The 57,671-nt window shown below is 36.6% G+C and carries 44 protein-coding genes (2 of these 44 running past the window's edge); 42 read left to right on the top strand and 2 right to left on the bottom strand.

The features are described from left to right. Positions 1 to 98, bottom strand: the start of a protein-coding gene (locus CQ022_RS07110) for a hypothetical protein (protein WP_105720516.1). Its footprint begins 223 nt before the window's first position; 98 of the gene's 321 nt are visible here — the first part of the coding sequence; its start codon is at positions 96 to 98; the stop codon falls past the left edge of the window. Positions 99 to 671: 573 nt separating this feature from the next. On the opposite strand from CQ022_RS07110, the gene CQ022_RS07105 reads away from it, so the two are divergent. The 17 genes from CQ022_RS07105 to CQ022_RS07030 all read left to right on the top strand — a co-directional run bounded on the left by CQ022_RS07105 (position 672) and on the right by CQ022_RS07030 (position 24,973). Then, entirely contained in the window at positions 672 to 1,256 is a 585-nt protein-coding gene (locus CQ022_RS07105; protein WP_105680747.1) for a DUF4255 domain-containing protein, read from the top strand. A gap of 47 nt (positions 1,257 to 1,303) precedes the next feature. Next, positions 1,304 to 3,022, top strand: coding sequence for a phage tail sheath family protein (locus CQ022_RS07100; RefSeq protein ID WP_105680746.1), 1,719 nt, complete (start codon positions 1,304 to 1,306; stop codon positions 3,020 to 3,022). A gap of 78 nt (positions 3,023 to 3,100) precedes the next feature. Continuing rightward, positions 3,101 to 4,822 carry a phage tail sheath family protein gene (locus CQ022_RS23155; RefSeq protein WP_105680745.1) on the top strand — a complete coding sequence of 574 codons (1,722 nt, stop codon included), beginning with the start codon at positions 3,101 to 3,103 and terminating at the stop codon, positions 4,820 to 4,822. A gap of 36 nt (positions 4,823 to 4,858) precedes the next feature. Beyond that, positions 4,859 to 5,290, top strand: a complete 432-nt coding sequence (locus CQ022_RS07090) for a phage tail protein (RefSeq protein ID WP_047378138.1) — start codon at positions 4,859 to 4,861, stop codon at positions 5,288 to 5,290. Positions 5,291 to 5,313: 23 nt separating this feature from the next. After that, positions 5,314 to 6,687, top strand: a complete 1,374-nt coding sequence (locus tag CQ022_RS07085) for a phage tail sheath family protein (RefSeq protein WP_105680744.1) — start codon at positions 5,314 to 5,316, stop codon at positions 6,685 to 6,687. 35 nt (positions 6,688 to 6,722) lie between these two features. Next, a complete protein-coding gene (locus tag CQ022_RS07080) occupies positions 6,723 to 7,154 on the top strand; it encodes a phage tail protein (RefSeq protein WP_047378138.1) in 432 nt (143 codons plus the stop codon). Positions 7,155 to 7,156: 2 nt separating this feature from the next. Then, entirely contained in the window at positions 7,157 to 7,624 is a 468-nt protein-coding gene (locus tag CQ022_RS07075) for a phage tail protein (RefSeq protein ID WP_047378137.1), read from the top strand. Between the two features lie 202 nt (positions 7,625 to 7,826). Continuing rightward, positions 7,827 to 7,988 (top strand): DUF5908 family protein, encoded by a 162-nt coding sequence (locus CQ022_RS22920; protein WP_165791592.1) that lies wholly within the window; start codon positions 7,827 to 7,829, stop codon positions 7,986 to 7,988. Next, positions 7,988 to 8,707 (top strand): CIS tube protein, encoded by a 720-nt coding sequence (locus tag CQ022_RS07070; RefSeq protein ID WP_105680743.1) that lies wholly within the window; start codon positions 7,988 to 7,990, stop codon positions 8,705 to 8,707. The genes CQ022_RS22920 and CQ022_RS07070 overlap by 1 nt, the downstream gene beginning before the upstream one ends. A 1-nt stretch (position 8,708) precedes the next feature. Further along, positions 8,709 to 10,454, top strand: a complete 1,746-nt coding sequence (gene vgrG / locus CQ022_RS07065) for a type VI secretion system tip protein VgrG (protein WP_105680742.1) — start codon at positions 8,709 to 8,711, stop codon at positions 10,452 to 10,454. Between the two features lie 5 nt (positions 10,455 to 10,459). Beyond that, a complete protein-coding gene (locus CQ022_RS07060; protein WP_034699500.1) occupies positions 10,460 to 10,750 on the top strand; it encodes a PAAR domain-containing protein in 291 nt (96 codons plus the stop codon). 157 nt (positions 10,751 to 10,907) lie between these two features. Beyond that, positions 10,908 to 11,318 carry a GPW/gp25 family protein gene (locus tag CQ022_RS07055; RefSeq protein ID WP_047378134.1) on the top strand — a complete coding sequence of 137 codons (411 nt, stop codon included), beginning with the start codon at positions 10,908 to 10,910 and terminating at the stop codon, positions 11,316 to 11,318. 89 nt (positions 11,319 to 11,407) lie between these two features. Next, entirely contained in the window at positions 11,408 to 14,458 is a 3,051-nt protein-coding gene (locus CQ022_RS07050; RefSeq protein WP_105680741.1) for a baseplate J/gp47 family protein, read from the top strand. Between the two features lie 24 nt (positions 14,459 to 14,482). Beyond that, positions 14,483 to 17,341 (top strand): hypothetical protein, encoded by a 2,859-nt coding sequence (locus CQ022_RS07045; RefSeq protein ID WP_105680740.1) that lies wholly within the window; start codon positions 14,483 to 14,485, stop codon positions 17,339 to 17,341. Next, on the top strand, positions 17,331 to 20,333 hold the full coding sequence (locus CQ022_RS07040) for a PKD domain-containing protein (protein ID WP_105680739.1): 3,003 nt from the start codon (positions 17,331 to 17,333) through the stop codon (positions 20,331 to 20,333). The genes CQ022_RS07045 and CQ022_RS07040 overlap by 11 nt, the downstream gene beginning before the upstream one ends. 85 nt (positions 20,334 to 20,418) lie before the next feature. Next, positions 20,419 to 23,946 carry a PKD domain-containing protein gene (locus tag CQ022_RS07035; RefSeq protein ID WP_105680738.1) on the top strand — a complete coding sequence of 1,176 codons (3,528 nt, stop codon included), beginning with the start codon at positions 20,419 to 20,421 and terminating at the stop codon, positions 23,944 to 23,946. Positions 23,947 to 24,061: 115 nt separating this feature from the next. Beyond that, positions 24,062 to 24,973 carry a hypothetical protein gene (locus CQ022_RS07030; RefSeq protein ID WP_105680737.1) on the top strand — a complete coding sequence of 304 codons (912 nt, stop codon included), beginning with the start codon at positions 24,062 to 24,064 and terminating at the stop codon, positions 24,971 to 24,973. A 78-nt stretch (positions 24,974 to 25,051) separates the two neighbouring features. On the opposite strand, the gene CQ022_RS07025 is transcribed toward CQ022_RS07030, so the two are convergent. After that, entirely contained in the window at positions 25,052 to 25,714 is a 663-nt protein-coding gene (locus CQ022_RS07025) for a S24 family peptidase (RefSeq protein WP_105680736.1), read from the bottom strand. Positions 25,715 to 26,478: 764 nt separating this feature from the next. Between CQ022_RS07025 and CQ022_RS22915 the strand changes: the two genes are divergently transcribed. From CQ022_RS22915 to CQ022_RS06900, 25 genes are all read left to right on the top strand, one after another. Beyond that, the gene (locus tag CQ022_RS22915) at positions 26,479 to 26,637 is read left to right on the top strand and encodes a hypothetical protein (protein ID WP_156106583.1); all 159 of its coding nucleotides are present in this window, start codon (positions 26,479 to 26,481) and stop codon (positions 26,635 to 26,637) included. 384 nt (positions 26,638 to 27,021) lie between these two features. After that, positions 27,022 to 27,189, top strand: coding sequence for a hypothetical protein (locus CQ022_RS22910; RefSeq protein WP_156118455.1), 168 nt, complete (start codon positions 27,022 to 27,024; stop codon positions 27,187 to 27,189). Positions 27,190 to 27,254: 65 nt separating this feature from the next. Next, complete coding sequence (locus CQ022_RS07015) at positions 27,255 to 27,629, top strand: hypothetical protein (protein ID WP_123864398.1); 375 nt, start codon at positions 27,255 to 27,257, stop codon at positions 27,627 to 27,629. 303 nt (positions 27,630 to 27,932) lie between these two features. Beyond that, positions 27,933 to 31,667, top strand: coding sequence for a hypothetical protein (locus tag CQ022_RS07010; protein ID WP_105680733.1), 3,735 nt, complete (start codon positions 27,933 to 27,935; stop codon positions 31,665 to 31,667). A 3-nt stretch (positions 31,668 to 31,670) separates the two neighbouring features. Continuing rightward, positions 31,671 to 32,729, top strand: coding sequence for a leucine-rich repeat domain-containing protein (locus CQ022_RS07005; RefSeq protein ID WP_105680732.1), 1,059 nt, complete (start codon positions 31,671 to 31,673; stop codon positions 32,727 to 32,729). A gap of 183 nt (positions 32,730 to 32,912) precedes the next feature. Continuing rightward, positions 32,913 to 33,320: a 5-fold beta-flower protein gene (locus CQ022_RS07000; protein ID WP_105680731.1), complete on the top strand. Its 408-nt coding sequence runs from the start codon at positions 32,913 to 32,915 to the stop codon at positions 33,318 to 33,320. Positions 33,321 to 33,733: 413 nt separating this feature from the next. After that, entirely contained in the window at positions 33,734 to 34,591 is an 858-nt protein-coding gene (locus tag CQ022_RS06990; protein ID WP_105680729.1) for a hypothetical protein, read from the top strand. A 268-nt stretch (positions 34,592 to 34,859) separates the two neighbouring features. Continuing rightward, positions 34,860 to 35,714, top strand: a complete 855-nt coding sequence (locus CQ022_RS06985) for a hypothetical protein (protein ID WP_105680728.1) — start codon at positions 34,860 to 34,862, stop codon at positions 35,712 to 35,714. A gap of 575 nt (positions 35,715 to 36,289) precedes the next feature. After that, positions 36,290 to 37,027 (top strand): hypothetical protein, encoded by a 738-nt coding sequence (locus CQ022_RS06980; RefSeq protein ID WP_105680727.1) that lies wholly within the window; start codon positions 36,290 to 36,292, stop codon positions 37,025 to 37,027. 667 nt (positions 37,028 to 37,694) lie between these two features. Next, positions 37,695 to 38,999, top strand: a complete 1,305-nt coding sequence (locus tag CQ022_RS06975; protein ID WP_105680726.1) for an ATP-binding protein — start codon at positions 37,695 to 37,697, stop codon at positions 38,997 to 38,999. A gap of 76 nt (positions 39,000 to 39,075) precedes the next feature. Next, complete coding sequence (locus CQ022_RS06970) at positions 39,076 to 39,645, top strand: hypothetical protein (RefSeq protein ID WP_123864397.1); 570 nt, start codon at positions 39,076 to 39,078, stop codon at positions 39,643 to 39,645. Beyond that, positions 39,642 to 40,082, top strand: coding sequence for a lysozyme (locus tag CQ022_RS06965; protein ID WP_105680724.1), 441 nt, complete (start codon positions 39,642 to 39,644; stop codon positions 40,080 to 40,082). The genes CQ022_RS06970 and CQ022_RS06965 overlap by 4 nt, the downstream gene beginning before the upstream one ends. 325 nt (positions 40,083 to 40,407) lie before the next feature. Further along, a complete protein-coding gene (locus CQ022_RS06960; RefSeq protein WP_105680723.1) occupies positions 40,408 to 41,250 on the top strand; it encodes a hypothetical protein in 843 nt (280 codons plus the stop codon). A gap of 14 nt (positions 41,251 to 41,264) precedes the next feature. After that, on the top strand, positions 41,265 to 42,284 hold the full coding sequence (locus CQ022_RS06955; protein WP_105680722.1) for a hypothetical protein: 1,020 nt from the start codon (positions 41,265 to 41,267) through the stop codon (positions 42,282 to 42,284). Then, positions 42,284 to 47,023: a hypothetical protein gene (locus CQ022_RS06950; RefSeq protein ID WP_105680721.1), complete on the top strand. Its 4,740-nt coding sequence runs from the start codon at positions 42,284 to 42,286 to the stop codon at positions 47,021 to 47,023. The genes CQ022_RS06955 and CQ022_RS06950 overlap by 1 nt, the downstream gene beginning before the upstream one ends. 260 nt (positions 47,024 to 47,283) lie before the next feature. Continuing rightward, complete coding sequence (locus CQ022_RS06945; protein ID WP_105680720.1) at positions 47,284 to 47,826, top strand: peptidoglycan-binding protein LysM; 543 nt, start codon at positions 47,284 to 47,286, stop codon at positions 47,824 to 47,826. A gap of 204 nt (positions 47,827 to 48,030) precedes the next feature. Then, positions 48,031 to 48,576, top strand: a complete 546-nt coding sequence (locus tag CQ022_RS06940) for a peptidoglycan-binding protein LysM (RefSeq protein ID WP_105680719.1) — start codon at positions 48,031 to 48,033, stop codon at positions 48,574 to 48,576. Between the two features lie 332 nt (positions 48,577 to 48,908). Further along, positions 48,909 to 49,454 (top strand): peptidoglycan-binding protein LysM, encoded by a 546-nt coding sequence (locus CQ022_RS06935; RefSeq protein ID WP_105680718.1) that lies wholly within the window; start codon positions 48,909 to 48,911, stop codon positions 49,452 to 49,454. A 325-nt stretch (positions 49,455 to 49,779) separates the two neighbouring features. Continuing rightward, positions 49,780 to 50,325, top strand: a complete 546-nt coding sequence (locus CQ022_RS06930) for a peptidoglycan-binding protein LysM (RefSeq protein ID WP_105680717.1) — start codon at positions 49,780 to 49,782, stop codon at positions 50,323 to 50,325. A 226-nt stretch (positions 50,326 to 50,551) separates the two neighbouring features. Further along, positions 50,552 to 51,097, top strand: coding sequence for a peptidoglycan-binding protein LysM (locus CQ022_RS06925; protein ID WP_105680716.1), 546 nt, complete (start codon positions 50,552 to 50,554; stop codon positions 51,095 to 51,097). Between the two features lie 80 nt (positions 51,098 to 51,177). Then, positions 51,178 to 51,978, top strand: a complete 801-nt coding sequence (locus CQ022_RS06920) for an Fn3-like domain-containing protein (protein ID WP_228421483.1) — start codon at positions 51,178 to 51,180, stop codon at positions 51,976 to 51,978. A gap of 9 nt (positions 51,979 to 51,987) precedes the next feature. Next, positions 51,988 to 54,792 (top strand): hypothetical protein, encoded by a 2,805-nt coding sequence (locus tag CQ022_RS06915; RefSeq protein ID WP_228421482.1) that lies wholly within the window; start codon positions 51,988 to 51,990, stop codon positions 54,790 to 54,792. 10 nt (positions 54,793 to 54,802) lie between these two features. Next, positions 54,803 to 56,236, top strand: a complete 1,434-nt coding sequence (locus CQ022_RS06910; protein ID WP_105680715.1) for a hypothetical protein — start codon at positions 54,803 to 54,805, stop codon at positions 56,234 to 56,236. 647 nt (positions 56,237 to 56,883) lie between these two features. Then, positions 56,884 to 57,618 carry a sensor histidine kinase gene (locus tag CQ022_RS06905; protein ID WP_105680714.1) on the top strand — a complete coding sequence of 245 codons (735 nt, stop codon included), beginning with the start codon at positions 56,884 to 56,886 and terminating at the stop codon, positions 57,616 to 57,618. Next, positions 57,618 to 57,671, top strand: the 5' end (the start) of a protein-coding gene (locus CQ022_RS06900) for a response regulator transcription factor (RefSeq protein ID WP_105680713.1). It continues 591 nt past the right edge of the window; only the first 54 of its 645 coding nucleotides appear in the window; it begins with the start codon at positions 57,618 to 57,620; its stop codon lies off the right edge, out of view. Before CQ022_RS06905 ends, CQ022_RS06900 begins: the two co-directional genes overlap by 1 nt.

Below are 57,671 nucleotides of genomic sequence, written 5' to 3'. Positions count from 1 at the left end.
TCTTCATTTTGGTCTGCCACATCCAATTTTGAACGTAGCTCATTAAAATGGCCGCCAATGATTTCATTGCGCTTACTGAAAAGATTTTTAATGTTCATATGATTAATGTTTTTAAAATTATTGGGTCAAAATTAGAAAGAAGAGGTGCTATTTTTCAAATGATAAGGCCGCTCTATTCTGTCTTTGCAGTAAAAGGCAAAATCATTTCCTAATGATAAAGATTTATATTTTCCGGAAACTGGCGGATGCAAAAAAGCCGATCTTTCTCATCAGGAAATCATATGTATTTTTGGGAGACTCATACTTTGAGACAATCAATCATCATATCCTATTATTTACCATTCAAAAAATGTGGGACTACTAGAAACATCCATTTGATTTAGGGATAATCATCTGTTGAAATACCATGATTTTTTTAAGCAGAATAAGACTCCGTTAACAGATTGAAATTTGACCCTTATGAGAGGAGGAAAATCTTCGTGTTAAAATTTGATTTTTCAATATCGTTTTTAACGTATTTATCTTCAGTGTATTAATGGTGTTGTTTTTAGTTTTCTTCTATGAGAATTAAAATCCGATTTACTGCAAAGACTGTATTGAGCGCCCAAAATATTTGTCTTTTGAGGGGGTGTGATTGTATGTTTGCACCATAATAATTAAGAACAGAAATTATGATTAATAAAGTATTAACAGTTTTAAAAAATCAGCTAAATGCTCCGGATGGTTTGTGGGATCCTAACGTTCCTAACGAAATTGAAATTGCTGTTGTTGATGACATTGCAAAACATGATGACAACACGGAAGGACTTAGTAACAAAGTAGTAATTAGTCTGCTCAATATTGAGGAAGAATCAACATTGAAAAACAGATCAAGGTATCAGCCGGTTGTGGTAGAAAACAATCCGGTACGATATGATAAAGAAAGTACTCCTGCTTACTTAAATCTATATGTAATGATCTCTGCCAACAGAAGTACATACAGCAAATCTTTACTAAGTATTTCAAAAGTTATTGAAGTATTTCAGGCTAAGAATGTATTGGAATATGTTGACCTTGAGCCTCAAAACAATTTCAGTTTCAGAATAGAACTGCATTCCATTCCCTTTGAACAGCTAAGTTACGTCTGGGGTTTATTAGGCGGAAAAATAATGCCTTCTGCTTTATATAAAATCAGTGTGATCAAGATTTCAGCTAAGGATATTGTCCCTGTTAAATTAATTAATGACATTAATATACAAAGTATTAAAGTTGATTAATCATAAAAACAAAAACTAAAAACTAATAACCCTTTAAACTTTTAAACATGTTAAATCCAGCAACACCAGGTGTTTCTGTTGAAGAAATTACAAGACTTCCCTACTCAGTTGCCTACATAGAAACAGCTATGCCAGCATTTATTGGGTATACCGAACTTCTCCCTGTTGGGTATAATGAGCCCTTCATCATCAGTTCTCTTTTAGAATATGAGCAATATTTTGGAAAGGCAAAAGAAGAAAACATCCAGCTACAGGATGTAGAAGGCAAAGGAGCAACTATTGTAGCCCCTCAGGTACAATTTTTAATGTATTATTCGCTGCAAATGTATTTTGCCAATGGCGGCGGACCGTGTTATATCATTTCTGTAGGGGATTATACCTCAGCAGAAGTACAATTATCCTCATTGGAAGCAGGACTGGCTAAAATCGATCATAAAAAGATTAAAGAACCGATTCTTATTATTTTCCCTGATGCTATTTCGCTCACCAATGAATCCGAGTTTTACAGCATTTACAATCAGGCTATTGATAAAGCTAAAGATGAGGATAAAAACAGATTTGTTATACTGGATACCTATTATGGAAATTCTGTTATCCAATCCAATAATCTTACCACGATTGAATCTTTTAGAAGTAAAGTAGACCCAACTAATCATGCGGCAGCTTACTTTCCTCACTTAAAAACTATTTTGAATTATACTTTTGATGAAACTAAGACCCCTATAGTACATACCGGTTTACAAAAAGCAGGACAGGGAAGTGCTCTTTTTTATGCGGGTGAGATTGCTGCTTTAGATGAATTAAAAAGTTTAGCGAGTGCCGAAATCTCAACCGGGTCTGCGGATGCTTATGTTCTTGCCGATTTATTAGATCAGGCTATTGCGATAGCAGAAGAAGTGAATGAAACAGCTGATGCAGGCGATAAGAAAAGTGCTTTAACAGAAGTAATTGATGAGGCAAAAGTTGTGTTGGAAGCGATATATGAAGGAATAATAGATGATTTTATGATTCCCGATGGTTTCGACGAAAATGCACCGGTTTTCAGTGGAGAGTTTGAGGCATTAAAAACTGCCATTCTTGAAGTAAAAGACGAAAAAGGAGATGCCAACGGGATTACATTTAAAAATCTGGAATCATCCAATTCGGCATTGTACAATCAGGTGAAAAAAGAAATGCAGTCATTAAAAGTTGTTTTACCGCCCTCATCAGCAATAGCAGGAGCATATGGCAGAATAGACAGCACAAGAGGAGTATGGAAAGCTCCGGCAAATATCAATATTAGCCATGTCATTACTCCGACAGAAAAAATTTCCGATCAGGAACAGGCTGCATTACATATGGATGTTTTAGGGAAGTCAATCAATGCGATCAGAACTTTTACAGGAAAAGGTACTTTAATCTGGGGAGCCAGAACCCTTGAAGGAAAAGATAAAAATAATGAAGGGAAAGATAACGAATGGAAGTATGTACATGTACGCCGCTATTATAATATGATGAGACAATCGATCAATGATGCACTCAACAAGTTTATGAATGAGCCTAATATCCCTCACACATGGTTACGGGCAAAAACAATGTTAGAAAATTTTCTTAACCAGCAATGGATGGAGGGTGCATTAGCGGGAAGTACTCCGAAAGAGGCTTATGAAGTAACCGTGAAAGGAGTAGAAGGAACTACTATTATGAATGTAGACCTTAAAATAGCATTAGTGCGCCCGGCAGAGTTTATTGTACTCAATTTTTCGCACAAATTGCAACAGTTCTAAAAAGATAAAATCAATCACGAATAAATATCCGAAGTTTTACTTCGATGAATAATTAATATTAACGTAAAATTTTTTAAAATGAATTACAAAACCCCTGGAGTTTACGTGGAGGAACAAGGAAAATTTCCCCCTTCCGTAGCGCAAGTTGAAACGGCTATCCCTGCTTTTATTGGGTATACAGCGGATGGACCGAAAAATAAACCAACGAGAATTGCTTCGATGTTGGAGTATGAAGAAGTTTTTGGAAAAGCAAATCCGGAAATCTTCGCTGTAGCTTTCAAAGATGGTGCTGCAACAGCAATTCCAACCAAGGTAAGCGACTTTAAAATGTATTATGCCATGCAAATGTATTTTGCCAATGGTGGTGGCCCTTGTTATATTGTTTCTGTAGGAGATTATAAAAGCCAGGAGGCAGTAGGTGCTCCTAAACCGGCAGAAGCTTTTTTATCCGGTCTTGAATTATTAAAAAAAGAAGACGAACCTACACTGATCGTTTTTCCGGATCTTCAAAGTTTAGCTCCTTCTGCTGCTGATATTGCTGCTGCTTCTGCTGTTGTTACCACTGCAGTATATGCTAAGAATGTTGCTTCTGCTGCTAAAGGCATTGCAGGGGTTGTTGCAGACGCTGTTTTAGGAGCTAATGTAGATGCTGCTGTTGCTGCTGCCGTTGCTAAGGCCGCTGAGTTTAATGTTGCTAATCCTAACGACTTACAGATTGCTGGTGCTAAGGGTGGGCAGGCTGTGGTAGTTGCGGTTAAGGGGGCGGCTGCGGTTGCTAATGCTACTGTTGCTACTGTTAAGGCTGCTGCTCAGGCTGTTGTTACTGCTCTTGAAACAGATTTTACTACAGCTACTACGATGGAGACTGATGCTCTTGCTGCCAGCAGTCTTGTTACTTCCAGAGCAGGTGATCCTGTTGCTATTGGGAAAATCTATGCTTTGTACAATAAAGCTTTAGACCAGGCAGAATTGTTAAAAGACAGGTTCGTCATTATGGATATTCTTCAAGATGTTGCTGCTTTTAGAGATAAAGTAACTTCTACAGGTCTGAAATATGGTGCGGCTTATTATCCAAGACTGAAGACTGTTTTAAGCTATGATTTCAAAGATGCTGATGTTTTAGTTACCGGTGCATCTGGGATTACAACTTTAGCTGCATTGAAGATTGCTAATTCTGAAATGTATAATCAGGCTAAACAAGCAATCGAGTCTGCATCAGTAGTGCTGGCACCATCATCTGCAATGGCCGGAGTTTATGCCAAAGTAGACAGTACTTCCGGAGTATGGAAAGCGCCTGCTAATGTAGGGCTTAGTTTAGTAGATGTTCCTGCCGTAAAAATCTCTACCAAAGAGCAGGATCTGCTTAATGTAGATACTACATCAGGAAAATCAATCAACGCGATCAGAACTTTTGCTGGAAAAGGAACATTAGTATGGGGAGCAAGAACTTTAGACGGAAACAGCAACGAATGGAGATATGTACCTGTACGTAGATTCTTCAACATGGTAGAAGAATCTGTGAAGAAAGCTACAGAACGTTTTGTCTTTGAACCGAATACTGCCAATACATGGGTTCGTGTACAGGCTATGATTGAGAATTTCCTTGATCAGCAATGGAGAGATGGAGCATTGGCAGGAAGCAAGCCGGAAGAAGCGTATTACGTAAGCGTTGGTCTGCACAAAACAATGTCGGCTCAGGATATTTTAGAAGGAAGAATGAACATCGAGATCGGTATGGCTGCAGTTCGTCCTGCTGAATTTATCGTGCTCAATTTTTCACACAAATTACAGGAAGCATAAAATCAATTAAATAACAATTAAAATTAAAAATAAATTATGAGTACATATCCATTAGTAAAGTTTGCCTTTGAAGTAGATTGGGGAGGAACAAAAGTAGGATTTCAGGAAGTCAGCGGTTTAAATGTTGAAGCAGCTTTAATCGAGTACAGACACGGTGCAAGCCCTGATTTCAGTAAGATTAAAATGCCTGGAATGAAAAGTTTCAGTAACATCACCTTAAAAAGAGGAACTTTTAAAACTGATAACGAATATTTCGATTGGTTCCAAAGCATTCAGCTAAGTACAGTAGAACGCAGATCTATCACGATCTCCCTTTTAGATGAAACAGGAGCTCCTGCAGTAACATGGAAAGTGAAAAATGCATTCCCACTTAAATTACAATCAACAGATTTAAAAGCTGAAGGTAACGAGGTGGCTATTGAAACCCTGGAAATTGCACACGAAGGATTAACTATAGAAAATAACTAATATTAACTTTAAATTTTTAACAAATGAATTACAAAACACCTGGAGTTTACGTAGAAGAAATTGCGAAATTCCCACCATCTGTAGCACAAGTAGAAACGGCGATCCCTGCTTTTATCGGACATACAGATAAAGGACCAAGAAATGAACCGACAAGAATCTCTTCTATGTTGGAATACGAAACGATTTTCGGAGGAGCAAACGATGAAAAAACAGCGTTCTCCGTTACGATTGAAGATACTGTTGTAACGGCAAAAATAGACAACGTCAAGCTAAGTCCTTATAAAATGCATTATGCTATGCAAATGTATTTTGTCAACGGTGGCGGACCATGCTATATTGTTTCAGTAGCGGATTATGAAAAAACTCCTGTCTTAGGAACAGAAACGCTTGTAGGCGGTTTATGGTTCGGATTGAAATCATTAGAAAAAGAAGACGAGCCAACACTTATTGTTTTCCCGGATGCTGAAGTTTTAGGAGCAGATGCTTACAAGTTATACAATAAAGCTTTGGATCAGGCAGAAGATTTGAAAGACAGATTCGTTATTATGGATGTTTTTGCAGATGCAGATGCTTTCAGAGCCGGAGTAGATGCTACAGGTTTAAAATATGGAGCTGCCTATTATCCAAAATTGGAGACTGTTTTAAGCTATAGCTTTGATGATAAAGATGTTAAAATCGAGAGCTATAAAGAATTAAATAACTTAGGAGTTCTTGTAGATGTTACAATGCCTCAAAATGGAAATACTTTAGCATGGTTGAAATCAAGAAGTTCAACGTTGTATAACCAGGCTAAAAAAGAAATTGAATCTAAAAGATTGGTACTGGCTCCATCTTCATCAATTGCCGGAATTTATGCTAAAGTAGACAGCACTTCCGGAGTATGGAAAGCACCAGCCAACTTGGCAATCAGCAATGTACTGGCACCTGTTGTAAAAATTTCTAATGAAACGCAAGACGGTCTTAACGTAGATGCAGTAGCAGGAAAATCAATCAACGCGATCAGAACTTTTACTGGAAAAGGAACGCTGGTTTGGGGAGCAAGAACATTAGACGGAAACAGTAACGAATGGAGATATGTACCTGTACGTAGATTCTTCAACATGGTGGAAGAATCTGTGAAGAAAGCTACAGAACGTTTCGTTTTTGAACCGAATACTGCCAATACATGGGTTCGTGTACAGGCTATGATTGAGAATTTCCTTGATCAGCAATGGAGAGATGGAGCATTGGCAGGAAGCAAGCCGGAAGAAGCGTATTACGTAAGCGTTGGTCTGCACAAAACAATGTCAGCTCAGGATATTTTAGAAGGAAGAATGAACATCGAGATCGGTATGGCTGCAGTACGCCCGGCTGAATTTATCGTGCTACGTTTTTCACATAAATTACAGGAAGCATAAAATACAATTAAATAACAATTAAATATAAAAACATTATGAGTACATATCCATTAGTAAAGTTTGCCTTTGAAGTAGATTGGGGAGGAACAAAAGTAGGATTTCAGGAAGTCAGCGGTTTAAATGTTGAAGCAGCTTTAATTGAATACAGACATGGCGCAAGTCCTGATTTCAGTAAGATTAAAATGCCTGGAATGAAAAGTTTCAGTAACATCACCTTAAAAAGAGGAACTTTTAAAACTGATAACGAATATTTCGACTGGTTCCAAAGCATTCAGCTAAGTACAGTAGAACGCAGATCTATCACGATCTCTCTTTTAGATGAAACAGGAGCTCCTGCAGTAACATGGAAAGTAAAAAATGCATTCCCGCTTAAATTACAATCAACAGATTTAAAAGCTGAAGGTAACGAGGTGGCTATTGAAACCCTGGAAATTGCACACGAAGGATTAACTATTGAAAATAACTAATCATGGCAGTTTTATATCCTCCAACCAGTTTCTCTTTTATTGTTAATGGGATTTCAACAACAGAGGGTATTGACTCCAGATTTCAATCTATATCTGGTTTATCAACAGAAATTGGAACTGAAGAATATGCCGAAGGAGGCGAAAACAGGTTTACACACCAACTTCCTTTGAGACCCAAATATCCTAATTTAGTTCTTAAACGTGGGTTAATCGTAAGCTCCGGATTGATAAGCTGGTGTAGAAATGCGATGGAAAACTTCCAGTTTGAACCCAGAGACCTGATCATTTCTCTTTCAGGCGGGATTCAGTCTACAGCACCCCTAATGGTTTGGAATGTAGTAGGAGCATACCCCGTAAGATGGGAAGTATCCGAATTCAACGCAGAAGAAAGCAAACTTGCTATTGAAACAATAGAACTGAAATATAGATATTTCACAATACCCTCATCGTTAGCAAGCTTAGGCTTGTAATTTCTAAATCAAATCTAAGCACTTGAACGTGTGTTAGTTTAAAGATAAATTTTACCCAAATCTTTTTTCATAAAAAACAACAGATTGGTCTATAACAGAGACTGAACACACCCTTCATGTGCTTGGATTTTTTTTAAATAAACATGTTAAATCATTGGTTATTAGTGTTTTGAATATTAATGATCATTAAAAAACAAACGAAATGCCAATAGAAATAAAAGAGCTTCACATTAAAATAAATGTGGACGAAAAAGTAGCAGCAACAACCACTGCCACATCAGTAGATGAAGCACAGCTCATGCGTGCGATCAGCGAAAGTGTAGAACAGGCAGCAAAGATAGAACACCGTAAAAAAGAAAGATAATGAGAGGAGCAATTCAAAAACTGACAATCGGAACATACGAAAATTCTGATTATGACAAAAGAATTCAGAGCGGTGCTTTTAAAGCTTTTATCAATCCCACAGGTTTTTCAATGACCTATAAAACGAAATATAATACAGACCAGGCAGATGGTAATTCTAAACCTAATTTAGGATATACCTCATCAGCATCACCTGATTTACAATTAGAATTTCTATTTGATGGGACAGGAGTTACAGAAGCGAATTCCGGTATTAAACTGATCAATAAAATTAAAGGAAAATCATTTGCGAAAACAGCGGTAACAAAACAGATTAAAGATTTTTATAAGGCGACAGGTGAGCTCGAAGGCTCTATTCATAAACCCTATAATGTTATCCTTAATTGGGGAAGCTTTGAATTTAAAGGAGTGCTTTCTGAATTAACATTAGAATATAAGTTATTTGACAACGAAGGCCAGCCTTTAAGAGCTATAGGAAAGGCAACGTTCAGTGAATCAACAAGTCCGAAGCTTGCCGGTAAAATTGAAAAGCTGGAATCACCGGATCTTACCCACAAAAGAACAGTACAAGCCGGCGATACACTGCCATTAATGACCGAAAGAATTTACGGAGATTCCAAATACTATCTGGAGGTAGCTAAAGTAAATAATCTTGTCAATTTCAGACAGCTAAAACCAGGGCAGGAATTATTCTTTCCGCCGTTAGAAAAAGTTTCATAATATGAATAATAGCGGATACATACAAACAGCAAAAAATCCAGATTTAGTTACCTATAAGGTCATGTCTGGAGGTTCAGAACTGCCGGGGAAGTACGGAGTGAAAAACATTATCGTGGAAAAAGAATTCAACAGAATTCCTTATGCCCGTATTGTTATTTTAGACGGAAGTGTACCGGAGCAGGATTTCAAGCTCAGTAATGAAGATCTGTTAATTCCCGGAAAAGAAATTGAAATCACCGCTGGATACCATTCTGAAGAAGAAACCATTTTTAAAGGAATTGTAGTAAAGCACAATATCAAAATCAGAAACGGTTCTTCTTATCTGATTGTAGAATGCAGAGATAAGGCTGTAAAAATGACCTTAGGAAGAAAAAGCAAATATTTCTACGAAAGTACAGACAGTGATGTTATTGAAGAATTGGTGGGTAACAACGGACTTACTGCCGATGTTGAAACGACTTCAAATTCACATAAAGAATTGGTTCAATACCAGGCTTCTGATTGGGATTTTATGCTCACCAGAGCACAGGCGAACGGTAAACTTTGCTCCGTTGAAGACGGAACCATCAAAATTGCTAAACCTGATTTTAGTGGTGAAGCGGTAGAAACAGTAGTTTACGGATCATCTGTACATGAATTTGATGGTGAAATTGATGCCAGAGACCAATTCAACAAAATTACAGCCAAAACATGGAGTTATACCGATCAGGAACTCACTGAAGTAGAAGCTCAGGATCCTGCCATTACCCTCAACGGGAATCTTTCATCAGGTGATTTGGCAGATGTTTTCGGAATTGAAGACCTGCAGCTTAAACACGGTGGAAATCTCACTCAGGGAGAATTGCAGGAATGGGGTGATGCGAAAGCAACTTTCCAGCAACTGGCCAAAACAAGAGGAAGAGTAAAATTCCAGGGAATTCCCTCTGTAAAACCTGGAGTTTCATTGACCCTTCAAGGCGTTGGAAACCGATTCAACGGGAAAATATACGTAACCGGTGTTCGCCATGAAATTGCGGAAGGAAACTGGCTGGTGGACGCTCAGTTCGGACTTTCTCCAACATGGTTCTCAGAAACATATGATGTAAGTGAAATGCCAGGTTCAGGAATTATTCCTGCCATAAGCGGATTACATGTAGGAGTAGTATCTCAATTGGAATCAGATCCGGACGGAGAAGATAGAATTTTAGTGCAGATCCCTATCATCAACAACGAAGAAGAAGGGATTTGGGCAAGAATAGCCACCCTTGATGCCGGAGAAAACAGAGGATCATTCTTCAGACCGGAAATCGGAGATGAGGTCATTATCGGATTCATTAATGACGATCCCAATGATGCCGTGGTACTTGGAATGCTGAACAGCAGTGCAAAACCGGCACCCATTGTAGCTTCTGATGATAACCATGAAAAAGGTTTTGTGACCCGAAGCGAAATGAAAATGATCTTTAATGATGATAAAATCTCATATACACTTGAAACACCAAAAGGCAAAAAAGTGATCGTAGATGAAGATGCTGATATTATTAAAATCGAAGATGAACATTCTAATATTCTTACCCTTAACAAAGATGGTATTAGTATGGAAAGCGGGAAAGACATCAAGATCAAAGCAAAGGGTGATATCAATATGGAAGGAACGAACATCAATGTAAAAGCAAGCGCTCAGTTCAAAGCAGAAGGAAGTTCAGGTTCAGAGCTTAAATCAGGAGCAGTAACCGTAGTAAAAGGATCTCAAGTTAAAATTAATTAATAATCATGAAACCGGCAGCAAGAATTACAGATATGCATACCTGCCCTATGGTAACGGGAACAGTTCCCCATGTAGGAGGTCCTATCATTCCGGCAGGAGAACCCACGGTACTTATCGGCGGAATGCCTGCAGCAAGACAAGGAGATAAAGCAGTATGTACAGGGCCACCGGACACCATTGCGTCAGGATCTTCAAGTGTTTTGATAGGCGGAAAACCTGCCGCAAGAATGGGAGATTCTACCGCTCATGGAGGGGTGATAACCGCAGGTGATGCTACTGTTTTAATAGGCGGATAATAGGGAAGGCAGCTTTTAAGACCATCATAAGCTCCCGTATACATAGAATCTGACTCAACATAAAAATGTAAAACATCAATAAATAAAACGGTTAGAATAACCAAAAAACTCTATGCTACAGATGCAAGATGTGAACATTCAATATAACAAATAACGTATGAAAATAAATACAGATTTTTTAGGAACAGGCTGGAGTTTTCCGCCTGAGTTTAACGAGACTGAAGGAAAACTGGCCATGACCACAGATGTAGAAGACATCAATAACAGCCTTAAGATTTTATTGTCAACACGCCCTGGTGAACGGGTCATGTTCCCAAACTATGGGTGTGACTTGCAGGAAATGCTCTTTAAACCTCTGGACTTAACGCTGATTACCCAAATGAAAGGAATCGTGGAGCGTGCTATTTTATATCATGAGCCCAGAATCAATATTCTAAGTATTGAAATTGATACTCAGGAAGAACTTCAGGGTGAAGTTTTAATACAAGTTGACTACGAAGTAAGAAATACTAATACAAGAAGCAATATGGTTTTCCCTTTTTACAAAGGAGAAGCTACCGAAATATAATGAATTACGGGATGTCTGTAGCCATTTTGAATACTACCAAACACTACAATAAGTATTGCATCTGACCATAGAAAGATAAATATAAACAAATGAAAAAAACAGATACATTTTCACATTATCGTGAAGGAAAATCACAAATGCAGCGCTTTTTAGCAGAACTAGATCCTGGGAATCTTGAGTTACACGATTTCGATTTGTTTGACTGGCTATTATTCGCAAACAATTTTGCTCAACGTGTAAACTATTTTGACAAAGATGATAATACAAAACCAAAAGGAAAGTGGGGAAACTTCTTCCTGGGTGATGATGCCAATGCGATCCCTCGTAGAGAAAGCGTTGAGTATAAAAGTATGAAAAAACAGGTTACAGATCTTATGTCCCAGTTTGAACAGGATAGCAGCCTGACACCTCACCTGACATTATTTGTTTGCTTTTTAAAATTATTAGATTTCTCAAAAAAAGCCTTCAATAATCTGACGAAAAGGCACCTGGACTTCTATTATAACGAAATTCTTCAAATTGAGAAAAATGATGCCAAATCAGACAAAGTCTATGTGATTTTTGAACTCGCCAAAAAAGCGATTCAGGAAAGAATTCCAGCTGGTACATTGCTGGATGGGAATAAAGACGCTAATGGCAAAAAACGAATCTACAAAACAGGTGATGAATTTGTTGCCAATCAGGCCAAAGTAGTGGAGATCAAAAGCTTTTTAAACGATGTTGAAAAAAGAGAACTGAAAATGGCTCCGGTAGCCAACTCTGCAGACGGTTTGGGTGATAAATTGCCGGAAGACGGTAATTATTGGTGGCCGTTTGGATATAATTCCGATGAAACCAATTCAAATAAATCTATTTATAAAGAACTTCCAAAAGCTAAACTTGGCTTTTCAATTGCCTCCTCACTTTTTGATTTAAAAGAAGGAGACCGTACCATCACCCTTAAGATTGATTTTAATAAAAACTCAACCCAAAAATTACAAAGTCTTTCAAAAACAGATATTAAAAATAATATCAAAGTGCTTTGCAGCGGGGAGAAAGAATGGTTATCAGGTGCTGACTTAACATGTATTAAAAACGAAGAAGAAAGATTAGAACTTTCTATTACATTACAAAAAGAGTTCCCGGCCGTTGTAAAATACAATAAAGAAGTACTGGCAGAAACATTTCAAACCAGCTTTCCTGTGGTAAGATTGATGATTGAAGGAGAAAAATACTATGATCTATATGAAGCTCTTTCAGAAAAATCAATAAAGAACATCGAAATAGAAGTTGATGTAAAAGGAGTAAAATCAATTCAGATAGAAAATGACAATGGGGCATTAAATTCAGAAAAGCCTTATTATCCTTTCACCGCACAACCTGTTAAAGGGTCTAATTTCTATATCAAATGTCCTGAAATGTTCTCCAAAAAATGGCAGAATGCAGACATTACGATCAACTGGAAGAATGCTCCGGATTCTATAAAAGATTTATACAGCGGATATGTTATTCAGCCTAATCAAAATATAAGCTTAACCGATTTTGAGGGCTTAAAAAATTCTTCAATCGTAGGTTCTGATGGTTACTTCAAAGCGGATATTGCCTTGCTGGATAAGGAAATCTGGTATGAAAAGGCTAATGATATTGATGTATTCACGAAAGGAAAAGACGCTTATAACATTCAGTTTTCTGTAAATAATGCAAGTAATAAGGCCGGAACAAGTGAGACCATCAGGGTAACACTTAATCAGTCGTCATTACAGGATGTGTATCCTAAACTGTATACATTGGCATTATCAAGTAATCCGACCTTTAAAAAACTTATTCCCAACGAGCCGTATATTCCTTTTGCTGAAGATATAGAGTTGAATTACAGTGCGAAAGAAAACGTGTATTCGTACCTGGAAAAAGAATCTGCCGGGGAAATTTCAAAAAATAAAGAAGTACAGCTCTATCACGAAGACGTATTCGGTCAATACGAAAAAGAAGTAGAAACCAAAAGCATTGTGCCTGTACATCAAAATGGAGGTGAATTGTACATTGGTCTGGAAGCAATGCCTCAGACTACAGTGTCCCTATTAATTCAAATGCTGGAAGGAAGTGAAAATCCTTTAGCAGATCCTTTCCTGGAAAAAGAATTTATAGAATGGCATATTCTTTCAAACAATTCATGGATGAGTTTGTCGGATTATATGCTGCAGAACGAGACCAGAAAGTTCCTGGAATCAGGGATTGTCAAGTTTAAAGTGCCTAAAGATGTCGACAAAAGCCACACAAGATTTACCGACGGATTAGTCTGGATCAGAGCCAAATCACAAAGAAGCTATGATGCCGTATGCAAAATCCAGGGAATCTATACTCAGGCGGTTTTAGCAACATTCCAGAATCAGGATAATGAGCTGTCTCATCTCAATAACGGACTGGAAGCAAAAACCATTGCTAAACTGATCTCCAGAATTCCTCAGGTAAAATCTGTCAGCCAGCCTTATAACTCGTTTGATGGGAAATACAAAGAAACAGATACCGAGTTTTACAGACGTGTAAGTGAACGATTAAGACATAAGCACAGAGCCATCACACAATGGGATTACGAACATTTGGTATTACAGGAATTCCCGGAAGTTTTTAAGGTAAAATGTTTAAATCATACTTCCGAAAAATCCTATATGGACCCTGGACACGTTACCCTGATGGTAGTTCCGAATATTAAAAATAAAAATGCTTTTGATGTCTATCAGCCGAGAGTAAGCAGAGCCTCTTTGAATAAAATTCAAAATTATGTAAATGAATTAAATACAATGCACGTGAAAGCTCAGGTAATCAATCCTAATTATAAAGAAGCAAAAGTAGAAACAAAGGTCAAGTTCTTTGAGCAGTATGATGAAACATTTTATACCAAACAACTGGACGAAGATATTAAAAAATATATATCGCCATGGGCTTTTACAGACTCTGAAAATATTGATTTTAATGTAGAACTGAATGTGAATCAGTTAGTTAATTATCTGGAGCAGCTGCCTTATGTAGACTATATTGATGATATCAAAATACTGGTAAACAATATCCCGCAAAGGAAATCTTTAATTGAAGTAGATCCAAAATCAATTCTGGTATCTGCCAAGCAGCACAATGTCACTATTACAGAACAGGTATGTATTTAATAATAAACAAGAAGAAACATAATCATGTCAGAAAATAAACATATTAGTATACCAAAAAATATAGAAACCGGGGATCAGACAGATTTTCATTTTCTACGCAAAACAGGGATTGAATACATCGAGAAGCTAGGAGGAAAACTCTGGACCGATTATAACTCTCATGATCCTGGGATCACCACGCTGGAAGTTTTAAGCTATGCCATAACGGATCTGGGGATGAGGATGAACCTGAATATGGAAGATATCTTAGCATCTGATGATGTAAATAAAGACATTCATACCCAGTTTTTAAAGGCGGCAGAAATTTTACCTTCAAGACCTTTAAACGAACTGGACTACAGAAAGTTGTTTATAGATATCAACACAACAGGAAGCCTTAAAAGACCAATCCGTAACTGTTGGTTAGTTCCTAAAAGTGAAACATTATATGTCGATTGTAAAACCGGAGATATAGACTTTAAACCGATCGGAGAAAAGACAGAACATTTTAACGTAAAAGGGTTGTACGACCTTTATGTAGATTATGCCGAAGATATTGATGTGGATGGTATCGGATGTGAAAAATCTAATGTCAATATCCAAATATTAGACAATTACCATGCTAATAGAGGACTTTGCGAAGATCTGGCAGAAATTAAAGAAGTTGAAATCCAGAAAGTTGCACTATGTGCCCGTATCGGACTTGTCAGTAAAGCAGACGAAGAACTGGTGCATGCTAAAGTCATCAGAACAATCAATAATTATCTGTCTCCGGAGGTTCATTTTTATTCACTGAAACAAATGCTGGATAAAGGTCTGACTACAGATCAGATTTTTGAAGGTCCGCTTCTGGATAATGGCTTTATCGATACGGAAGAACTTAAAAACAGCCAGTTAAGAAGAGAAGTTCGTCTTTCTGATATCATCAGTGAAATCATGAAAGTGGATGGTGTTAAAGAAATTCATGACGTGTCTATTGCAGGTTGTGATAGCGTGATCAAACAAAATAATGATTGGCTGATCTGCATTGAAAAAGGCAGAAAACCGGAACTGTGTGAACTGAGTTCATTCAGTTACAGTAAAGGATCTCTTCCGTTAAATATCAATAACAAAAAAGTTCAGGATTACTTAGAAAATCTTAAAAGAGAAGAAGAAGTACTTAGAGATGATGCAAGACAGAATAAAGAGTTGGTATTGCCTCAAGGAACTTCATATGATATTGCAGACTATGCTACGATTCTGAATGAATTTCCGGACACCTATGGAGTAGGAGAATCTGGAATTATTGGGAATTCATCCCCGGAAAGAGAAGCGCTGGCCAAACAAATGAAAGGGTATTTGCTATTTTTTGATCAAATCCTTGCCGGCTATTTCAAACACCTTGAAAAAGTAAAAGAAGTATTAAGCATTAATGGTCAATTAAAAAGAACCTTTTTTACACAGGCTCTTAAGAATATTAAAGGCTTTGATGAATTGGTTTCTGACTATGATGCCGAAAGTGATGATCAACTTACAGATTCGTTATATGAAGAGCTGGATAACAGTGTGGAACGCCGAAACGAAGTGTTGGATCATTTGATCTCCCGTTTTGCGGAAACATTTAGCGACTATACCTTCTTAATGAAATCATTGTATGGGAAATCCACCGATGAAATTGTCTTAAACAACAAAGAAAATTTCTTAAAAGAATATTCATCACTAAGTAAAGACAGAGGGTTGGGATATAATTATACCTTAATTGGAGACTCAGATCTTTGGAATACCAGCAATATTTCCGGTGTTCAGAAAAGAATTGCCCGCTTGCTGGGGATTAAAGATTATACCCAGAGAAACTTATCTCAGTCGCCGGTATCCATTATTGAAACAACAGACAATGCCGGTAAAAAAACGTATACCTGGAAAATAAAAGATGCTGGCAGCAATATTATCTTATCCTCTGTAAACAGCTATACAACAGAGCATATTGCTGTAAAAAATCTGAATGAAGCAATCTATCAAACCATTCAGATTGATGAGGAAGATCTTCAGAATGCATTAGACAAATTAGATGAGAAACACCCTGAAGTTACATTAGAAAAATTAAAAGCATGTGAAAAAGGGTACTGTTTCATTGGAAATATAAAAATCCGTGTTTCATTGGGAGGGAACTACTATTTTGAAATTGTGGATGATACTGATGAACAAAATGTCATTGCTGTTCACAAAAAAACCAATCCTTATTCAGATTTGAAAGAATTGAAAGACGGAATTAAGGCAACGGTGAAGTATTTCAAATATGAATTTACAGAAGAGGGTATTTTCCTTGTTGAGCATTTATTATTAAAGCCAACTACTAAAGATTATAAGCTCATGGGAGGTATTGGCTGTATGTCTATTGGAGGTACTTTCAAAATAATGTATGACCTGCAAGAAGAAAACCCTACAACAGATCCGATAGAATATTCGGAAGCCTTTATGTCTTCGTGTGAAGAAGGTTGCGAAGCAGATGTTTTTGACCCTTATTCTTATAGGGTGAGTGTTGTTCTTCCCGGCTTTGCTTATCGTTTCCAGGATCCGGATTTCAGACGTTATGCGGAAACCGTGATCAGGCAGGAAATTCCTGCTCATGTTTTAGCAAAAATTTGCTGGGTGGGAGATCGTTTGAGTGAAAAACAAACCGCTCAGAATGATTTGGCTGAATTTGAAGTAGCATTTAAAAAATACCTCTCAGATAAATCGAGAAATAATATTATGAATCTTGGAAACAGCATTACAGATTTATTGACTGCTCTCAGCCATTTAAACAATATTTATCGACCAGGAAGGCTTTTAGACTGCGATGCCAATGATAACGACAGTCTGGACGGAAAAATCATATTAGGACAATCGAACTTATCAAAAAAAATGAAAAATAATGAACACTAAATTAGACAATGTAACAACCCAATATAGAAAGTTCAACGACAATCAGGCGTTAACAGAAGGGCAATTAAACGAATTTATAGACTATTTTGAAGATCAGGACAGGCTATCAAGAACCCGTCTGAGTGGTGTGGGAGTAGTGTGTGGTTTTCAATCGGAATACATAGAGCTTGAAATCTTACCTACTTTAGCAGAAAAAACAGCCAGACCCGTAGACAGAGATCTTGAGATTCCTTTTGATACCATTGCCATTACACAAGGAGCCGGGGTAACTACGGATGGAGACTTAATAACACTACGTCAGGTAGAAGACAAAAAATCAGAAGCTGTCATAGACTTCCAGGCTAAAAATTACAGATACTATAGAAATTATGTTGATGTCGTAGGATATGAGCATTTTCGTATCGGAGGACAGCAAGTCCCTCTTTTAGAATTGTTTACAACACAAGAGTATAAACAGTTATTGAGCGAAGGGGCTAATGCCGGAGATTTTAAAAAGGTAGTAGATATTCGTAGTTCATTAAGTGATAAAATTGTAATTCTGTATCTGGAAAGTTATTCTAATGATGAAACCCCATGTCAGGATGCAGATTGTGATAACAACGGAGCAGAGCAGGTTGCTAATCTTAAAGTGCTTCTAGCAGATTCTGCATCTGTTTCAGGGCTTATCACGAAAGGTGACGCAAAAGACGCTATCTATAAACAGCACAATACCTATGAAAAGCTTTTTGACAGTTTACCTAATATAGAGGCGAAAAGAGTTATTCTGGATGCTCTTGTAAAAACAGCGCCGCAGTTAAAAACAAAATTTCACAGTGCTATCAGTACTGTTGCAGAATTAAGTGATGGTTTTATCTCTATTGCAGGAGCTTTTAATGTAAATATGAATCTGGGTGGGCAGACGCTTTTTGATAAACTGAACCCTTTGCTGACAAGCACTTCTCCAGGCTTAGAAGATTATCAATACCGATATGATTTATTAAAGGATTTGATGGATACCTATAATGAAATAAAAGGGCTGATCCTGCATCTGAATGCTGAATGCTGTCCGGATATTGCTTCATTCCCTAAGCACCTTATGTTAGGGCCAGTTGGAGCAAAGCAGGAATTAGGGAAATATATCCCTTTACGTCATAGTTTTTATAATTCACCCATTACTACCCATGATGACGAGAATTATGAAAGAGTTGTAATGCTTGCCAATCGTTTTGTGCAGAAAGTTAATGGATTTCAATCCTATATCGGACGTATTAAAATCACACCTTCAAATATGAATGTAAGATTGGGTAATAAGGCCATACCGTATTACTATAATGTAGACAAATCCTTATTAGCCCAATGGAACTTTGAAAAAACAAAAACCGATAGGGCAGCTTACAATTTAAGCTATCATACAGCTAATTTAGCAGGAGAAGATTTTATTCAGAATCCACTGAATTATAACATTGACAATAATGATTTTTATAGAATTGAAGGTCACTTGGGAATGCCTTATAAAACAGCATTGCAAAACATCAATGATCTTAAAACACAATACGGATTAGCTTTTGATGTCATTGCATTGGTTTTGGAAAAAGGAGGAAAGCCTGGTAGCGAGCCGCCAATCCGGGAAAAAACAGTATCTATTGATGAACTCAGAAAGCAGCTGATATCTATTTCAAGCGATGTCAGCAACAGAACACTCAATTCACAGAATACCTTACTGAACATTTCTAAACTGGATGAACAGCTGAGATTGCTGAACCAGGCTGAATTCTCAAAAGAAGGATCTTCAGATGGGGTTACGGTAGTAAAACAGGATCCTAAAAAAGACGATGTTGTAAGTGAACTGTTAAGCGAATTTTTAGAAAGGAAATCAGGCCTGGAGCATGTGGCTGGAGTAGAACCAGGCGGAACTTTCGCATTAATTTACCACTCAGAAGATGATAACCAGGTTCTCGCAGACTTTTCACTGCCTTATCTGTGTTGCTCTAAAAAGGACCCTGCATTCCTGTCATTACCGGCAAACAAGCTATGTCAGAAAGATGCTCCAATTGTGATGACAATTGTTCCGGCAGATGGGCAGGTAAAAGCATTTGTAAATGGTGCTCAGATTCCTGCGGTTACACAATCGGGAGGTCAAAGCTTCTTCGATCCTGGTCTGGTTAATACAGCTTATTTTGGACAAACCATTACGTTTACCGTTAATGATGATCCAGTGGAAGCACAGATGATAGTGTATGCACAACCAAATATAACTGTGACTACAGGTACGGTGAGTTATGATGCTCCTACGATGGACGAAAATGCAAACAACCCGGATGCTACAGTTGAATTTGATGCTTCTGGAGACTTTACAGGTCTTACATTTACCTGGAATTTTGATGATGGTACTCCAATTATCCATAATGAGACACCTGCCAACAAAAAGATCCATGTGTATAAGCTTGTTGCAGGACAAGAAAAAACTTTCAATCCAACACTTACAGTAACCAATGCTAACGGCTGTAGTACAGTCTATAAATTAGCTCCGCTAAAATTAAAAGGTCAATCCACTATTGCATGTTTAAGTGGTATGAGAGTCGTTATTCAGTATAGAGACGATGTAGATAAGGGCCACGTTTGTAATGATGCTACCTTCAACTTAAAAGGAAATGGTATTGTTATAGGCGGAAACAATCCGTACCCTGGCTTTATTGGAAATATCCATTTAAGTAATACAGGAGGCAGCCAGGATAGAGGTAACCATAAACCAGGTACTCCTGCATTGAGCAGATATAATGAAATTGTTATCACTCAGGCAGAAGCTAAACAAATGGCATCATTATCATCAGATGGTTTCGTAGAGTTTTCACTTGAATGTGCTTTACCTGTTAATAACAGACCACCAACTGGTTGCCACCAGGATGTTGCCTATACCGAAATATTCCTGGCAAACGCTACAGTTCCTATTTATTTTGGTTATCCAAATGGTAATTTCCTAAGAATAAACCCTTGTACAGGAGTGACAAAATAATAGTCAGATAATAACTTCATAGGCAGTATAAATTGTCTATGAAGTTTATTAAAAGACCTTAATAAATCATTAAAAATGAACAATAATGAAGAATCAATTAAGTAATATAGCAGTCCAATACCGTAAATTCAGTAAAGGGCAGTATATAGAAGATCCTGATCAGTTCAATGAGTTCCTGGATTTTTTCGAAGATCAGGACCGTTTGTCCAGAGTATTGCTGCAGGGAGTGGGTATTGTATGCGGTCTCAAACCAACACTTATTTATAAAAACAGGCTGCTCAGCAGCATACAGCTTTCTCAGGGAGTAGCACTTACCACCGATGGCGATTTATTAACCCTGAACAATACGAGTAAGAAGAGTGAAGATCTGTACATGAGTGATCTGAAGACAGTTGATCTTGAAAATAAAGACTTCACCCATTTTAAAGCATATGATAATTTTAAAATAAAATACCCGTCGTTTTACGAGGGAAACGAGCAGATTGAACTATGGGAACTGGCAACGGCTCAGGAAGCAATATCAGATTTTCAACCTATTAACAATCTTACAAATTTAGAGGATAAATACCTGTTACTGTATTTGGAAGATTATGAAAAAGAAATTAAACCTTGTAGAGGAGTTGACTGTGATAATCATGGAATACAACAAATCAGAAACCTTAAAGTATTAGTTACTACAGCAAGTGGGATCAATCATATTCTTGGAGAAGATGGTTTTACTCTGCCTGACCCCATAACAGGTGAGGTTCAGCTTAAAAGAAAAGATCGTCTTCAGCCTCATCCTTTGTTTATCGAAGATATCATGGAGCCTGTGAAACAAAACAGGGTTATTTTAGAACAGTTTGTTTCAGAAAAAAAGTTGAGTGCCTCTGATTTAAAGAATATATATATCAAAGCTCTGGATAAAACTGATTTTGGGAAGGTTGTTTTTGAAAGAATGGAAGCAATCGGTAAAATAGTAGGGATTTCAACAGCCAACCATGCTACATTTAAAGCATCCTTTACCAGAATTTTTAATCAGGAGTCAGGTTTTCAGTATGCTTACGATGTCGTAAAGGATTTAATGGATACCTACTCTGAAATTATAGAATTGCTTCCTAAAGCATTCACCAAATGTCTTCCGGATTTTGTTTCTTTTCCTAAGCACATCATGCTTGGAAAATTACTATCAGATCTCCAATTGGATTTCTCAAGACATCAGTTTTATAACTCGCCTGCTCTGGATGATGATAAAGCAACCCAAAAAGTTAAAACCCTGATTAGTCGTTTTAATCAGCAAGCGGGATATTTTAATCCTGATAATATTGTTAAAAATAAGGAAAGGGTTAAAATTACTCCGTCACAAAAATTAAATCCTCTGAGTAATAAAGCAATTCCTTTTTATTACACGGTTACAGAAGATTTCTTAAAAGCGTGGAATTTTGATAAAACAAGCAACAGGTCTTCTAACAGCAATCTGACATTTGATACGGATTGGGTGTTAATAGGAAAATTTGAAAAAGAAAGCCCTTTAAACCTCAATATAGATAACTATTCGTTTTATAATATAGAAGGTCATCAGGGAATGGATTATCAGATTGCTTTTGAACAGATAAAAGAAATCAAGGATAAGCAGCAGCTGGGATTTGATATTATGCTCTTGTCTTTAGAAGAATTAAAAGGAAATAAAGATCTGTCAAAAGCATATTTCAATGAATATATAGAAAAAAATTCGGGATTGGAGCATAAGCGGGGAGTAAAACGTGGAGGTACTTTTATCCTGGTTTATGATTCCATAAAAAATCCAAAAGTTATTGCAGATTTTTCCCTTCCATACATCTGTTGTACTCCAAAAGCAATCATCAAATTAAGTTTGCCAACTTCTGTTATCTGTGCTGAATCTAATCCTATACCTTTTACAGTATCCCCTATGAATGGAGTTGTGAAAGCAAATATTGGTAATGGCGTGAAATTTATCAATGGACAATATGTCTTTGATCCGAAGGCTGTGGAAGAACAGTTCTATGGTCAGGAAATTACCTTTACTGTCAATGGGAAACCAACTGATTGCAGCATTAAAGTGATTTCGGAACCGGATATAAAAGTAGAAGTCGTTGAACCTGTTATTTATCCTGGAGGAGATTCAACAGCAACAATAGTAAACTTTAAAGTTTCCGGAGCAAACTTTGTAGACTATACGTACAGCTGGGATTTCCTTGGGACTGACGTTTGGGCTCCTTTCAATCCTGATGAAAATGGATTTGTAAGTTATAAGTATTACAATCTGGATCCATCAAGGATTCCAACTGTAAGAGTCAAGGTGATTGGTAATGGCTGTACTCAGACTGTAGCTGTAAATTTACCACTGACCAAAGAGTGTCCGGTGATTTCAGATATTAAATATTCAGTTGTTGATAATGGTGATGGTACCCAGACATTCACATTTGATTGGGATTTACCTAAAGACCTCACTGGAATAACAGGCTTGAATATTTATGATTCAAATGACCCTGGAAATGGCTGGCATTATGAATCCGGATCATATAGTCCGCGAAGATCAATCAAATTGCCTTTAGGTAAATACGATATTAGATTCGGATTGGTGGGTTCATGTAGAGAAGCAGGTAATACTGTGGATCTTCCGGGATTTGATGATATTGGAATTGAAAAAGATCAGAATAATCATCCACCTACTGCATTGCTCAGATGGAAGGATAATTCAGGAGTTGAGGACAGGTTATGCAGACAGTCGGTTTGTAATTTTACAATTGACGTTTATACGACTGATCAGGATGAAGATATTGCCACTATTCAGATTTTTAAAAGTACTGATAATGGAGTTACATGGAGTTTGTTTATTGGCAATCTTACTGGGACAACATTTACAGATGCTATAAACAGAGCGGGTACACAATTGTATAAAGCAGTTGTTACAGACAGAAAAAACAATATAACAACTTCAAATATTCTGTCTTACAAAAAAGAGAATCATCCACCAGCGGTATCGATCAGATGGAATGATACCTTCGGAATTGAGGATAGGGTATGCACACAGTCTGCTTGTAGTTATGCCGTTGATGTTTTGGCAAGCGATACTGATGGTGATATTGCCAGCGTTCAGATTCATAAAAGTACTAATAACGGAGCTACATGGAATGTGTTTATTGCCAATCTTACGGGGACTACATTTCCAGACTCTATAAACGGAGTTGGTACAAATCTATATAAAGCAGTGGTAGTAGATGGAGAAAATAATACCGTGACCTCAAACATTCTTTCCTATAAAAATGAATACCGTCCAACGGTTGTGATCAATAGCATTAGCTTTCCTGATAAAAATTGTTGCCCTGCTGAGTTACGCACTATTCTAGCTGGTGCCGGGGGAAATCAAAACATTCGTCTAGCTAATTTACCTATTAGGAAATTGGGATTAAAAGGCTGGGGAAGCGGAGCGAATGAGCTTCTTTATTTCTGGAGCAAATTAGTAGGTCCTGATGTAATACTTGAGAATGTTAATGAAGCAACTTTGACAATCAGAGAGTTAGGGGTTGGGAAATATAAATTCCAGCTTCTGGTTAAGGATGCCAATAGTGATGCATTTGAAATTGATGTAGCAGAGATAATAGTGGAGTAAGAAACATATTTCTTGATGCTATATCTAATATAAAGGGGTGTTTTTTGTCTTTAGAATCATGATAACACCCCTTATTACTAGGAAAAATAAATAATAACAATAAAAACATAATATAATGGCAGCAGCAAAATGTGATGCTTCATTCAAAATAGAATATGAATCTTCTTCACCAATAACGGAGGCGACTGTGACTTATCTAAATCCGCCAGGTCCCACACATGATATAAAGCAATTGCTTGCAATGAATAACACCATAAAGCTTAATGATATTCAGAATGATATTCAAACTTCAGGCACCTACGATTTGGAAGTAAAACTCGCTGTAGGTGGGGTTGTTACTACGCAGGGGTTTTCTTTGGAGGTGGGGAGATGTACCTCATCTTCCTGTGAAATTCCGAAGGTCCTTGAAATCAAAGTACTGGAAGATGGGCAGATAGTAATGAACTACGAGGTTTTTAATACCAGTAATCTTACAGCATTGGAATACCAGATAGCGAAAGATCCTGGCTTTAAAGATGAAGATATTATTTATTCAAAAGTGGGCTTTAGTGATGTAAATTATACCCAATTTGAAAATATTGACATGAGAAATGGAAATATTCCTGATAAAACTCGATTATACATAAGAATAAGAAAATATTGCGGGAAAAATGGAGTTTCAGATTGGTCGGATTTCGTTGAATTCGACTCTGGAATATGGGGAGTAGAAGCTTACTGTTTGTCTGGGGTAGATGATAGGGATAAAGATGCTCTTTGTTTTGGAACACCCCCTGCCTGGTTGGTGAAAGTGACTTTGAAGCCTTTTCGACCAGATGTAGGGACCTTGATTTGTCTGACTAATGGTAAGCCTGCAACACCGGATAATATAAGAGAGATTGAGCAAAATGCACCCGATAATTTCAAAAAAAGTGGAATTAGATGGATAAGATTCCTAAGATCTAATTCGGAATTTAACCCAAGCCTAATTTATCTGGTAAAGCAAGAAACAGCTGAAATAGATGCTATTGAAGACGTGAAGTGTTATTAGAATACCTCACCCGATGATGATCCAAAATGCCCCAATAAAATCCTCAAGAAATTGAGGATTTTATTCACTCAGGCAGTTTTATCTTCTGTTGTTTTTACGTCTTGTACTGATGATATTGAAAAGTTTTGCAACATCCTTCAGATGGATCTCGAAATCCTCATAATATTCATTCAGAGAATGAAGGGTGATAATACCTTTCTCAACATCATGGTTGACGATTCGCTTTACTAAAATTCCTTTCTCTTTGTGAACGATGACAAAATCCCACTTATCATAATGCAGCTTACTCATCCAGTAATCCTGTCGGATGTTTCTGCATAAGATAATATCACCTTCCAGATAGCTTTCGTATGATCCGTTATCCATACTGTCTCCTTTCACTTCAAAACACATGTATTCGCCTCTGTGCTCTATATCGTCCGTAAAAGGAATAGTGGGTAAACTTTCTATATATTCTTCATCAGCAAAATTACTCAGATAACCGGCTTGTGCGTATTGATTCGCCAATGGAACGTGCATGATCTTTAAATCTGAAAAAACCACTGGAGACGCACTGTCATCATTGAGTTCCTGTTGTTTTAATAGTAAATTGGTGACAAAGTAAGCAGTTGTTTCCGGTATTTTTCGTTCGCCTTTTTCCCAATATTGCACGGCTCTGGTGCCTACTCCTATAGATTTTGCTATATCAGCCTGCTTCATGTTTAGTTTCTTTCTAATTTCTTTGAATTCTAAATAGTTCATTTTGATATGTTTATAGTTATTTGTAAAAAAAAATGAACAAAATGTTCGTTTTTGTTTTGAAAAACGAACAATGTTCGTATATTTGTTTCGTCGTTAAGATGGAACAGTACAAATGTACAAAATTATATTTAAAATTTAATATTTTTTTAATATTTTAAAATGTTGCTTTTTGTTTGTAATTGCATATAAATAAGTGAGTTGAAAATTTATTTTATAGATAATGCATTTAAAATACAGATATTTTATTTTTTTGTTTTGTCCGGAGCAAGTAGGAATGAGGAAAATTTTAAATTATCTATTAAATGTAAAAAGTGCGTTTTTAATATTGCTTTGTTTGAGTTTTGTTCGTTTTTGTATTGTTTCATTGATGATAAAAATGCGTTTATTTTGGATGGCTATCTGAATAAAGCAATCATTTTGCTCTTTGTTTTTCCAGAAAATAAAAAACAAACCCAAAATGTAGAATAACACTACTGTCCAACATATAAAATATCGATTAATTATAGTTGTCAGTAAAGTTGCTAATACATCCTGAAAGGGCAAATGAAATATAAAATAAAGAAGTCAGGGTAAGATTTTTATTGGGAAATACCTGGTACCGGCTTCTAAAAAACAAAAATAATTGAATTAGACATCTTTTAGAAGGCGGAATATTCGTCTTTAGGGATTCTTATGACTTTATCAAACGGTCAACAGGTAAGAAGAGGAAGCCTGTCTGATTCGGAAAAAACGATTTAACCAAAAAAAACTTTTAACCATAGAATATGAAACGTAGTAAAGAATTAGTCGAAAAAAGAAAAGATTTTGTCATTGATTATGTAAAGCGTAATCAGGATAAACAGATGAAAGTGATTGTCAACGAGCTGATGGAAATGTTGTTTTTGTCTGAAAGAACAATCTATAACATCATTCTTCAGCCATAGTACATGGTCACGCAAGAAAGCTCCATCATTACCATTTAATATAATGTTGTAACGTGAATATCAGTAAGATAATGTTTGTAGATAGTGTGTATTCATAATTCATTTCTTGAAATTATTCATTCTAAAAAGATAAAAAGGATTCAAAGCTATTGCTAAATCCTCAGCAGCCTCATACATCAGATTAAAAGGCGGCTCTGATATCTTTCTCAAATTTAAATTATAGGTAAAATATTAAGGTGAAAAACGGTTTTTGCTTGGTAGTTCTGTTGTTTTAAATGAAACATGAATGGTAAAAAGAAACCGTTTGGCCTTAGTGTATTGGAAGGGAAATCAATTAAAAAAAACTAAAAAAGCAATTATTCATTTAATAAAATTCTAGTAGCCATGAAAAAAAAAGAAAAGAAAAAAAAGAAAAAAGATAAGGAAAAACTGAAGAAACCAGGGAGAGATATCAGTGATATTATAGACGAGTTAGCTTATGCGGACGAGAGCGAAAATATCAGGAAAATCAGAAAGTTTTTAGATGATATGTACATCCTGTCTCAGGAATAATTAAACATCTGAAAGTAGTTTGAAAATTAAAATTTTTAATAAATAATAGAGAAAAAAGAATGAATTTGGATAGTATAAAAGCCCTTTTAATCGGAACTGCAATAGCATTTTCAGGAGGATTACTGAGGGTACTGGTCTCCATACAAAATAAAGAGAAAAAACAGCCATGGGAGCATTTTATCACATTGGTAATCGTAGTAATTGTAGGATTTACAATGAGTTATTTAATGAACAGAGCCGAATTGCATGACAAATGGTATTCAACAGGAGTATTGTTTGTATTGGGATATGGTTATGATAAATTCCTGAAAATGATCACTAATAATCTGCCTAACTGGATTGATAAAGCAGTGAATCTTCTTATTGAAAACAGATGTGGTGTCAATACAGACAGACCATCTGATGAGGAAGAAGAAAAAAAAGATGATATGAAATCATAAAAAGATTCTGAAACAGTCTTTACCGTAATGACAGAATCACTCACTCCAAAGGAGATTTTCTCCGAAAAAGAGTGAATTACAAACTTAAAAAACCTGAAAATTTAAAAGCAAGAGAACAAACAAGGAAATGGTTCAGTGTTGCCTGTTTCTCAAAGTCAAATACCATTTCTATTTACTCACATTCTTAAAGAATCTACCTCACCCGGTATGATTTTTCCAACCCGGCAGGCACCCTATAAGGCACAATATCTTAGTTGTGCCTATAGGTCTTTTAAAACAATATGAAATTAAAAAACTAAGTCAATGAAAGCAGCAAAACCTGTAGAAAAAGACAATAAGGCCCATAAAAACCAGAGCAAAAAGCAAAAGCCGAAAGATCCGGTAGTTGTACCTCTGTCTGGGGTAGATGTGGTCAGTATACAAACACAAAAATCCGGAAATCGGGGCATTACTGCGGGATCAGGAAGTCCTAATGATAGCCTGCTCAACCTCAATGGTACCATTGCGGGTGTTCATGATTCACGAAACATTTATGGCCAGGGATCAGAAAAAAATTATGGAAAACTCCAGGAGAGTCTGGCGAAAACCGGAGATATCAATCATCCCGACACCAGGAAAATGGAAAAAGGCTATATGGCTACCCTGAATGAGAATCAAATACAAGATTATCATAAACTCAAATCCGGTGCCTATCTGCCCAAAACAGTACAAGAACAAGCTGTAGTGTATCAGGAAAGCAAGAGTATTCAGGAAGCAAAATCGGATACAAAGACGGCAGGAAAAGCCGTTTCCAAGAAACCGGAAGTTGCTGCTGTAGAAAAACCTCAGTCAGTCCCTGCAGATAAAACGGTGGTGGCTGATGCGGAAACAAAAACCTCTGCAAACGCCACAGACAATCCCGGATTCATGGAGTTGAGCGGACGGATCAGTGCTACAGCTAAGCTACAGAAACAACACGAACCATCAAGCAAAGCAACAAATGATGCACAAGCTGCAGCACCATCACCTGCCAATGAACGTCAGAGTATGGCGCAAGCAAGCCAAGTGAACACCATGGATGAACAAAAACCTGGTCTGTTCAAGAAAGAAGATTTTAAAGCTTTGCTAAGTGAAAAAATACATAACATCAAGCTTCCGAAAAATGAAGAGCAGGCAGATGAGTTTGAGAAACATAACAATATACAGGAAGTCAATCAAAAGGCAGTAGGCGATGTTAAAAAAGAGAAGAATGTAGCCTCTAATGATATTGCTTCTGCAACAGCTGCGCAACCTAATACAGCCGCACAGCCTGTTCGTGCCGTTGCAAAAATGCCAACACAAAATGTAGGTAATGCTCCGGGTACGCCAAATGCAGCGAAAGCAATGCCGGTGAAAAGAAATACAGCAAGCGTAGAACAGCCTATTAAGGAGCAAACAGCAAGTATCGACAGTGAAATGAAAGCCAATGGAGTCACCGATACGATGTTGGCAAAATCTAATGAGCCTAAGTTTACAGATGCTTTGGCACAAAAGAACAAAGCCAAAACCCAAAGCGTTGCGGCCACTCAACAGTTCAGAACCAACGAAAATAAAGAGCTGTCTAAAACCCGTAACGAAGCCCAAACCCAGGCGGCACATCATATTAGTGGCATGCATGGTGCGAGAAAAGGAGGACTAGGTAATGTACATGGTGAACAAAAGCAAACCTCAGGCAAAGACAGCCAAAAACGAAAAGAAATTGCCGATCATATTAATGGTATTTACCTTACGTCCAAAACCGATGTGGATGGTATTTTAAATAATCTGGACAAATCAGTGGCCGAAAAATTTGATAATGGCAGCAAAGAAGCTAAAAAAGCATTTGAAGCCCATGTCGATAAAGAAATGAAGGCTTATAAAAAGAAACGTTATGGAGATGCCTATGCAAAATACGGAGCTTTAGTGGCAGCAGGGAAATGGTTATGGGACAAAGCCACAGGGCTACCTAAAGAGGTCAACAAATTTTTTGACAGTGGTAAGGACTTGTACATTAAAGTCATGGATAAATTTATTGACCAAATCGCCACCCATGTTACCACGCAGCTTAATGCAGCCAAAACCAGAATTGCTAAAGGCAAAAAAGAGGTACAGACTTATGTCAACAGTTTATCACCAAGTTTAAGAAAAATTGGAAAAGATGCTATTGCAGAGATCCAAAGCAAATTTAATGCATTGGAAGACAGCGTAAACAGTAAAAAGGATGCATTAATTGATGTGTTGGCTAAAAAATACGCAGACAATATAACAAGCATTGATGCCAGAATTTCAGACCTAAAAACACAAAATAGCGGCTGGGTGAATCAGGCTCTTGATGTTCTTAGAACCAGTGTGTTTGCCATTATTATTGAAATTAAAAATACCCTTACCAATTTATTGTCCGGTGTTATCAGTGCCATTCAGGCTATCATCATGGATCCGATAGGATTCTTTAAAAATCTTATTGCCGGAGTTTCGCAAGGATTTACTAACTTCGGAACCAACATCTGGAATCACCTTAAAACCGGTTTCTTCGGATGGCTGACGGGGGCAATGAAAGGAATCTCTTTAACAATGCCGGAAGATGTATTCTCTCTGAAAGGGATTTTCTCCATTACCACGCAGGTGCTTGGTTTAACGTGGAGCGGAATCAGAGCGATCGGATCCAAAGTAATAGGTGAACCTGTAATGAAAGTCCTTGAGACTGCTTCTGAAAAAGGTCTTGAAATAGTAAAGATCGTACGTAAAGAAGGTGCTGCCGGACTTTGGGGATATCTGAAAGATCAGTTTGCTGACCTTAAAGCGACGGTAATGGATGCTATTATGGACATTATCCAGACACAGGTCATCCAGGCAGGTATTAAATGGGTGATGGGATTGCTTACTCCGGTAGGAGCATTTATAAAAGCAGCAATGGCCATTATAGATGTGGTGAAATTCTTCATCCAGCGGGCTGCACAAATCATGGAACTGGTAAAAGCCTTTACCGATAGTATAAAAGCAATTGCCAGCGGAAATGTAGGTGCCGTGGCCAAATCGATAGAAAATGCATTAGGCAGAGCTGTTCCTGTACTGATTGGTTTCTTAGCTTCATTACTAGGAATTGGAGGATTAGCAGATAAAGTATTGGGTGTTATCCGAAAAATACGTCAGCGTATTGAGAATGCAATTGTGAAATTCTGGAACTTTGTGAAAGGCAAAGCTAAAGGATTGCTTGGGAAGATTGGTGTTGGAGGCAAGAAAGATAAGAAGGAGAAAAAAGGAGAAGATCTTCGTAGTACTGAAGAAAAGAAAAGGGATCTACATGAAGGGGTAAAAGAAGGTACACAATTGTTAAAAGATAAAAGCTTAACCCCAGAAGAAAGGGAAAGGCGTTTAGAAATTATAAAGCAAACTTATGAACTAAAAGAATTAAGGATTGTTACAGAAAAGATAGATCGAACTGGAAAATGGGTTTATATATTCGGTAAGGTTAATCCAGATGAAAAGGGAACAGTATTAAAAATGGCAGATGGTGAGGAAATTGAGTTACAATCATATCAGGCTGCTATAATTAGAGAAGAACTATTATATAAAGGAGATAAAATACAACATTTTAGAGCTATTCTACCAACGGGATTAATGCTGGATCTTGTTGCAACAGGTAATCGTAATATTGTAATAACTATAAATAAGAGTAAAGTAACAGTAGTTAATGTACAAACTCCTAAAAGAAATGGTGATGGTGCTGAAAGAAGAGGTTTAGATCCTAAAACGTATTTAGAAAAGCAATATATTATCATAAATGTAAAAGAAGATTTGGTTGCAAAAATTAATAGTTCAAAAATAGATGACTATGAGAAGATATGGAAAAAAAAGAAATATAAAGTAGGAGATGTGGATTGTTTTTCATTTGCAATGTTTATTTTAAAGGGTGAATTACAAGGAGATATGAAAAGTGAACCTGAAGGAAAAGATAATGAGGCAAGATTTTCAGATTTACTATTAGAGCAGGAGGAAAAAGAACAAGATAACCAATATATAAATAGAAAAAAAAGAAGATAATATATGACAGATTTTATAAAGAAATTAGAAAAAGAGTTTGATACTCAAATTATCCGTTCTAATAAACATATCTGGGAAAATTATTACGATGTAGATAATGATGGAAATATTACAACACTTTATTTAGATGAGATTGATTTAAGAGATATTGATATTTTATTGCCTATCGCACACAGTTTGGTTAATCTGGCGGTTTTAGATTGCAATATCAGAACTTTAATAACACTCAAATCATTTACTCGATTGGAAGTTTTAAGCTTAAGGCAAAATAATTTATATGGCTCCCCACTTGAGCATTTAAGTTATTTGAAAAAGCTAAAAAAGCTTGATTTAAGAGGAACAAATCTTACGGATACATCATCACTCGGCACTCTTAATAGTTTAGAGATGTTGTTTATTGGTGGAAATGACCATCTTGATGAGATTAAAGGCTTGGAAGATTTAAAATCACTATATCATTTAGATGTATCTAACAGTTGTATTAATAGTATTGAGAACATCTGTGCAAATGAAAATATTCGTATACTGAATTTAAAAGGTACTAATTTGAAAAAAATTACACATTTGGAGAAATTCCCTAATTTGGAAAGTCTTAATCTGGATGGTACTTTAGTAGAAAAAATTGAAGGATTAGAAACTTCGAAAAATCTTAAAGAACTTTTTATTTCTACATGGCGGATAAAGCGTATCGAAGGCTTGGAAAACTTAACCAAATTGGAAGTTTTGGATTTATATTTGAACGAAATTTCAAAAATAGAGGGATTGGATAATTTAACCAATTTAAAATGGTTGAGTCTTAATAGTAATAAAATAGCCAAAGTTGAGAATTTAGAAAATCTGACAAACCTTGAACTTTTATTACTGGAAGCCAATGAGCCAATTACTTATTTTGATACTGCATTTTTTCACAATTTAGTTTCAGAATGTTATATATACATGCGCGACATGATTGACATTGAAGAAATTCAAGCGGCTGCACCGAAAAACGTTAAGATTAATTATGATGACGACTATCGTTGGCCTACTTCATTGTATCGTGCTCCCAGAGAGGTTTTTGAATAACATTTATTTAAAATAGGATTCAAAAGATAAATAATTAAAAAGCTTTTAAAGCGAAACTTTACTGTAAAGTTTCGCTTTTTAAAAAAACTCCTCCCTCCGAAAAGTAAGTTACAGTTTTATTTTAATTATCCAACATAAAAGAATAATCAATACTTTTGAATACATCAAATTAAAATATTGAATATGAAAAAAATACTATTCCTTTGTTCCCTGCTCTTCGGTCTTTCTGTAAGCGCCCAAACTATAGAATCCGGAAGCCATAGTACCACAGGATATATCAAAAGTGACGGAACTATAGAAAACAGCAGTCATTCCACGGTGGGATATATTAAAAATGATGGGACTATCGAAAATAAAAGCCGAAGTACTATTGGCTATATTAAAAGTGACGGAACTATTGAAAACAAAAGCCGTTCTACGGTAGGCTATGTGAAAAAAGACGGGACTGTAGAAAACAGCAGTCATTCCACTATGGGGTATATCAAAGATGATGGAACGGTTGAAAACAGCAGCCACAGTACTATCGGGTATGCCAGGGGAATCAAAAAAGAATGGGCGGCGGTAGTATATTTCTTCTTTAAATTGGATTGATAATCTGTTCATAAAAGGAACTACGTCTTTTAAGGATAAACATTAAAAAAGCAAGGCTTGGATTTTTATAATCTGAGCCTTTTTTGTTATCAATACAGACTGGATTTTACCACACAAAAATGCAAATAGGTCATGTTAATTATTCGGAAAAAAGAAGGTATTGCAACTACAGAATAGAGAGGGGCAAAAACTTTCCTGAGAATAAAAAAAAGCTGATTTTTGAACTTTGAAATCAAATAATACCTCGCTCTGCTTTTGAAAGTAAAGCTTACTGCAACTACAGAATCGGAAGGTCCAAAAACTTTCACAGGAATCAAAAAAAGATGAATTTTGGACTTGAAATCAATGATACTAACTGGTATCTCTAAAAAAATCATACAAATAATATAAATAGTAAAGAATAGTGAAATATTATGAAAAAAGATGAATTAACTCCAAGGCAAGAATTAAAAACCTATTTTGAAACGGGTAAACATCCAACGCAGGGCCAATTTTCGGAACTGATAGATTCTTTAAGACACAGAGAAGATACCCTGACCAATAAAGAAAAGGCGATCCTTGCCAATAGTTTGGCACTTATTGAGAATGCATTTATTTACTATTCTACAAACATTATTGGAGATTTAAAATTCCGGGTTGTTGTTAGCTCACAGGATGAAGAAGATCAGGTGGTAACCGTAAGACAAACTGAAAACGCTGTGGAAAAGCAATTCTTATTAGGCAGTGCACCTTATACCTTTAAAGTAAAGGAAATATTAGGAGAAACATTAAAAGAAACTGAATATTATCTTTTGAGATATGAATTAAGCCCAAGCTATACCATTTTTAGAATGTTTGGAAATGAGCTGAACACTATTCCTGAAGGTTTTGATTTAGGGTTGCTGGAGGGCAAAAGGTTACCCATACAAATTTATAAACAGGATTATGGAAGAAAGGTAAATGTTATAAATACAAATATTAAGTTTGTTAATAAAACTGAAGTACCTATACAATACAGAGTAAGTGGAAGTAACTGGGGTTCGAGATTCAGAGCTGAAGACTCTGTTACTGATCATTATGATATAGCTGATCATTTAAGCTTTAATTATAAGGCAGACCTTACGGAAGTGAATCGATCTATACAATGCACCATTTTTGACGAGGATACAAATAGTCTTTTAGCTACAAACTACTTATATGCCGGACTCAACCAGGATGCCTGGTATGGTGGTGATATAAGTGAAATCAGAAATGTAAGGATCGAATGTAATTATTCTATTAATGAAAAATAGTCAGATTGGAATCTGAGCAATTCATATTACAGAATATTTATCTCCTGAAATAATCATATTGGCATAATCAAATTTGCTAGAATGGGTCTAAGAATAAAGGGGTGAATTTTAAAATGATGTTCCTATTATCCGATTCTAAAAACTAAGGTTACAAGAAGCCCCAAAAGTTTTACAAACATGAAAAAAGCAAGAGTTCCGAATTTTAAAAACATAACAAAATAATCATTGTACCCAAAGGCAATTAAGCTGTAAAGAATAATAAAATACCATGGAAGAAAATAAACCGACCACAAGAGCCCAGTTAAAAACCTATTTTGAAACAGGTAAACATCCTACACAAAATCAATTCTCGGATCTGATTGATTCTTTAAGACATAAGGAAGATGTCCTAAACAAAAAAGAAATGCTAATCTTTGCTAATAATCTGGCAACTATTGATAGTGCATTTATTTACTATTTTGCAAATAGTGTTGGAGATTTAGAAATCCAGGTTGCTGTAACCTCACCGGATGAAGAAGATCAGCTGATCACCCTAAGAGATTCTACAAAAGTAGGGGTAGTGAGACAATACTTATTGGGAAGCGCACCTTATACAATTAAAATAAAAAAAATATCAGAAGGTAATTTAGGAGAAACCGAATACTATAGTTTTGGGTATCAGTTAAGTGAAAGCTATTATATCCGTAGGTTATTCGGAAACAATCTGAATACTATTCCTGATGGTTTTGATTTTGGAGAATTGAAGAATGGCAGACTACCCATTGAAATTACTAAAATGGATAATAATGCAAGAATCAATATTGTAAATACAAGTATTAAGTTTATAAACAGAACTGAAGTGCCTATCCAATATAGGGCATACTCACAATATTGGGGTAATGAACATGGAGATAAAGATACTGTTACCGATCATTATGATGCATGGGACTTTTTGTACATTGCTTATAATGCCGACCTTCAGGCAATCACTCAGAACATACAGTGTGATTTGTATGATGCGGATACTAACACTCTTGTAGCCTCAGGATATTTGTATGCCGGGCAAAGTCAGGAAAATTGGTGGGGTGGTCAGGTAGATAAAGTCAGAAATGTTAGGATTGAGTGTAACTATGGTTCTAAATAATAATGAATCATTTTAAAACAGAGTTACTGCAACTACAGACAAGCGGGGGCAAAAAACTTTGATAAGAACAATAAAGTGATTAATTTTGAACTGTACATCACTACAACATAAATAGTAATTGCTATTATGTAAAAAAACAAGCCGTATTCTATCAATATAAAAGAACTTGAGATCCCAGGACGGCAGAGAAGTAATCCATTACATTCTCATTACTAAAAATACAATCTCAATCGGGTAAGATATCCTGTAAAAGGAAGCTTTATCTACCGGAACATCGTCCGGAAAGCGAATGAAGGGTTGTCACCTCTATTTTTTTTTGAAAGCAAATAATAAATTCTGTGAAAACGGAAGGTGAAATTGCATTGCATAAAATTAAGAAACAAGAGTCATTGGTTTTAGGTGTAATAGATTGTTTATGAGTAAGATGTGATTTGCTGCAGCTACAGGATGAAGAGAGCGGAAAACTTTTATAAGAACAAAAAAAGTATCAATTTTGAACTTTACATCACAACCGGGAATCAGCTCCATAAAGCGGTTATAGTAAGAACATAAGCCAATAAGAAAACTAAAATATCATGGAAGAAAACAATATATTAACCCCAAGAGAGGAGCTGAAAACCTACTTTGAAACCGGTAAATATCCTACAGAAAGCCAGTTTGGCCGATTCATAGATAACTACCTCCATTTAAATGAACTTAATTTCGGACTGGATGTAAAGGCATCAGCAGAATGGACCTCAAAATACTATCATTTCTATCAGGCCGGAAATGTTGAAAAATCGGGCCGAGGACACATCAATCTGGAAGCAGAATCCGGAAGTGAACCACAGAAAATAGATCATTATGTACATGCTTTCAGCAGAAGTGTAAGTTATAAATACTTAAAGGTAAAATTATCAAATGAATTAGATATTGATAAGTACAAGCCTAAGATTATTATAAAACGTTACAAACAGAAAAAAAAGGTCAGGAATGGATTCAAAGATGCAGGTTATTACAGGGAACAGCAATTAGATGCAATATCGCTGGGCAGAATGTCCGAATACCCTGTAACATCTAAAGAAATGATTCTGGATATCAATCCTATTAATTATTTCAGACCCGGATCACAGTTCAATGAATTTTATCCATCAGGAACACTTACCAGAGCTGGTTCATTCAGACATACGGTTCATCATAGAAAACCATTTTCCCTTATTCAGATGCTTTTGGAAATTGAGATCAATGGCAAAAAATATACATCGTATCCCGTTAATATAAAAATTATTTTGGGACGGGACTTTTACGATTTGGTTAATTATATTATTGATTAATCCCAAACATACCTCAATCGGAGAGATTCTCCTTGGCAGGACACCTTTTAGCGCGTGAAATCCCGGAATTTTCTGATGTGTAAACATGAGAATCTCCTCCTGGAAGCAGAATGCCTGGTCTTCGGATCTATTATTCTCTTTCAAACGCAGATTAATTCTTTAAAAAGAAGGACTCCAATGAAGGAGCTACTTTCCAAAAGCAGCTGGCTGTGCCGGCTGTGGAGAGATACTCAAATGTGAGCAACTTTCCGGTTGAGATTTCTTGAAATTAACTACGAAATACCCTGTAATCATCCTTGAGATGCTGCACGATATTTAAAAAACATACAACATACCTCAATCGGAGAGATTCTCCTTGGCAGGACACCTTTTAGCGCGTGAAATCCCGGAATTTTCTGATGTGTAAACATGAGAATCTCCTCCTGGAAGCAGAATGGCTGGTCTTAAGATCTGTTGTTCTCTTTCAAACGCAGATTAATTCTTTAAAAAGAAGGACTCTAATGAAGGAGCTACTTTCCAAAAACAGCTGCTGTGCCGGCTGTGGAGAGATACTCGAATGTGAGCAACTTTCCGGTTGAGGTTTCTTGAAATCAACGACAAGATAAGGGGAAACATCTTAAAAGTGAAAATGATGCAGTACACCGGATCTTAAAAAAGATAAAAACCCATGGAGTCAGAACAATTACAAAAATTATTTACTCATTTAGAAAAGGTTATTACATGGCGTATCAACAATCCTTCAGAGGATTTTAATGGAGGAGCCCCTGAATTGAATACCAGTAACCATGAAAACTTTCAATTAGGCGATTATATTTCAGGGAAAGAGCTTGCCCATCAGGAAGTTGTGGTTCTTTTAATGGCTTTATTGCCCCGATTGGATCCAGCATTGCTGAAACGCATTTATCTGGAGCTTCCGGGTAGTGTGCTGTTTGACTTTTGTTCAACCAATGATAGCGGCAGGCTCTTTTATCCTACCATTCAGGCTGCTCAGTACGTTTTAGGAGGAGACAGTATTTCAGAACGATTGAAAGCTCTGGATTATTTCGGCCCCAATTCGGTTTTGAGTAAAGAAGAGCTCATCGTTTTTTCAGGTTCAGCCTATGAAAACAGTCAGATCAATGTTCATGAAGAAGCTTTTAACAAAATCATGTTTGGCTTGGAATTATTGCCGAAAATGAGCAATGATTTTCCGGCAGAACAGATACTCACACGCCGATCATGGACAGATTTAATACTTCCTCAAACTACGCTGCAGGAGCTTAAAAGTATTGAAGCCTGGTACAATAGCAGCCGGATACTTATGGAAGATTGGAACATGCAGACCAAACTTAAACCAGGGTTCAGAGTGTTGTTTCATGGAGAACCGGGAACAGGAAAAACTCTTGCTGCCAGCCTTTTAGGGAAATACACCCAACGTCCTGTTTTCAGAGTGGATGTTTCTATGCTGGTCTCAAAATACATCGGAGAAACAGAAAAGCAGTTAGCGAAGCTGTTTAACAAAGCAGAAAATAAAAACTGGATTTTATTTTTTGATGAAGCAGATGCTATTTTCGGAAAAAGAACCTCTGTAAAAGATGCCCATGACAAATATGCCAATCAGGAAGTTTCTTATTTGCTGCAACGTATAGAAACATTTTCAGGGCTTATTATTCTGGCATCCAACTTTAAAAATAATATGGATAAAGCCTTTACACGACGCTTTCACAGCTGCATACAATTCAATAATCCAAAGCATGAAGAGCGTCTGCGTATCTGGCAGCAAAATTTACCCGAACCATTACAACTTGAAGATATTGACCTGGAACAAATTGCCCAGCGATATGAATTAACCGGTTCTAATATTATGAATGTCATACAGGATGTAAGTTTAAAAACAATTGCATTACAAGAACCTGGTTACAAAGTAAGTTTAGATATGTTGCTGGATAGCATCAAGAAAGAATATGTAAAAGAAGATAAAATCTTTATGTAAAACTTGAATGTCAATCAGACTTCCCGGAATTGAAGAATTCAAGATAAGCCTGTTCAATTTTTTAAAACTAAAACTCATGAAAACAAAGATTCTGTTATTGCTCATATTGAGCAGTCTCATGTTGAGCTGCCGGAGTAAACACAAAATTACAGCCACTTATAAAGAAAATACAAACAAGACAGAAAAAATAAAGGCTGATTCTTTAACCCTTCAAAGCTCACAATCAACTCAAAGTATATCAGATGAGGTGTCGCTGAAGGAAGAGAGAAATGAAATATCCGGAGACCTATTGATTAAAGGAAAATCGGATGCATCTCATCCCTTTGTTTTCCATAACGTGATAGGGCGTGATACCCTTCAGCGTATTTCCATTGTGGGAAATGCAGAATATTCTATCAGCAGCTATTATGCAAAGGGCAACCATGAGAAATCGGAGGTTAAAAAAGAAGAAATTACCCATGTTGCTCAGGATGTAACCCAGAAAATAAGTTCAAAAGAAACAGTTAAAGAAGTGGCTTCAAATGTCTCTGAAGAAACAAAGGAAATTCAATCAGATGGATTGGAAATCCTGGCCTGGATTTTCATTACGATTATTGGAATCACTTTAGTACTCATCTTTTTCACCTACAAATATTTTAAGATATGAAAACATCACAAAAAGGAATCAATCTGATTGTGTCATTTGAAGGCTTCAGTTCAAAACCTTATCTGGATTCTGCCGGAATTCCCACAATAGGATATGGCAACACTTACTATCCTGGAGGAAAAAAAGTAACCATGAAAGATCCTGCAATCAGTAAAGAAAAAGGAATAGAGCTATTTTCATCTGTTTTACCAACTTATGAAAAAATCGTCAACAGTAAAATTAAATTGAATCTTACTCAAAATCAATTTGATGCTCTCGTATCGCACACTTACAATACCGGAGGATCAGATGGACTATTTTCTTTGATTAATAAAAAAGCAGAAGAGCAGGCCATCAGAAATTGGTTTACCACGAAATACATTACAGCTGCCGGGAAAATATTAAACGGGCTCATCCGCAGAAGAAAGGCTGAAGCTGATCTGTTCTTTTCTAAATAAATAATTTCTACCTAATAGTGGGAACTTTAAACCATCTATTATCATTGGAAATAAATCTCCAAAGTCCGGTGTGGCCTGCTTTATTCCGGCTTCAAACTGCTCATACAGTTCAAATTTCAAACAAAGATGTATAGCATCATTGTAATATTTTGAGATTACAAAAGTGGAATCAGCTTCATGGATTCTTTCTAAGTGAGCGCATAGACATATCGCTTCATCTGCAAGTATATGGACTTCTTCGCTCCTTTAAAATGTCACGTGATAGAAATACTCTTTAAGCCTTTCCTAATTATCAATTTTATCAAAACTAATTATCAATTATCAAATGAGTACACCATTACATACAATTTTCAGTTGGTTTGAAACTGGAGATTTTCCAACAGAAACCCAGTTTAAAGACACGTTTTTATCTTTTTATCACAAAGATGACTTAATCCCTATGAAAGGTATTGAAGGATTTGAAGAAATTTTTCAATTATTTGCCAGTGCAGAAGCATTTCAGGAACACTTAAAAGACCCAAAGGCTCATTCGGAATATCTGGCTTTATTGAATGCCGGCAACCTGACTGCAGCGCATGTTGACAGCTGGAAAAGCAAACTTGGAATCAGCAATGTTGCTACCATCGACAGCACTGATCAATTAGGGAATGCGTACACGAAAATACAGGTAAATAGTTTTGTGGAGGCATTGAAAGATGCTGATAAAGACTTAGCCCTGAAGATAGAAAATATTAGAAAGATACTATTGTCTAATGATCTGTCTTTAGATGAACTTCAGGAAATAGTAAACTTCATCAAAAAAAACCGTGATGATATTGAAGCTTTAAAAGCTCTTCCCATAGGAGAATCAAGTGAAGATAAAGTAAAGCTGTTATTGGACTACGGTTGGCTAGGCAGCCCGAAAAATCAACAGGAATTTAATAAGCAGATCTATGATAAGGTTTTGCTGATCTCACAGACCACTGAAAGTGCAGTAGTGCAGATTACAGGAAGTGCAGTATTTCCCAATACCCTTGAAACGGAAAATGTGATCATTCAGGCCCGGGACAGTGTTACCGGAAAAAAAATAAATATTGACGATTATGCAACCAATCAAACCATCGAGATTAAGATGTTGGGCGACCTTGCTAATCCGATTAACATTCTCATTTTAAAAGTTAAACCATAAAAAAATAAAAAACTATGAATAATAACGCAGTAATCAGTAATAACGCAAATCAGGATAATTTTTTCGGGGAATTACAACGTACCCGTTTTCAACAATTTACTTCATTTCCCAGTACGGATGGTGTTCCTGCAGGTTGGGTAATTGATTATAATGGGCAATTGCATCAATGGAATGGTACCGAATGGGTTAATTTGGCCGAAAATTATGTACATCCGGAATATCCGTTGACTAATAATCCATTTCAGACCAATCAGACAAGCGGGCTTCTATTGCTAAGTCAGCTTCTGACCAATAGTTCAGGGCATGTTATTAAAGTAGCAGGCCGAAATCTTACCAATGCAGATATTGTTTCTATTGTTGTGAATGACGCTATTCAGTCAGGTACCTTTACATGGTCATCCTATAAGATTAAAACTTATGTTGAAAACTTCATAGGACAAAGCCTTACAGGAGCACTGATCTATCAGCCGGGAGGTTATACTCCTTCTACTGTTGAAGGTTCAATGACGATGCCATCACCTGCTACAGCAGCGGTTATTAAAACAGGAATGGTATGGGTGATTACAGCAAATGGATGGGTGGGCAATGAACCTGTATCTGTGGGTGACCATCTTATTGCCAATACCGATGATGCTTACAATATCCCTAAAAATTATCAGATTATAGAAAAAGGTATCCCTGATATTGTAGACGCTACAGATATGGTAAAAGGAGTGATCCAGATCGCTACAGATATTGAAGCTATTGAGGGAATCAATATTACTAAAGCAATGACTCCAAAATCTACGAAAGCTGTTTTGGATGCAAAAATTAAATCCCAAACATGGCATATCGGAGATGGAGCGTCCGTTTCTTTCCCTATCACCCATGGCTGGAATACCGTGAATGTTGATTATATCTGTTATCGTAATACCGATAATAGAAAAATAAATGTAAGTTGTGTGGTTATATCAGAAAATGATGTACAAATAGATGTTTTAGCACCTCTTACCCCGAATGAATATAGAATTACTTTAACTGCAAGACTAGACTAATGATTGCTCCTGAATATTTTAACAATCATATCGCCGTAGAAGGCGAAATAATTGTGAAAAGTGTTCCAAACGATGCAGGTTCTGTAATGGTTTGGAATTCTGTAACGAAAAAAATTAGCACAAGAACCCATGCGGAAATAGTTTCTGATTTGAATTTAGTAACAACTAATACCATTCAGGATATATCGGCAAGAAAAACATTCTCAGGAGCTACCGGGAATGCTTATAATGCAGTTGCTTTAGAATTAAGAGGCAATGGTACATCTGATACAATTTACCCTGCAATTTCTTTTCATCAGCCGGGCCTTTATGCCGGTACATTGCAGTATAGGTCAAACGGTTACCATTTTATGAATATCAATGGCAATGCTTTTGATAACGTGAGATCTGCCGGGTATTATAAAGACGGGTCAGATAATGGAAGATTCCTTACGGGAGGCGGTGGAGATTATGATTCCCGAGGAAAAGAAGACTCCTGGTATCATTCCGGAAGAAACTTCCCGCAGGGTACATTCATTGAAACCGATGTAGATTATTCTGTAGACTATGGAGATCAGTTTCTTTTAGAGATTAAAGGGAATATGTACGGTACTGATCAGCCTTTAGATTGTAAGATTCAGGGCTATATCTATAATGGTACTATTATTTCTCATAGCGGCTATTCTACATTACATTACTGGAATGCGATTACTGCCTTAAACTTAAATGGTAAACTTTGTTTTTGGTTTACTCAATTATCTTACTGGCAGGGGTTTGATGTAAAGGTAACGGTTGGATATGGAGGTTTAGACCAAGGTAAAAACAGAGTTACTTCAGTGTCGGATCATCCGGATCCGGGAGGTATAAAAAGGGTTCAGATCAATCTTAAACATTTACTCACTAAAGAAGAATTAGTTGCTGGTAATACATTTTGGGAGAAGAAAGATACAGGTGGCTATTGGGCATTAGATTCCGATAGACCTATAGCCGGACTCAATGGAAATGGAGCGCAGACAATTTTATCTGGTGGTTTATTGGCCTCTTCTGCTTATACGGACTCTCAGTTTATTCCTGCATATGGTATCCATTCAAAAGGTTTTGTGCAAACAGATGAAGGTTTTCAAAACAGGTTTTACAAAGTAGATGAAAGAAATAGAATATGGTCATTTGCAAACGCAGATACTTATGGACTTTCTTATTATCAGGGAAGTGCCAATAGTTTGAATGAAGGTATTGGTTTCCATTTTGGAGATCCGGATCAGCCTACCCATTTTCTGGGAAGATCAGGTCAGATTTATTCTAGCGTAGGTATTTATTCTAATTCATTTACTACAGGTAATAAACAGGTTTTAAATTATAGTGGCCCATCTACATTATATGTAGGAAACCCTACCATTAATACGATTATAGAATCTAATGGCAATGACATTATACATTATAAAAATGGAGTCAATGGAGTGGTTTGGGATGCCCATAACTTAGATCCGTCAACTTTTGTTAATGCATCAGCTCTAAATAATTATGTTCCTTATAATGGAGCAACACAGGATGTAAATCTTGGGGCAAAGGATTTAGAATTTGATGGCGGAGGATCTATAAGTAAACACCAGAATAATGTAAGGATATTTAATAAAGTTTATCAAGGGAATTATGCTGAGGGAGGACACACAGGTATTTTAGCGATTAAAATGCCACAAGCCTCAACAGAGCATGCTATGTTTAGTGTTGATATTAATATTTATGGATATGAAAACCAATACTTAGGAAAAGTGAATGTAGCTTTCTATAAATATGTATCAGGAACTCTGGTTACCAATGGTTCAAAAGCGATATGGGAAGTCACAGATAATTTCCCTACCACTACCGCAAGAATTGGGATTGGAACTGATGGATATGTTAGTATTTTATTAGGAGAATCGAACACATTCTGGAATGGGTACTTCTCATTTGAAGTCGCTAAAGTAGAAGTTAAATATGGGAACTATAATCTTGACTGGAATGTAGGATGGTCTCATGCAATAGAACCTAACTTTGATTTATATCCTGCTCATATCATTGTGTTACCTTCTGATGTAGTTGCTACAAGAAGTTGGTTAACAAATTTTGCAGACAGCAGCTATATTCCAAAAGCGGTTCAGCTTAATGATAACTTCAATAGTCTTGGAGGGTATTCCAGTTCCGGAGTTTATAGAGCGAACAGTAATGCAGGAGGGGTTCAGCATTTGTACAGTCCTATGTTGCACATGGGGGCCCAGGATACCACAGCACAGTTGCAGGTAAAATATAATGATACGAATGCAGACGCAGGAGAATTAGTCTATAGAAGTGGGTATAATGGCAATTGGACGCTATGGAGAAGAGCCTGGGATAATGTAAATTTCAAACCAAATGATTATCAGACAAGAAATACAGATGAAATTATCTCCGCAGCGAAATCCTATTATAACAGAATACCTTTCAAACTAAAAAATAGTTCCTATAAATCCTGGTCAATTCAGAAACCTACCAATAACAATTTAATATTGGCACCTTCTGTTACCAATAATGCAGAAGATTGGGATTTAAATAATGGTATAACATTCACGGATGCCGGTCAGGTTTCATCAAAAGGTTTCAATAAAGTTGGGTATAATGATAACTATATCTTAACAGCAGGTGGTGGCCAGAGATTAGCCTCAGATTTTATATCATCTACAGACTTAGGAAACTATCTCAGAAAAGATGGCGGTACTATGACAGGAGCTTTCAATATAGAGACTCCAGCTATGTTAGGTAGATGGAAAAGTACTGCACAAACAGGGAATTATCTGACCTGGCAAAAGTATGATGGATCTAAAGATATAGCTTATATTGGAGCTGATGGAGATTCGGCCTCAGGAGGTGGAGCAGGAGATAGTTTTGCAATGAGAGCTGTAAATGGGGGTGACCTATTATTAAGTTCAGATAGTGGTGTTGTTAAAATTCAAGGGGGTATTCCCTGGACTACTAACAATTTTAATCCCGGAGAATACCTGGCGAAAAGAGGGAACCATCAAGATGCAACTGCAGTAAAAACTGATTATCCTTTAAGCGTTACAGATTGGGCGACAGGTAACGGATTCCCCACTACTTATGGTAACTCTTTACACATTGCAGGAAATAATACATGGTATCATAGAATAGATTTTCCTTTATTCAGCAATCACTTAGAATATTGGCAGGCGATCAATACAACAACCATGACGAAAAAAGGGAATATTCCTTTATTGTCAGATGGAGAAGCGCTTTGGACTAATAATAATTTTAATCCTGATGCTAAAGTTAATTCTTCAGAAAATGCTCAAACACTAGGATTTTCAAATGGTTTATCAGCAGGTGCACCTTACATCTACCATAGAACAGATGGTTATGTATTTTTAGCAACTCACAATTGGACAAACAGCAAGTTTGTTAATATCGATGGACAACAGGATATTACCGGACTTAAGACTATTAAAGGAAGAGCAAAAAATACAGGTACAGGCTGGGGCAATACCAGTACATCAGCCGAGTATTCTTTCTTAGTAGAAACTGAAAGTGGTTCAAATCCTGATAATCAGTATACAGCATCCATCGGATTTTCTTCTAATAGCGGCACACAAGCTGGTATATATGTAAGAAGTAATGACGGAAATGGTACATCTATGGCTTTTGCAACAACCAATTCGTTTGCAGCAGGCCCTCAGATAGCGATGACTATTGATAGTTATGGTGCCGTTAATCATGTAAGATCAAGACCCACATTTCAGGGGAATGTAATTTGGGATACAGGTAATCTTACGCCTGCTATGATCAGTAACTGGAACGATAAATTTAAAGAACTAAAATATGTCGCTAATTTAAATTTAGTTTCTGAATCTGGAATTTATAGACAGGAAGCTCCATCTTCCGGGTTTAATTATACAACGACTTTAAATCTGAACTCAGCTGATGGCAGACAACAGTTAACTATTGACAGAGCTGGCAATGGAATGAAATTCAGAGGCAGTAATTCAGGCTCTGGAGATACAGGGTGGCAGCCTTGGAGAACTGTTTGGACTGACGCAAATTTCTCTCAAGGTAATATCAATAGCTGGAATTATATGTCTAATAACGGTGTTATTGTAAACCAGCATTTTACCAATCAAACAGGTAATGGATTGATGGTTGTTGATAATTATAATGGTGGAGAATCTGGCATATATAATGAACAGGATGGGTTCTATTTAACTGTATTGGAAGGTGAGTATTATAAATATTCAAGTAAATATAAGAGTTGGGAAGGGATTAATTTCCATAGAAAGAGTTATAACATTGGTATAGGTACAGATGCTAATGATGCCGATAAAGTAACTGTTTCAGGCTCAGTAAAGGCTACTGAAAACTTTAAATCAAAAGATGAAAAGCCTAATACTTTATTTATTCCGGACGGAAGTCTTTCCTATCTTGATGATGAGATTATCAATGAAGACTCAAGAATGAGATTATCTCATGGCATGATTGAGCAGCAGCCGGGAGTTCAATATTATGACTCTGATAATAGAATGCTGGTCATCAGATGTGTTCATGGTGAACAATTTACATTAGGAAAAGTTTTCCGAGGTCAGAGAATACTCGTATTAAATGCCAGTGATAGTTATGGGCAGGGATTCGACATAAAAAGCGCAGGGTATTCATACAAAATACCACCGTATAGCTCGATTCAATTATTTGTCTGGGATGAAAAGACCGTTTATAAATATGCAGAAAATAAGATGTATTAAAACTGGAAAATTCAGAATCAAAAGAATATATAGCATATAAAAATGGCGTCACTTGTTGTAAAGTGGCGCCATTTTATTGGTTAGAATCTATTAATTTCTTGGATGAAAAAGTAGAAGTCTATAACTTGATGGTGGCAATGCTTAATCAATTATGAAAAAAAGGCTTTGGTAATGTCAGATAATGTTATTAAATTTATAATTAGTTCCGAATTTTGGATTCTGAATGACAATAGTATTACACCTCACTAAATTTATTAATCATGAAAAAGCAGATCTTTATCATTGCGCTGTCTCTGGGAGCTATTGCCTTAGGAACCAACCAGGTTATGGCACAAAATTCAGAGCAGGTGAGTACATCAGTAAATATTATTTTATCGGACGTTATTGCAATGGACATTGGCTCTGTTGCTTCAGAAGGCACTGTAGATTTTAATTATGGAAGCACTAAAGATTATAATTCATCAAAAAATGTGACCGTTCCCAACAGTTTAGTCATTATTTCCTCTAAAAATTTTGATGTAAAAGTAAAATCTGAAGGCACACACTTTGTAAGTGGTGCCAACGTAATTCCTGTAGATATATTACAGGTAAAAGCAATACCGGGCGGAAGTCTGGTAGGAACTTTGAATGAGGTCACTTTATCTACAACTGATCAGGTGCTGGTGAGTAATGCAAGTTTAGGAACTAAACAGTCTGTAAATATTGCATATTCTATTTCGGCGGAAAATGCATCCAAGGTACTTCTAGGAAAACCACAGGGAACCTACACCCAAAAAATAACTTATACTGCCACTGCATTGTAAGTAACTAACAATTCTTAAATAGAAAAGCCCTCAATACTACAAAAGTATTGAGGGCTTTTCTATTGATCATATGAATAAACCCTGTAGTGATTTTACTACGTGAACTTCCTTTTTCCACTACAAAGAAACTTTTATCACCACTATAAATTTGCAGTATACAAAAGATAACAATTAAGTAAAAAATAACAATAAAATATTACTGCCATGACAAAACAAATCGTAATCACAGCCTTAACTTTTGGAGCGATCATATTTGGAACTAATACTGTTCAAGCTCAAAATACAACTGCAACTACCACTGTAAACATTACTCTGAATGATGTTATCTCTATCGACGCAGGAAGTACTGCCATTGGTAATACGGTAGATTTTAACTATCTTACTGCAGCAGACTACAATTCTGATCAGACGATTACTAAAGCCAACTCTTTGAAGGTTACTTCTACGAAGAACTTTAATGTTAAAGTAAAAGCAGGGGGTGCTAATTTTATGAATGGAACCAACTTAATTCCTGTAAATGTTTTGACTATCAAAGCAGCTACCGCTGCCGGAACAATGGGCGGAACAAAAAATACAATAGTTTTATCTGCAACGGATCAGAATTTAGTTACAAATGCCCCACTAGGAAGTGCCTTAACGCTGAATCTGGACTACACTATTCCAGCAGCGAAATCATCATCTTCTGATATTTTAGGTAAACCGGCTGGAACTTATACGCAAACAGTAACTTATACTGCAACTGCTTTATAAATTAATTTTTCATATTAATATTTTGTGATTTGGTGTTTCGAAGGCTTCCTCAGGAGGCCTTTGATTTTGTATGTATTGTACCTATATAATAAAATTCAAAATCCGGTAATTTATATTACGGCTGCTTTATAAAAAAAACACATCCATATACATGCCCTCAGCACTTTTCAGGTACTGAGGGTTTTTCTATTTAAACCTAATGCGTAATCCTGTAGTGATTTTACTACGTGAACTTCCTTTTTCCACTACAAAGAAACTTTTATCACCATTATAAATTTGCAGTATACAAAAGATAACAATTAAGTAAAAAATAACAATAAAATATTACCATCATGAAAAAACAAATCGTAATCACAGCCTTAACTTTTGGAGCAATCATATTTGGAACTAATAATGTTCAAGCTCAAAATACAACTGCAACCACAACCGTAAACATTACCCTGAATGATGTTATCTCTATCGACGCAGGAAGTACAGCAATTGGTAATACGGTAGATTTTAACTATGCTACTGCAGCAGACTACAACTCTGATCAAACAATTACTAAAGCTAACTCTTTAAAAGTTACTTCTACAAAGAACTTTAATGTTAAAGTAAAAGCAGGAGGTGCTAATTTTATGAATGGAACGAACTTAATCCCTGTAAATGTTTTGACTATCAAAGCTGCTACAGCTGCCGGAACAATGGGCGGAACAAAAAGTGCTGTAGTGTTATCTGCAGCGGATCAAACCTTAGTAGCTAATGCCCCACTAGGAAGTGCCTTAACGCTGAATCTGGACTACACTATTCCAGCAGCGAAATCATCATCTTCTGATATTTTAGGTAAACCAGCGGGAACTTATACGCAAACAGTAACTTATACTGCAACTGCTTTATAAATTAATTTTTCATATTAATATTTTGTGATTTGGTGTTTCGAAGGCTTCCTCAGGAGGCCTTTGATTTTGTATGTATTGTACCCCTATAGATAAAATTCAAAATCCGGGAATTTATATGACGACAGAATAACAGCAATTTATATACGCCCTAAACACTTTCTAAGTGTTGAAGGTTTTACTATTTAAGGCAAATGAATAAACCCTGTAGTGATTTTACTACATGAACTTCCTTTTTCCACTACAAAGAAACTTTTATTGCCGCTGTAGATTTGCAGTATACAAAAGAGAATAATTAAATAAAAAATAACAATAAAATATTACTATCATGAAAAAACAAATCTTAATCACAGCCTTAACTTTTGGAGCTATTATATTAGGAACTAGCAATGTTCAAGCTCAAAATACAACCGCAACCACAACCGTAAACATTACTTTGAATGATGTGATCTCTATCGACGCAGGAAGTACTGCAATTGGTAATACAGTTGACTTTAACTACGTTACTGCAGCAGACTACAATTCTGATCAGACGATTACTAAAGCTAACTCTTTAAAGGTTACTTCCACGAAGAACTTTAATGTTAAAGTAAAAGCAGGAGGTGCTAATTTTATGAATGGAACCAACTTAATTCCTGTAAATGTTTTGACTATCAAAGCAGCTACAGCTGCCGGAACAATGGGCGGAACAAAAAATGCTGTAGTGTTATCTGCTGCGGATCAAACCTTAGTAGCTAATGCCCCACTAGGAAGTGCCTTAACGCTGAATCTGGACTACACTATTCCAGCAGCGAAATCATCATCTTCTGATATTTTAGGTAAACCAGCGGGAACTTATACGCAAACAGTAACTTATACTGCGACTGCTTTGTAATAAAAAAAACACATCAATTTTATAATAAAAAAACACATCAATATACGTGCCCTCAGTACCTAAAAAGTACTGAGGGTTTTTCTATGTACACCCAATGAGTAATCCTGTAGTTATTTTACTACATGCACTTCCGTCTTCCACTACAAAGAAACTTTTATCACCGCTGTAGATTTGTAGTGTTCAAAAGAGAACAATTAAACAAGAATAACAATTAAATAGTATTATCATGAAAAAACAAATCGCCATCGCAGCCTTAACTATTGGAGCAATCATATTAGGAACTAACAATGTTCAAGCTCAAAATACAACTGCAACCACAACGGTAAACATTACCCTGAATGATGTTATCTCTATCGACGCAGGAAGTACTGCAATCAGTGGTGCAGTTGCCTTTAACTATGTGACTGCAGCAGACTATAATTCAGAAAAAACAGTGGCTCAAGCCAACGCTTTGAAAGTTACTTCCACAAAAAATTTTAATGTTAAAGTAAAAGCAGGAGGCCCGAATTTCGTTAATGGTTCAAACTCAATTCCTGTAGATGTTTTGACTATCAAAGCAGCAGTAGCTCCTGGAACTATGGGAGGAACAAAAAACGATGTGATTTTATCTGCAGGAGAGAAAACCTTAGTAGCTAATGCTCCTCTTGGAAGTGCCTTAACACTGAATTTGGACTACACCATTCCCGCTGCAAAATCATCATCTTCTGATATTTTAGGGAAACCGGCCGGAACTTATACACAAACAGTAACTTATACTGCGACTGCTTTATAATAAAATTTTTAGTTTGTAAAGGTTCATTTTGCTATGTTTTCAGTAGTTTTGGGAATCTTTATTATTAAACTATTTACACCATGCACAAGTTTATTCACCTTTTCATTTTCTTTATCCTTACAGGCTCTTCTTCACTTCTGGCACAAAGTATCTCTATGTCGCCTACACGCTTGTTTTTCACAGGTAATCCGGGAGAAAAAGTAACAAAGACGGTCACGCTTCAAAACAGCTCGGATAAGGATTATGTTTTTAATCTCAACTATAAAGATTGGGCTAGAGAAGAAGACGGAAATAAGGTTTATCTTGAAGCAGGCAGTTCAAAAACTTCCAATGCTTCCTGGGTGTCCACCTTAGAAAATGCGGTAACAGTTCCTGCGAAAAGTACAAAAGAGATTGTAGTAACTATGCAGATTCCGGCAAACGCATCACAGTCTGCCGTTACGAACAGCATGTTGTTTTTTACTCAACTTCCTCAGCAGGCAGATAAGGCACGTGTTCAGAATGGAATAGGTATTATCACCTTATTTGAAGTGGGACTTCACATTTTTTATACTCCACCGGGAAACCATGTGAAAAGTTTGGATATTACCAATATTTCAGAAGCGAGTAATGAGAATGCAGCGAATAGAAAAGTCGCAGTAAGCATTCATAATGATGGAAACACCATCAATGATGCCACCGTTGCGTTTGAACTCACCAACACAGACAATGGTAAGGAAATAAAATTACCCGCAATTTCCATCTCCATGCTTCCAGATACTAATCAGGTTGTTCAGTTTTCTTTGCCAGAGAACATTTCAGGGAACTTCCTTGGCGTGGTTATTATCAAAATGGCAGAATCCAATGATTTACGCGTAGGCGAAAAAAACTTTAAATTTTAAAATTAAGCTTTGAAACCACAGAATGGAATATCGTTATCAGTCCTAAGAAGAACAATCTTATTTTTTGTATTTGTTCTTCTGAACTTCTCGTGGGCCTTTGCACAGGAAAAGAAGGATATCCAAATCCATTTTGAAAATGACAGTGTAGCTGTTGAGAAAGGTTCTACTTTTACTAATTTCCTGGTTATTGAGAATAAAAGTTCTGAAGACATTATTATTCAGAATATCATGCCTCAGGAAAACTATCCGGGATTGCTTTTTTATCCCAAAAATGACTTTACCTTAGGTGCGGGGCAGTCTAAAAATCTTCCTGTGAAACTGATCGCCAACGTGGATTTTATGAAACTGAGATCCAATGAGATTAAATTCAAGGTTTCGTATACCACTCCAGCGGTCACCAGAACTGAAAGCGCCTCGTTCTTCGTTGCTAAAGGTGAGAATAAAAACATCGCCATTTATACGGCCACCTACGAAAACTTCATTAACCCTGCTTTGCCGCAATCTTCAATTCTGCTGACTGTAGAAAACCAAGGGTATAGTAAACGAACCGTTAAGATTGATCTGCAATCCATTCCTGATGGCTTAGAAATTTTGCCAAAACAACAAACTGTATCTCTGGAAGGTTTGGAAAAACAAACGATTGAGATCAAAATTGTGGTCAGAAAACAGAATACGCTTTATCCGGAATTTAATATTAATGCAATCGTCACAGACCTGCTTGATAATAAAATCGTGGGAAGCAACACGCTTTACTTAGTCGTTTTATCGCACAACAGACAAATTGCCCGTGGAAACGAAGCGGCGAGCGGAAGTAATTTTGCGGAAATGAGCTATAATGAAAACAGTTCACGTCTCAATTTTCTTCAATTGAGGGGAAACACAGCATTTCGGATAACTGAGAATTTGAAATCGCGCTTCAATATCGGGGCAGATTACTATCTTGAAGACGGCCGTTATAACCTGTATGATACCTGGTTGGAACTGGAGAGAAAAAATACGGTGTTACGATTGGGAAATGTTAATAGTAGCGATTACGATTACCCGGTTTTCGGAAGAGGAGGGAAAGTCTCTACCAAATTTGGTGAAAATAATCAGATTGAAATTCTTGCCCTGGAAAATAATTATAATCTGTACGGTACTTATTTCCAACAAACAGAAGGATCTACTATAGTGGGTACAAAATATGCTTTTGGGAATGCTAAATCTTTCAATGGGAAAGTGTCCTATATTTTCGACCATGATCCGCGCCTTAACGTAGATACGCAGGTAGCGAACGCAGTATCAGCATTGTTAATTAACGATAAACACACCATCCGCACGGAGGTGGGTCTGAGTCACGAAAAAGGTCTTTTGAACAAAGATGAAAACGCAGGAGCTTCCATGGGAGCCAATTACGATGGGAAAATAGGGAAATGGGATATACAATCTTTCAATTCCTTTGCTACCAAAAGTTATGCAGGGATCAAAAGGGGATCCTTTTTCTCAAATCAGAGGATTGGTCGTCAATTTTCTGCTGCTCAGCGTGCTTTTATACAATATCAGAATTCGCAGGTAGAACCTGAGTTCCTGAGTTTCCAGAATGAATCCACCCAACCTGGGAATACTTCTAATTTACGTTATTATTTCAACAGTACAGAAGCATTGGGATTAGGGTATCAGTTTTCTTTAAGAAATTGGAATTTTCTACTGTCTCCAAAGGTTGAAAAGCAAAAAACAGCTAATTTTTACACATCGCAGGAACTTTTTTCATACCGGTTGGAAGCCAATATCAGCACTACATTAGGTGCCCACGGATTGAACCTGACAGCGGAATATTCTTATTCAAAAGAAAATGATAAACCAGACTGGTTCAACAGTTTGAAAACAACTTTGTCTTACAGATATAAATCATTCTCCCTCAACGGAACAGCCCAATGGAATGTAACCAGTGTCTTTGATTTAAATCCTTATTATGATGTAAACCGTAATTTCGCCAACTACAATGTATACGCTTCGTATAATTTCCAGATGTTTAATCATAATCTGACTGGATCTTTTTCAGCCGGAGCCTTCTATTCGGAACTTTATAAAAATTTAAACAGCAATATCACCGGTAATCTGGAATATAAGATTTCACCTTCATGGTCTACTACAGGGTATTTTAATCTTTCCGGTTATAGATCTACGGCTGAATATGCAAGCAGTGGAAGTTATTACCAGTACAGAGTGGGGATTAAAAAATATTTTACCACAGCAACAGCTTTCGGAAATCATAAAGTGGCGTTTCAGATCTTTGAAGATAAAAATTTTAATGGGCTTCTGGAATCCGGTGAATCGGTACTTGCTAATGAAATTGTAAAACTGGACAATTATGTAGCGATGACGGATAAGAATGGAAAAGTAGTTTTTCAGAATGTGCCCGAAGGTACTTACACACTGAAAGTGAACGAAAGTGCGGGTGCCCGATTGATGATGGATCCTGTCATTATGGTGCATACCAATATTAACCGTAAAGTAGGCTTGGTAAAAAATATTAAGGTAAGTGGGAAATTAACAGAGATCAGACAAGCCTACGATGTTTTGGAAACGGATGTAACCGGAATAGTAGTGTATGCAAAAAGTGAAGATGGCATGATCTATACTGCCGTGGTGAACCAAAAAAATGAGTTTGAGTTTTTCCTGAAAGATGGAAAATACAACCTCTATATTGAAAATGACAAATATAGCTATACCCAGCCTACCCAAACGATTCAGGTGACAAAAGAAGGGTACTCAAAAACTGTGGTTTTTGAATATAAGAAGAAAGACACCACCATTAAGGTGAAAAAGTTTTAAATTTAAAAGTATGAAAAAGATGAGGTCTTTTCTAATAGGAATTTTTACCGTGTTCTGTGGGGCTACAGTCATGAAAGCTCAGGATGTGTACCTGTCGATTCCTGATAATAATATTTTTAACAGGAGCGAATTTACTTCAGTACCTACAAGGGTAATGACGAACGCCAACAGAACAAACTGGGATTATGCCTTTTTGGGATTACTCCCAACAGCTCCTACATTTACCTCTGTTTCCGGGCCAAATTTTACTCATTCTTCTTCCTCACTTACTTTACCCGGTTCCACGCTTATGTGGCAGTTGGAAAGTATGGGCGGGCAGATGCCATCTACTGGATTTTCAGGTTATTTACCAGGTTTTCAGTCGTTCAGTACAAGTGCTATAAAATGGTTTGAACCACCATCAATCAGTCTCGGGGGAGGATTCAACCGGGGAAATATCAATTTTACATTTAAAATTCCTGGCTCACAATTTTCTGCCAATGCCTTCCGCGCGGGGAATTACTCCATGGATATCACTCAAAATTATAATGACTTCACACCGCGTAATTTTAAGACAATTTTAGTTATTCCTTCAGCTATGCGATGGATCGCAAACTCTTTAACAAAATACATAGAAATATCTTCTTTGAATGACTACCGAAATACAAACACAAGGGTGTGGGATTTGGGGAATACGGAAATCGCGCATACGGTTGATTTTAATTTTTGGGCGAAAGCTGCTTCCACAAACATTCAGTTCACTTCTTCTAAAGGTGTTCCGGGAACCAGAAATATAGGAAGCATTAAATTGGGCAGTAATGGAGCTGCACTCACAACCAAAGCCTTATCCTCCGATTTTCAGAATTTTTCCCCTGCTAATTTCAGTGTTGTAGCAGGAAACAGAAGCAGCTTTATTCCGCAACTTTATGTGTCTGCGGAAGATTTTAAAAACTTCTTTTTTGAAGCCGGAACTTATACATTTGAATTGAACTTCAATGCTAGCAGTACAGATAACTCAATTAACAGTTTGCAAAATACGGCTGTTCAGCTAAAGGTGCTTCCTCTGTCGGAGATCACCATTCCCAGTTCCGGGCGTAATGTAAACTTCAATTTTAATACCGCTGCCCATTATACTGATGGTCAGTCACAAATGATTCCCAACCAAATTATGTTGTCCAATAATGAAAACTTTGAACTCTATGTAAAATCGGACGAAAATTATTTCAAGAAAGGAGGTCTGCAGACCAACATCAATTCAAATATTTTACAAATAGGAGTGGATGGAAGTTCTGTAAGTGCTCCCTTATCCAAAACGCCTCAAAAAATACTCTTTAACGGGGCACCGGTTTTGGACCGCGGACTGAACGTAAGATACACCATACCACCTGCGGGTGCCCAAAGTTTGGTAGGCAAGGAAAATACTACTTACTCTATCAATGTTTATTATAGCTTTACGGCAATTTAACAATACTTTTTGAAAAATGAATCCTCTTATTTGCTGATGAAAAATTCCTCCATTGGCAAAAATAAGATGGATGCCTTCCAATAATTCGTTTTCTGAGTGCTTTTTTGGCAGCATTTTATGGCTGTGGTTTCCTCATGCAATTGGCGGAAAATACAAAACTTTCCAAAAAATTTCCTGAAGTATCTCCATAGATACGTTTTCTTCCTTTGATGAATTTCCCTCCATCAATCCCTATATTTTCATGATCTGTAGATGTATTTTGGTAGTCTGGCTATCAATTATTGCCACTTCAGGCTGCTATTTTTTATCTTGCATCCTTCAGCTGTTTGCAATCAGTAATCTGTTGATACTATTCCATATTCCGTCTTTTCTCTATTTTCGATAATACCGGTAAACAGTCTGCCAGAGTTAAAATTTTCCTGGAATCTGACACCGCCGTTTTTGTGAGATAAAACAGGACCTGTATTATTTCAGGTAAATCCCATTTGATTTTTCTTTTTACTAATATGATATTTTTTTTAACTTGCTACCTTCTGGAAGAAAGGTCTGAACCATGTGTTTTTACTTGCATTTAAGCAATATAACCCTTTCAGCCTTCTTTCAAAAAAAATAATTCAAACAGCTTCTAAAACCGTGATACTTAATTTATGAATGATTTTATCAACGAACTCCAATTAAAAATCGAAAGGCTGGAAAACGAAATCAATTTCAAGAATGGACTGATCTCGATATTGTCTCATGACCCAAAAGAACTGTTTGGGACCTTTCTGTGGCTTATAGAAGAGTTAGAGCAAAAGACTTTAAGTGAGGAAGATTTTTTTAAGTTGTTACCACAGGTAAAACGAGATGCCCAGAAGAATCTGCAAACGATCCAGGACAGTAATGCCTGGCTAAAAACACAATACGGGGATTTTAAGATTAAACCCGTTAAAATCATGGTGATGGATCTTTTTCATTATTTAGAAGAAAAATACGCTGCTCAATTAAACGAAAAAAATATTAAATTTTATTTTAAAGGAGACCACGATGCATTTCTTACAAGCGATCGCCTGTTGCTCGAGTATGTTTTAGACAAGATTTTTAACAATGCGGTAAAATACTCCTTTCCCAATCAAGATGTTTATTTACAGGCAACTACAGAAGGTGATCAGGTTGTACTTTCTGTCATTGATTCCGGAACAGGAATAGATGAGAAGTATTTATCTACGATCTACAATTATGGTAGTCCCATATTCCTGGGAACTGCGGGTGAGAAAGGAGTTGGATTAAGTTTGAAAATTGTAAAAAATTTTATATCCTTGCTGAAGGGAAACATCCAAATTATTTCCGCTGAAAATAAAGGTACTACGGTTTCTCTTTTTTTACGTAAATTTATAGAATAATGGGTTTAAAAGCAAACATTCGCATTGTTGTAGCAGATGATCATGGGATCGTA

It is taken from the genome of Chryseobacterium culicis, from assembly GCF_002979755.1.
Classification (GTDB): Bacteria; Bacteroidota; Bacteroidia; order Flavobacteriales; family Weeksellaceae; genus Chryseobacterium; species Chryseobacterium culicis_A.
The sequence above is the reverse complement of the archived record's forward strand: the minus strand, read 5'-3'. Positions and strand labels throughout refer to the sequence as shown.

Bases quoted from the DNA above. Each gene is read 5' to 3' on its own strand.
- CQ022_RS07105 (WP_105680747.1), top strand. From the start codon at position 672: ATGATTAATAAAGTATTAACAGTTTTAAAAAATCAGCTAAATGCTCCG.
- CQ022_RS07100 (WP_105680746.1), top strand. From the start codon at position 1,304: ATGTTAAATCCAGCAACACCAGGTGTTTCTGTTGAAGAAATTACAAGA.
- CQ022_RS23155 (WP_105680745.1), top strand. From the start codon at position 3,101: ATGAATTACAAAACCCCTGGAGTTTACGTGGAGGAACAAGGAAAATTT.
- CQ022_RS07090 (WP_047378138.1), top strand. From the start codon at position 4,859: ATGAGTACATATCCATTAGTAAAGTTTGCCTTTGAAGTAGATTGGGGA.
- CQ022_RS07085 (WP_105680744.1), top strand. From the start codon at position 5,314: ATGAATTACAAAACACCTGGAGTTTACGTAGAAGAAATTGCGAAATTC.
- CQ022_RS07080 (WP_047378138.1), top strand. From the start codon at position 6,723: ATGAGTACATATCCATTAGTAAAGTTTGCCTTTGAAGTAGATTGGGGA.
- CQ022_RS07075 (WP_047378137.1), top strand. From the start codon at position 7,157: ATGGCAGTTTTATATCCTCCAACCAGTTTCTCTTTTATTGTTAATGGG.
- CQ022_RS22920 (WP_165791592.1), top strand. From the start codon at position 7,827: ATGCCAATAGAAATAAAAGAGCTTCACATTAAAATAAATGTGGACGAA.
- CQ022_RS07070 (WP_105680743.1), top strand. From the start codon at position 7,988: ATGAGAGGAGCAATTCAAAAACTGACAATCGGAACATACGAAAATTCT.
- vgrG (WP_105680742.1), top strand. From the start codon at position 8,709: ATGAATAATAGCGGATACATACAAACAGCAAAAAATCCAGATTTAGTT.
- CQ022_RS07060 (WP_034699500.1), top strand. From the start codon at position 10,460: ATGAAACCGGCAGCAAGAATTACAGATATGCATACCTGCCCTATGGTA.
- CQ022_RS07055 (WP_047378134.1), top strand. From the start codon at position 10,908: ATGAAAATAAATACAGATTTTTTAGGAACAGGCTGGAGTTTTCCGCCT.
- CQ022_RS07050 (WP_105680741.1), top strand. From the start codon at position 11,408: ATGAAAAAAACAGATACATTTTCACATTATCGTGAAGGAAAATCACAA.
- CQ022_RS07045 (WP_105680740.1), top strand. From the start codon at position 14,483: ATGTCAGAAAATAAACATATTAGTATACCAAAAAATATAGAAACCGGG.
- CQ022_RS07040 (WP_105680739.1), top strand. From the start codon at position 17,331: ATGAACACTAAATTAGACAATGTAACAACCCAATATAGAAAGTTCAAC.
- CQ022_RS07035 (WP_105680738.1), top strand. From the start codon at position 20,419: ATGAAGAATCAATTAAGTAATATAGCAGTCCAATACCGTAAATTCAGT.
- CQ022_RS07030 (WP_105680737.1), top strand. From the start codon at position 24,062: ATGGCAGCAGCAAAATGTGATGCTTCATTCAAAATAGAATATGAATCT.
- CQ022_RS07025 (WP_105680736.1), bottom strand. From the start codon at position 25,714: ATGAACTATTTAGAATTCAAAGAAATTAGAAAGAAACTAAACATGAAG.
- CQ022_RS22915 (WP_156106583.1), top strand. From the start codon at position 26,479: ATGAAACGTAGTAAAGAATTAGTCGAAAAAAGAAAAGATTTTGTCATT.
- CQ022_RS22910 (WP_156118455.1), top strand. From the start codon at position 27,022: ATGAAAAAAAAAGAAAAGAAAAAAAAGAAAAAAGATAAGGAAAAACTG.
- CQ022_RS07010 (WP_105680733.1), top strand. From the start codon at position 27,933: ATGAAAGCAGCAAAACCTGTAGAAAAAGACAATAAGGCCCATAAAAAC.
- CQ022_RS07005 (WP_105680732.1), top strand. From the start codon at position 31,671: ATGACAGATTTTATAAAGAAATTAGAAAAAGAGTTTGATACTCAAATT.
- CQ022_RS07000 (WP_105680731.1), top strand. From the start codon at position 32,913: ATGAAAAAAATACTATTCCTTTGTTCCCTGCTCTTCGGTCTTTCTGTA.
- CQ022_RS06990 (WP_105680729.1), top strand. From the start codon at position 33,734: ATGAAAAAAGATGAATTAACTCCAAGGCAAGAATTAAAAACCTATTTT.
- CQ022_RS06985 (WP_105680728.1), top strand. From the start codon at position 34,860: ATGGAAGAAAATAAACCGACCACAAGAGCCCAGTTAAAAACCTATTTT.
- CQ022_RS06980 (WP_105680727.1), top strand. From the start codon at position 36,290: ATGGAAGAAAACAATATATTAACCCCAAGAGAGGAGCTGAAAACCTAC.
- CQ022_RS06975 (WP_105680726.1), top strand. From the start codon at position 37,695: ATGGAGTCAGAACAATTACAAAAATTATTTACTCATTTAGAAAAGGTT.
- CQ022_RS06970 (WP_123864397.1), top strand. From the start codon at position 39,076: ATGAAAACAAAGATTCTGTTATTGCTCATATTGAGCAGTCTCATGTTG.
- CQ022_RS06965 (WP_105680724.1), top strand. From the start codon at position 39,642: ATGAAAACATCACAAAAAGGAATCAATCTGATTGTGTCATTTGAAGGC.
- CQ022_RS06960 (WP_105680723.1), top strand. From the start codon at position 40,408: ATGAGTACACCATTACATACAATTTTCAGTTGGTTTGAAACTGGAGAT.
- CQ022_RS06955 (WP_105680722.1), top strand. From the start codon at position 41,265: ATGAATAATAACGCAGTAATCAGTAATAACGCAAATCAGGATAATTTT.
- CQ022_RS06950 (WP_105680721.1), top strand. From the start codon at position 42,284: ATGATTGCTCCTGAATATTTTAACAATCATATCGCCGTAGAAGGCGAA.
- CQ022_RS06945 (WP_105680720.1), top strand. From the start codon at position 47,284: ATGAAAAAGCAGATCTTTATCATTGCGCTGTCTCTGGGAGCTATTGCC.
- CQ022_RS06940 (WP_105680719.1), top strand. From the start codon at position 48,031: ATGACAAAACAAATCGTAATCACAGCCTTAACTTTTGGAGCGATCATA.
- CQ022_RS06935 (WP_105680718.1), top strand. From the start codon at position 48,909: ATGAAAAAACAAATCGTAATCACAGCCTTAACTTTTGGAGCAATCATA.
- CQ022_RS06930 (WP_105680717.1), top strand. From the start codon at position 49,780: ATGAAAAAACAAATCTTAATCACAGCCTTAACTTTTGGAGCTATTATA.
- CQ022_RS06925 (WP_105680716.1), top strand. From the start codon at position 50,552: ATGAAAAAACAAATCGCCATCGCAGCCTTAACTATTGGAGCAATCATA.
- CQ022_RS06920 (WP_228421483.1), top strand. From the start codon at position 51,178: ATGCACAAGTTTATTCACCTTTTCATTTTCTTTATCCTTACAGGCTCT.
- CQ022_RS06910 (WP_105680715.1), top strand. From the start codon at position 54,803: ATGAAAAAGATGAGGTCTTTTCTAATAGGAATTTTTACCGTGTTCTGT.
- CQ022_RS06905 (WP_105680714.1), top strand. From the start codon at position 56,884: ATGAATGATTTTATCAACGAACTCCAATTAAAAATCGAAAGGCTGGAA.